Source organism: Bradyrhizobium sp. 195 (assembly GCF_023101665.1).
Lineage (GTDB): Bacteria > Pseudomonadota > Alphaproteobacteria > Rhizobiales > Xanthobacteraceae > Bradyrhizobium.
The window spans coordinates 6,535,496-6,591,375 of record NZ_CP082161.1 but is presented as its reverse complement, the minus strand read 5'-3'; the positions used below and the strand labels follow the sequence as shown (position 1 = coordinate 6,591,375).

The following is a 55,880-nucleotide window of genomic DNA, read 5'->3' as shown; positions in this document are numbered from 1 at the left end:
AGAAAAAATATTCGGAGGCGGTGTCGGATGGCTGCCGCCCCGTCCGTCCTTGGGCAGAACCCGCCCAAGGAGCCTCCGATGCCCAGGATGATTTTCCTCAATCTGCCGGTGACCGACCTCAAGCGCGCGACCACCTTCTATGAGGCGGTCGGTGCGACTCGGAACCCGCAATTTTCCGACGACACGGCGAGCTGCATGGTCTTTTCCGAGGCCATCTACGTGATGCTGACGACCCACGACAAATTCCGCCACTTCACGCCGAAGCCGATCGCGGATGCAAAGACCTCGAACCAGGCGCTGTTCTGCATTTCCGCCGACAGCCGCAACGAGGTTGACACGATCGTCGACAAGGCCGAGGCGGCGGGCGGGGTCGCCGATCCCAGCCCGAAGGACGAGTATAGCTTCATGTACGGCCGTAGCTTCGAGGATCCGGACGGCCACATGTGGGGTGTGAACTGGCTGGACATGGCGGCCGTCCCGCCGCAGCCCGCCATGGCAAATTCCTGATCGCCGCCCTCCGAACGCTCAACCGAAGAGGAGCACTCACAATGTCCAAGCTTGTACCCTGCATGTGGTTCAACGGCGATGCCGAGGAAGCCGCGAAGTTCTACACCTCGCTCGTGCCGAATTCGGCAGTCACGCACGTCCAGCGCAATGTGTCCGACAACCCCTCCGGCAAGGAAGGCTCCGTGCTCGTCGTCGAGTTCACGGTGGCCGGCCAGCCGCTGGTCGCGCTCAACGGCGGCATGAAGATGGAGTACACCCACGCAATTTCGCTGATGATCCATTGCGACGATCAGGCCCAGGTCGACAGTGTTTGGGACGCCTTCCTCGCCCATGGCGGCAAGGCAGAGCAGTGCGGCTGGCTCAGGGATCGCTGGGGCGTCGCCTGGCAGGTGGTTCCGAAAGTGATGTTCGAGTTCCTGTCGAGCCCCGACAGGGCCGCGGCCTCGCGCGCCATGCAGGCCATGATGAAGATGGTGAAGCTCGACGTGGATGCGTTGCGCCGCGCGTTCGAAGGCAAGTCGGCGGCGTGACGCCGACACAGGTGCCGTAGCAACCATTAAAGGCTAGGCGACTTTTTCGGTCCAGGGCGTGCCGCGTTGTACGACAGTATTGGCGTAGATCAGGAGTTTCCTGGCGCAGGCGATTAGTGCTGCGTTGTGGACTTTGCCCCTTGCCATGAGGCGTGCATAGAGCGCGATCAAGGCCTTGTTCCAGCGGAAGGCAGCTGGAAGGGCCGCGGCGAACAGGGAGCGCCGTAGGCGGCTGCGGCCTCCGGCGATCTTGCGCTGTCCTCTGTGCTGTCCGCTGTCGGAATCGAAGGGAGCCAGCCCGGCCAGGGCTGCGGCTTGCTCCCGGCTGACGCGTCCGAGTTCGGGCATGCGGATGACGATCGCCAGCGCCGTCCGCTCGCCGATGCCGGGAATGCTCAGCACCAGCTTGAGCCGCATGGCTAGGGCGTCGTGGGCACGAAGGCGCTTGGCAATGTCACGAATCTGCGCGGCCTTGCGTGCCTTCAACCGGGCGATGTCGCTGTTGACGATGCGTCGCAACGCAGGCTCGTCGATGTGCTCGAGACGCGTCTTGAAGCGCCGGATATCTTCCTCGATCTGCTCAAGGAAGGTCAGATAGTCGGCCAATTCCGTCAATCGCGGATCCGGCGCGATCTCAGGGGGATCGAGCGCCGCAGCACAGGCGGCGATCAATACGGCGTCGAGCGCATCGTTCTTGGCCCGGCGCAAATGGACCTTGGCGAAGGCCTTGACCTGAAGCGGCTGCAGCAACAGCACGGTAAAACCGGCCGATCGCAAATGCTCCACCACGCCACGTTCATAGCCGCCAGTGGCCTCGATCCCGATCCGCGTGACGCCGGCCTTGGCCAGGTTTGCTGCCAGAGCGCGCCAACCCGGTAAAGCATTGGCGACCTGCCAGCGTTCGGTTCGACCATGAACCGCGATGTCCAGTTTAGCCTTGGACGTATCGATCCCGGCCGTCGTTATGTTAGTCTGTGTCATCTTCGTCGACCCTGCCTTGTGAAGCGAACCAAGTTGTTCCGGCAACCATCCGGGTCCGATGAAGGTGCTGACGCGATCACGCTACGGGGCAGCCACAAACTGCTCTGGGTGGGCTCGATCCGATCGCCAGCGGCCTGTCGCGGGGTGCAAACCGCGGCAGGCCATTCCTCATGGAACGGGTCGAGAATAAACGATCGCGCTATTACAAGGGTGGGCAAAGGCGCGCATGCGCCGTGCCCACGATCTGTTTCCGTTTGAGAGAGGTGGTGGGCACGCTTTCGCTTTGCCCACCCTACGAGAGCACGCCCAGGCGCATCAGTAATTGATCCGCAGCCCCACGCCGCCGTGGATGGTGTTGCCGACCGGCTGCGGGCCCAGCGTGCCGTTGGCGAAGAGATCCACGACCCAGCCCTTTTGCACGCGGAAGCCGAGGCGGCCGCCATATTCGAACCAGCCCTGGTTGCCCATGGTCGGCACCACCACGCCGTTGCCGGTCACGGTCGCGACGATGCCGCTGTGGCTCGCAAACGACTGCACCCAGCCGCCGTTGATGTTGGCCTCGATGTTGCTGCTGTAGAGATGCGTCCACTGGCCGCCGATCTTGACCAGGCTGGTGCGGTCGGTGCCGGTTGCGATGGTGGCGTCGAACGGATTGAAGGCCACCGTGCTGTCGGTATAGCCCGACACGCGCTGCCAGAGCTGCCAGACCTCGATCGAAGCTGCGACCTCGTCGCGCGGCGACACGCGGCTCATCCAGCCGGCGCGGCCGTAGACGGCGTAGTTCGAGGCGTTGGTCGAACTGGTCACGCTCACCGGACCGAGACTGGTGTTGTAGCTGCGGGTGTAGCGCGCCTTCTCCCACGGCGTCAGGATCGTTCCGACGTCGAAGAACGGGCGCGAGGAGCCCCAATCGGTGAAGTCGTAGCGCAGCGCGAACGCACCGATCGGCGCGCTCGTGATCTTGTAGCCGCCCTCGTTGTAGTGCGTGTAGGCGATGCCGGCGAGCAGCGACAGATTGTTGGTCAGCTCCTTGCGGCCGTGGATGCCGGCCGAGAACGAGCCGGCCGAGCCGAATGCGCTGATGCAGTCGCTGCAATTGACCTGCTCGTTGACGCCGAGCAGAACCGTGCCGAGCACCCGGTTGGTGATCATCTGGTTGAAGCGCTGGCCCGCGAGGCCGCCGATCGAATTGCCGCTGGAATCGGCGCCGGTGGGTCCGGACGGCGGAGGATACGGGCTCGGCGAGGGCGACGGATAGGGGCTCGGCGATGGGGAGGGCGTAGGAGTGGGTGACGGATACGGGGACGGAGAATAGGTCGGGGACGGATTGGGATTCGGTTCACCGCACCCGGACTCGCACTCCGCCGCCTGCGCAGCCGCCGGGCGGGCATTCAATGCGACAAGCGCAAACGCCGCGGTTGCGGTCAGCACAGCGGCAAGGATGAGGCGGCTGACGTTGAACTTCGCCATTGTCAACGCCCGCACAGCATGCCGTCGTCCTGGACGGCGGGCGTGATGGTCGGCGAGGCGCCGGCGTACTGGTTGACCGCGCACAGCCCGGCGCTCGCTGCGCAGTTGGCGGCGAAGGTCCAGGGCGGCGTACTGGACTTGGTGATGCTCACCTTGCCGCCGGTCGAGGTGATGATCGCGGTGTCGCCAGGCTGAGTGAGTTGCACGCACTGGGAGCTCTTCGTGCAGACGCTGGCCGCGCCGTCCTGAAGCACGACGACGGAGCGGCCGCGCTGCGAGAGGATATCGAGCGTGGTGCCCCGCACGCCGATGGTCGCAAGCGGCGTCGTGATCTTGTAGGCGGTCTTCTCGGAGTGTCCGGTGACGAAACGGAATGCGCCGGTGGTCATGCGGATCGCGACGTCGCGATAGCTGCGCTCGTCGTTGAACACGGTGCGGTCGAGCTTGAGCGTGGCGCTCGGCCCGAGCGACAGATTGGTGCTGTCGGCCATCACGAAGCGCGCCGCGCTGTCGGCGCCGGTGCGCACGGTCTCGTCGCGCAGCATGCTGTCGCCGACGCTGATCGGCGTCGTGGTCGCGGTCACGCGCACCACTTCGTTCTGGATCACGACGGCTTCGCCGACGCGCGTCTGTGCCAGCGCGCAAGGCGCCGCACATAATGCGGCCGACAACAGGGTGGAGAAAAACCAGAAATGCAAATTCATTTCGCAACCGATCGATATGTCCCTGATCGTACCGGATTGCGCATGCTTGCGATGTGGCGAATTTATCACAAGCAGCGCGGGACGTGCGCTATGCTTAGTGACAGTTGAGGCAGAATGCGTTCAATGAAAATCGCGATCTCTTTTTTTGTCCGCGGTGACGCAAATTTGCCACGCAAAACATCCCCACAGCAGCCGCTTGAACCGTCCGCAGTTCCAAAGATGTCGCGGAGCACAGTCATTGCTGTCGCAATTTTCCTGGTCGCTCATCTTGCGCTCCTGATCGGACTGACGACACCGGAGAAATTCGTCTTCGACGAGGTGCACTACGTGCCGGCGGCGCGGCAGATGCTGGCACCGGCGATGTCGCAGCCGATGCTCAATCCGATGCATCCGCCGCTGGGAAAGGAACTGATCGCGGCCTCGATCGCGGCGTTTGGCGACAACGCGCTCGGCTGGCGCTATCCCGCGACATTGCTCGGCGCATTGGCGATCGTCGCGATCTATCTGTGCGGCCTCGCGCTGTTCTCCGCGCAAGGGCCCGCCATCGCGGCGGCGCTGATCGCCGGGCTGAACCAGATGCTGTACGTGCAGGCGCGCATCGCCATGCTCGATATCTTTGCGCTCGGCTTCGGTCTGCTCGCGACCGCGGCCTTCATGCATGGTTTTCGACGAGAGCGGCCGCAGGCGCTGTTCGCGCTCGCCGGCGGCCTGTTCGGTCTGGCCGCAGCCTGCAAATGGAGCGGCCTTTTTCCGCTCGGCGTCTGTATCGTCATCGTTGCGGTGATCCGTCTGATGCAGGGCTGGCGCACCCTGTTCGCCGACGCGAAGCCGGACGACTGGTATCGGCCGGACCTCTGGCCCGGCTTCAGGCTGCACCATGTCGCGCTGTGCTTCGCCGTCCTGCCAGGCGTGGCTTACCTTGCCGCCTTCGTTCCGCTCTACGGCCTGTCGCTGCCGGACCTGGTCGAGGCGCAGCGCCGGATCTTCGCCGACAACACGACGACCGCGATTGCCGGCCACACTTATATGAGTTCGTGGCCGTCCTGGCCGCTGCTCGCTCGTCCCGTCTGGTTCCTGTTCGACAAGAGCGCGGAGGACAACGTCGCCGCGATCGTCTTTCTCGGCAATCCGCTGGTGTTGTGGCCGGCGCTGATCGCGCTCATTGTGGTGCTACGCGATTTCATCGTGGCGCGGCGCTGGGATGCGTTCCTGATCGCGGCGTTCTATTTCGGGCCGTGGCTCGCCTGGGCGTTGCTGCCGCGCACACTCGGCTTCATCTACTATTACCTGCCGGCCGCGACCGCGGCGTCGCTCGCGCTGGTCTATGTGCTGCGCCGGGAAGGGCTGCCGCGCTGGCTGCTGTGGGCCTATGTCGGCGTCGCCGCGGCCGGCTTTGCGGTGATGCTGCCGGTTTCCGCAGCTTACGTCGGCATCTCCATGCGAACATTCGGCCGGCTGATGCTGTTCCAGAACTGGATATGATAACGCCGCCTGCCAGGGTGGCAGGCGGCGTGGTTGTTACGATGAATGCCTAGAACTTATTTCGACGCGGTCTTGGTGTCCATGTTCACGACCTGGACGCGGCGGTTGATCGGGTCGGCGCCGTTGGCGGTGTCCTTCAGCTTGGTCTCGCCGTAACCGACAGTGACGAGATCGGTGCCGTTCAGGCCGTAGTTCTGCATCAAGTACTTCTTGATGGTGTCGGCGCGCCGCTCGGAGAGCCCTTGATTGTACTCTTCGCCACCGGTCGCGTCGGTATGGCCGGCGACCACGAAGGTCGAGCCCTTGAGCGCCGGATCGGACAGGGCCTTGCCGAGCGCCTGCACCGAGGCCATCGAGGCCTTGGCGATGTCGGCCGAGTTGTAGTCGAACTGGATCTCCAGGTCGATTTTCGGCTTGGTCGCGGCGAGTTCCGCAATCTGCTCGCGCTCGCCCGTCGAAAGCGACCGGGTCGAGCGGTTGCGTACGGTGTTCAGGAAGGTCGCTTCCTTGGCCTGCGCCGTCGTGTCGGTCTGCGGACCGACGGACAGGCCCCGGGTGGCCGGCTTGGGCTTCAGTGCATCCAGGATCTTGTCGGTGGAGACGTTGTTGTCACCGGCCATGGCCAGGCCCGCCGTCATCGACAGTGCGGCGGTGAGAGTCATCGCCTTCAGTCCAAAGAACTTATCAAAACGGGTCATTGTCCTATCCTCGGTGTTACGCCTGATAGCGATTTGATGCTGCGAGCCTAGGGCAGGTTCAAAGAGCTTGATGTGATCTTGGTCACATCCAATGCCGGCCGTGCCGAGGTCACCCTTTTCTGCCGCGATCGCTGCTTCGAACCGGCTCCCTGGGTCTCCGGAAACCCGCGTGCGCCGATCGTCGCAAAGGCGTCGCCGCGCGGCCCGCGCGCGAACAAGAATTCGTCCAGATCCCCGCCTATCACGCTTCAATCATTCAACAATTCGTCCGCGAACGGGAGCTGAGTTCCATCCAGTGCCGAGGCCGACCGACTACCAACGTGACAATCAGCTCTATCGCAGCGGCCCGCCTGATCGGACAGTGTTCCTGAACTCGATGCCCATCTATATCGGCGCTGCGATGATTGCGGTGGCGATCCTGCTGTCGACGCTGATCACGGGGATGACCTCCCGCTACGTTGGCCTCGAGGGGCCGACCGAGGAAAACATGTGGCTGGTCGATCGTCTCACCGGCAACGTCTATCGTTGCCAGTCGGAGGGGCGCGGCAAGGCGTCGTGCGAGCCGGATGTTGCGACGGGCAGCCTCGGGGAGCGCCCAAAAGCCGCACGCTAATTGTGGGCTGGCACGGCAGCGCAGCAACGAAAATGTCTTCTCCCTGAAAACTTGTCACTGAAGAATGGCTCTCGTGTTGGCCGGCATGGCGCCGGTTTCGTTCTACGGAGGAGACATTCCATGAAGATGTTGCTTTCGGCCGTTCTGCTCGCCGCGTTCGCGGCCTCGCCGGCTTCTGCGGCAAAGATGCAGCCCTGTACCGGCGAGGCGATCGGCAAGTCGATGACCGCGATGGGAACCGTGGATTCGCCCGCCAAGCAGGCGATGGCCAAGGAAATGGCTGCAGCCAACACCGAGATGAGCAAAGGCAATATGCGTGGCGCCTGCAAGCACTACATCAAGGCGCAGAAGATGAGCGCGAAATAGTTGAGCGTCGATTGATCGGCCGCGCTGTCAGCAGATGGCAGCGCGGTTTTCTTTGCCTCTGTTGTTTGCGTTGGCGCGAATCCCGCTACATTGCTTTCCGCAATGTCCCGCGCGCCAAAACTGCTCTCCCTCACCACGACACAGGCCCGGCAGATCTGGCTGCACGCCCAGCGGCTGGATCAGCGCGCCCCGTTCGGCGCCGGAGCGCAGGCCGTCGCGGACGCGGTCGCTCATCTCGGCTATGTGCAGATCGACACCATCAACGTCATCGAGCGCTGCCATCACCATATCCTGTTCAGCCGTATCCCGTCCTACCGCCGCGCCGATCTGCGCCACGCCCAGAGCGTCGACAAACGCGTGTTCGAATATTGGACGCACGCGCTCTCTTACGTTCCGGCTGACGACTTCCGCTTCTTCCTGCCGGCGATGCGCGAGCACCGCCGCGAGGGGCACAAATGGTTCGCCTCGGTGAAGCCGGCCGACACGCGCAAGGTGATGCGGCTGGTGCGTGCCGGTCCACTGACGATCCGCGACATCGAGGACGACGTGCTCACCGAGAAGGAGCATCTGTGGCAGAGCCGCAAGCCCTCGAAGCGGGCGTTGCAGCTTGCCTTCTATACCGGCGCCGTGACCATCAGCGAGCGGCAGGGCATGCTCAAGACTTACGAGCTGATGACGCGCCATTTCGGCTGGGACAAGCTGCCGAGGCCCGCCTCGGCAAGGGAGATCTCGTCCTATCTGCTCGACCGCGCATTGCGGTCGCAAGGGGTGGTGAGCCTCGATTCGATCTGTCATCTCGATGCGCCGCGCAAGAAGGCGGTCGCGAGCCTGATCGCCGCGCGCGTCCGCCGCGGCGAACTCGTGCCGATCGCGCTTGAGGGCGCCGGCAAGCAGGAGCATTGGGCCTTGCCCGCCGCGCTCGAGCCGCATGACGTGTCGCCCGATCTCGTCCACATCCTCTCGCCGTTCGATCCCCTGATCATCCAGCGCAAGCGCACCAATCTCATCTTCGGTTACAACCACCTGTTCGAGGCCTATGTCCCGAAGGCGAAACGCAAGCTCGGCTATTTTGCGCTGCCGGTGCTGGTCGGCGACGAGATCGTCGCGGCGCTCGACCTGAAGACGGACCGGCAGGCCAAGAAGTTGCTGATGCAGAAATGGACTTGGGTCGGGCAGGGGAAGAAGACGGCAGGGCGCAAGGAGCTCAAGCGGGTGATCGAGGATGAGCTTGATCGCTTCGAGCAGTTTCAGCTGGCGGAGTAGATCTTTGTAGGGTGGGTTAGCCGAAGGCGTAACCCACCACTGTGTGTCTCCGCGGAGGCAGAAGAGGTGGATTACGCTGCGCTAATCCACCCTACGCACTCTGGCAAGCCGGTCGATCCAGTCTCGTAGGGTGGGCAAAGCGAAGCGTGCCCACGCCCGTCTCACGTGGAGAGAAATCGTGGGCACGGCGCTAAGGCGCCTTTGCCCACCGCACTGTAGTCACCCGATCGGCCAAAACGCCGAACGCAATCCCCACTGCATACGCCACCAAATTCCACAGCGAGAAGATGCGCCCGAGCAGCAGCGCGCCGGCCGTCGTCAGCCGGAATGCATCGAGCCATGGCGTGTGAATCAGCCGGGAGAATTCCACGACGACTGCGATGATCGCCGCGATGGCAGCGAGTTGGCTGCGCGACAGCTGCGGCAGCAAGACCCCGGCCAGCAGAAACACCATCGTGGCCCACAATAGCGAGCCGCCATACTTCACGACGAAGGCAGGCAGGCCGAGTGGAAAGCCGTACCAGCGCAGGGACAATCCGCAGACGATCACCGCGAGGGCGAGGGCGGCGCGGCTCAGCGATGTCCACGGCGCAACAGGTTTATCCGACTGCGCTGCGCGCATTGCTCGCTCCATTGACTCTTGGCCCGCGATGCTCAAAACCGCGCCCAGCCCTAGAAAAGCAACAACCCGGGGAAAGCAATGAGCCAGACCACCACCTATGCCGGTTCCGCCGGCGGTGCCAAGAATGCCAAGAGCGAAATCGAGACGTCGACGATTCGCGCTATCTCCTGGCGCCTGATTCCGTTCCTGGTGCTGGCCTACTTCTTCTCCTATCTCGACCGCGTCAATCTCGGCTTCGCCGCGCTGACCATGAACGCGGAACTGAAATTCACGCCGCTGATCTTCTCCTGGGGCGCCGGCATCTTCTTCATCGGCTATTTCATCTTCGAGGTGCCGAGCAATCTGGCGCTGGAGAAATTCGGCGCCAGCCGCTGGATCGCCCGCATCATGGTGACTTGGGGCATCATCTCCGCCCTGATGGCGCTTGTCAGCGGCGTGACCAGCTTCTATGTCCTGCGCTTCCTGCTCGGTGTCGCCGAGGCCGGCTTCTTCCCTGGCATCATCCTCTATCTCACCTATTGGTACCCGGCCGAATATCGCGCCCGCTTTCTCGCCGCCTTCGCCGTCGCCGTGCCGGTCTCGACCGTGATCGGTGCGCCGATCTCGGGCCTCTTGCTCGGGCTCGACGGCATGATGGGGCTGAAGGGCTGGCAGTGGCTGTTCATCATCGAGGGCATCCCGTCCGTGCTGCTCGGCATCGTCACCTGGTTCTATCTGACCGACAGGCCGGAGAAGGCGGACTGGCTCTCGGCCGAGCAGAAGGCCTGGCTCAAGGCGAAGCTCGATTCGGAGATTGCCGCCAAGCAGGCGGTGAAGCATTTCTCGCTGGGCGAAGCGCTGTCCTCGTCCAAGGTGATCGCGCTCAGCCTGATTTATTTCGGCTTCGTCGGCGCGCTCTACGGCATGCAGTTCTGGCTGCCGCAGATCGTCAAGGCGTTCGGGCTGACCAATGCACAGACCGGCTTCGTCACCGCGATCCCGTACCTGTTCGGCACCATCGCCATGATCCTGTGGGCGCGGCATTCCGATGCCACGCGCGAGCGCGTGGTGCATGTCGGTGCGCCGCTGCTGCTCACCGCCGTCGCGCTCGCCGTCTCCAGCTATCTCACCGATCCGACCATGACGATGGTGGTGCTGACGGTTGCCGCGATCGGCGTGTTCTGCTGCTTCGGCGTGTTCTGGACCCTGCCGACCGCCTGGCTCTCCGGCACCGCGGCCGCCGGTGGCATTGCCCTGATCAACTCGATCGGCAATCTCGCCGGCTTCGGCGGGCCCTATCTGATCGGCTGGGTCAAGGAAGCCACGGGGCAGACCTCGACCGGTCTCTTGGTACTCGCCGCGCTGCCGCTGATCGCCGGCATTTTGGTGTTCGTGGGCGGCCATGACACCAAGCACGAGTTTGTCGAGCAGGGCCGTTAGAGCCGAGCAAACGGTCCCGTAGGGTGGGGAAAGCGCAAGCGTGCCCACCACCTCTCTCCAACCCAGGAGATCGTAGGCACGGTGCTCTTCGCGCCGTGCTCACCATCTTCCTTGTGTCACCCGGTGCGGGGGCACGCTTCGCTTTACCACCCTACAATAGCACCGCGCAGCAACCGTTCTCCCAATTCTTACCACCCCTTAACGATCACGCATTCCTGATGACTGACGATTATTGACTTTTATCAGTGATTAGTTGACATTCCTCTCATCCGAGATGCAGGAGTGTCCTTCGATGTTCGTCCGGTCGGTTTTATCGAGCTATTCCAAGCTGTTGGCCGGAGTATCGCTGGCCCTGATGGCAGCTTCGCTGGCCGGGTGCAATGATACCGTTGCCGAGAAGGCCGAGCCCCCGCGGCCGGTTTTGGTCGCAACCGCGCATTATGATGCCGAAACGCCGGAGCGCAGCTTCGTCGGCACCGTCAGGCCCCGGATCGAGAGCGATCTCGGCTTCCGCGTCGCCGGTAAAGTTGCAAAACGCCTCGTGGAAGTCGGCCAGACCGTCGAGATCGGCCAGCCGCTGGCCACCCTCGACGAGGTCGATCTGAAGCTCCAGGCCGAGCAGGCGCTGGCCGAACAGACCGCCGCGACCGGCGTGCTGGCCCAGGCTGCCGCCGCCGAGCAGCGCGCCAAGGACCTGAAGGCCAAGGGCTGGACCACGGATGCGCAGATGGATTCGAGCCGCGCCGCTGCCGACGAGGCCCGCGCGCGCCTGAACCGCGCCGAGCGCGCGCTCGAGCTGAGCAAAAATTCCCTTTCCTACGCGGCGCTTGTTGCCGACGCCCGGGGCGTCGTCACCACAACGCTGATCGAGCCCGGCCAGGTGGTCGCCGCGGGCCAGGCTTCGATCCGCGTCGCCCGCTTTGCTGAAAAGGAAGCGGTCGTCGCGATCCCTGAGACGCTGGTCGGACGCGCCAAGTCGGGTGTCGCCAGCGTCACTCTGTGGTCCGAGCCGGGCAAGAAGTACACGGCCAAGCTGCGCGAGATCGCGCCGGCGGCCGATCCGGCCACGCGCACCTATCTGGCAAAGTTCTCGCTGCCCGAGGCCGACGACAAGGTCGCGCTCGGCATGACTGCGACGCTGACGCTGTCGGACGCCGCGACCGAGCGCGTCGCGCGGCTGCCGCTGTCGGCACTGTTCAATGAAGGCGGCAAGCCGTCCTTCTACGTCGTCGACGACAACGGTGCGCTCACGTTGAAGCCGGTGACGGTGAAGTCCTACGAGAGCGGCGACGTCGTCATCACCGGCGGTGTGGAAGAGGGCGCCAAGATCGTTGCCCTCGGCGTGCAGAAGCTCGATCCAGGCCAGCGGGTGCGGATCGTGTCGTCACTGTCGTTCTGAGTTTTTACGAGTTCCATCGTTGCGAGGCGAGTTTCGGCCCGAGCGCAAATGCGAAGGCTGAAGCGGCGAAGCGATCCAGAATCTGCCCAGCCCCCTGGATTGCTTCGCTGCCTCGCGATGATGGGTTGAATGGAGTGGCTGTCGTGTTTTTGGCAACTGGATCGTCTTTTCGGAGAGAGCGATGAAGCGCTTCAACCTTTCGGCCTGGGCCGTCAGCCATCCGACGCTGGTTCTCTTCCTGATGATCGTGCTCGGCGTCGCCGGCTTCTTCTCCTATGAGAAGCTTGGCCGGGCCGAGGATCCGTTCTTCACGGTGAAGGTGGTCAACGTCTCCGTGATCTGGCCCGGCGCGACTGCGCAGGAAATGCAGACGCAGGTCGCCGACCCCATCGAGAAGAAGATCCAGGAGCTGCCCTATTTCGAGAAGGTGCAGACCTATTCCAAGCCCGCCTTCACCGCGCTGCAGGTGACGTTCCGCGACAACACGCCGCCGAAGGACGTGCCTTATCTCTTCTATCTGCTGCGCAAGAAGCTGGTCGACGTTCAGGGCCAGCTGCCCTCAGGGATTCTCGGACCCGTCGTCAACGACGAGTTCTCGGACGTCGATTCCATCCTCTACATGATGACCGGCGATGGCGCCGACTATGCCCAGCTCAAGAAAGTCTCCGAAGGCCTCCGCCAGCGTCTGCTGAAGGTGTCGGGTGTGACCAAGGTCGACGTCTACGGCAATCAGGACGAGCGCATCTTCGTCGAGTTCAGCCACGCCAAGCTCGCCACGCTCGGCATCACGCCGCAGGCGTTGTTCGATTCGCTCGCCAAGCAGAACAACGTGACGCCGGCCGGCACGGTCGAGACCTCCTCGCAGCGCGTGCCGCTGCGCGTCACCGGTGCGCTCGACGGCGCCAAGGCTGTCGCCGAGACCCCGGTGGAGAGCAACGGCCGCGTCTTCCGCCTCGGCGACATCGCCACGGTCACCCACGGCTATGTCGATCCGCCGAGCTTCGTCGTCCGTCAGGAAGGCAAGGCCGCGATCGGTATCGGCGTCGTCACCGCCAAGGGCGCCAACATCCTCGAGCTCGGCAAGGAGGTTGAGAAGGCGACCGCCGAGTTCATGAAGGCGGTCCCGCAGGGCGTCGATGTCAAGCTGATCGCCGACCAGCCCAAGGTGGTCGAGCACGCCGTCGGCGAGTTCGTGCATTCCTTCATGGAAGCGCTCGTCATCGTGCTATTCGTCTCGTTCCTGGCACTGGGCTGGCGCACCGGCATCGTGGTCGCGCTCTCGGTGCCGCTGGTGCTCGGCATCGTCTTCGTCGTCATGAACATGATGTCGCTCGACCTGCACCGCATCACGCTGGGTGCGCTGATCATCGCGCTCGGCCTGCTCGTCGACGACGCCATCATCGCGGTCGAGATGATGGTGGTGAAGATGGAGCAGGGCTGGGACCGCATGCGCGCGGCGTCATTTGCCTGGGAATCGACTGCGTTTCCGATGCTCACGGGAACGCTGGTCACGGCCGCTGGCTTCCTCCCCATCGGCTTTGCCAATTCGGCGGTCGGCGAATATGCCGGCAGCATCTTCTGGATCGTGGCGATCGCGCTGGTCGCCTCCTGGTTCGTGGCGGTGATCTTCACGCCCTATATCGGCGTCAAGCTGCTGCCGGAGATGAAGGCGCACCACAATCACGATCCGCACGCGGTCTACGAGACCCGCATGTACCGCGGCCTGCGCGCCATCGTGCAATGGTGCGTCAACCACCGCATCACCGTGGTCGTCGCGACCGTCGGCATCTTCATCGCCTCGGTCGTCGGCTTCGGTCAGGTCCAGCAGCAGTTCTTCCCGCTGTCGGAGCGGCCCGAGCTGTTCCTCCAGCTGCGCCTGCCCGAGGGCACCGCCTTCAACGTGACCGAGAAGGCGGTAAAGCAGGCCGAAACGCTGCTCAAGGACGACAAGGACATCGAGACCTATACGTCCTATGTCGGCCAGGGCTCGCCGCGCTTCTGGCTCGGCCTCAACCCGCAGCTGCCGAACGAGGCCTTTGCCGAGATCGTGATCGTCGCCAAGGGCGTCGAGGCGCGCGAGCGCATCAAGGCCAAGATCGAGAACGCGGCTGCCGAGGGCTTTCTGTCCGAGGCGCGCGTGCGCGTCGATCGCTTCAATTTCGGCCCGCCCGTCGGCTTCCCCGTCCAGTTCCGCGTGATCGGTCCCGACGCCAACAAGGTGCGCGAGATCGCCTACCAGGTTCGCGACGTCATGCGGCAGAACAAGAGCGTCAAGGACGTCCAGCTCGACTGGAACGAGCAGTCGCCTTACCTCAAGCTCGTCGTCGATCAGGATCGCGCCCGCGCCATGGGCCTGACCCCGCAGGAGGTCTCACAGGCGCTCGCGATGCTGATCTCGGGCGCGCAGGTTACGACCATCCGCGACGGCATCGAGAAGGTGGCCGTGGTCGCGCGCGCAATTCCGTCCGAACGGCTCGACCTCGGCGGCGTCGGTGATCTCACCATTACCTCGCGCAATGGCGTGGCCGTGCCGCTGCAGCAGATCGCCAAGATCGAATATGCCCACGAGGAGCCGATCATGTGGCGGCGTAACCGCGACATGGCCATCACCGTGCGCTCGGACGTCGTCGACGGCGTGCAGGCGCCTGACGTCACGGGTCAGATCACGCCGAAGCTGAAGCCGATCATTGATCACCTCGAGCCGGCCTACCGGATCGAGCCGGGCGGCGCTTTCGAGGAATCCGCCAAGGGCAACGCCTCGATCTTCGTCCTCTTCCCGCTGATGGTCATGGTGATGCTGACGCTGCTGATGATCCAGCTTCAGAGCTTCTCGCGCCTGATCCTTGTGTTCCTCACCGCGCCGCTCGGCATCGTCGGCGCCTCCTTCGGCCTCAACGTCGCCAATGCCCCGTTCGGCTTCGTGGCGCTGCTCGGCCTGATCGCGCTCGCCGGCATGATCATGCGCAACACGGTGATCCTGGTCGACCAGATCGAGACCGACGTTTCGCACGGCCTCACCAGGCGCGAGGCGATCGTGGAGGCGACCGTCCGCCGCGCCCGTCCGGTGGTGCTGACGGCGCTCGCCGCCATCCTTGCCATGATCCCGCTGTCGCGCTCGGCCTTCTGGGGCCCGATGGCGATCACCATCATGGGCGGCCTGTTCGTCGCGACATTCCTGACGCTCTTGTACCTGCCAGGCCTCTATGCGCTGTGGTTCAGGAAGAGCCTGGACGAGGCCGGCACGCCCGAGCAGCCTGCCGCGCCGCAGCATGGGAGCGATGACCCGCACGCAATTCCGCTTGCTGAGGCGGCTGAATAAGTGAGAAGACTGTTGACGAACGAGTCCTGATCGATGGCCCTTATTTCGGAACATATCGAAGGCGACACCCGGGATCGTATTCTCGAGGTGGCCGAGCGGCTGTTCCGCCAGATCGGCTATCAGAAGACCACGGTCGGCGACATCGCCAAGGAGCTCAGGATGAGCCCCGCCAACGTGTATCGCTTCTTCGAATCGAAGAAGGCGATCCATCAGTCGGTGGCGCGTGGCCTGATGGGTGAGGTCGAGCTGGAGGCGCAGCGGATCGTGGCCAAGCCCGGTCCGGTGCCGGAGCGCTTCCGCGAGTTGCTCACCACCATTCATCGCATGAATACCGAGCGCTATGTCGGCGACAGCAAGTTGCACGAGATGGTCGAGATCGCGATGCAGGAGGATTGGGACGTCTGCGTCACCCACATGGAATGTGTCGCCGGAATGATCGGCCGGGTGATCGCCCAAGGCGTGGCCTCCGGGGAGTTCGAGGCGCCCGACCTGGAACTTGCTGCGCTCTGCTCATGCACCGCGATGATGCGGTTCTTCCACCCCCAGATGATCGCCCAGTGTGCCACCAAGCCGGGCCCGAACATCGACCAGATGATCGATTTCGTCATCGCCGGTCTGTCGCCGCGCCACTGACGGGCGGGCGGATTTCCTCGTATAAGATGCCCCGCGCTGCCCCCGGGCCGACCGGCTGGTGGCGGCTGAGACGGATCAACACACTCCGTCATTGCGAGCGTAGCGAAGCAATCCAGATTGTCTCCGCGGAGGGATTCTGGATTGCTTCGCTGCGCTCGCAATAACGATCAGGGAAAAGCCAGCGTGACCGACAAAGACCTGTACTTCTACGAGCCCTCCAAGGGCCACGGCCTCAAGCACGATCCGTTCAACGCCATCATCGCGCCGCGGCCGATCGGCTGGATCTCCTCTCGCGACACCAAGGGCCACGTCAATCTCGCGCCCTACAGCTTCTTCAATGCGTTCTGCTACGTACCGCCGATCATCGGCTTCTCTTCCACCAACTGGAAGGACTCGGTCGAAAACATCCAGCAGACCGGCGAGTTCGTCTGGAATCTCGCCACGATGGATCTCGCCAAGCACATGAACGCGACCGCGGCGCATGTCGCCCCTGAAGTCGACGAGTTCGAGATCGCGGGCCTCACCGCCGTGCCCGGCAAGCTCGTCAACGTGCCGCGCGTCGGCGAGAGCCCCGTGGCCTTCGAGTGTAAGGTCTCCGACATCATCCGCCTCAAGGGCGCCGACGGCAAGGAGGCCGACGCCTGGTTGACGCTGGGCGAGGTCGTTGCCGTCCACATCGACAAGGCCATGATCAAGGACGGCGTCTACCAGACCGCCGCCGCCCGCCCGATCGTCCGGGCCGGCCGCCGCGGCGATTATTTCGAGATCAAGCCGGAAAACATGTTCGAGATGGTGCGGCCGGATTAGGCCGGGCCGCCCGATGTCCCGTAGCCCGGATGGAGCGCAGCGTAATCCGGGATTCTTCCCTCGCGGATAGACTTACCCGGATTGCGCTTCGCTCCATCCGGGCTACGGCTCCTTATTCCTCCCGGAACTGCTCGCGCACCCTGGCCGTTATGGTCCGGGGGCCGCCCGGCCGCGTCAATTTTGCAGGCGAAGTGTTCGCCTCCGCCAGCCAGTTTCCGCTAAAATGCCCGACAACCGCGCCGATGCATGAGGTCCGCCATGAGCTTCCGCCGCGACACCCTGACAAAGCCGATCTTCTCTTGGGCGCGCGGCGTGCTGCCGGCGATGTCCGACACCGAGCGCGAGGCGCTAGAGGCGGGCGACGTCTGGTGGGATGCCGACCTCTTCACGGGCAACCCTGACTGGTCGAAGCTTCTGAAGATCCCGCAGGCGACCCTGACCAGCGAGGAGCAGGCGTTCCTGAGCGGCCCCGTCGACGAGCTCTGCGCCATGCTCGACGAGTGGAAGATCTTCTGGGAATGGCGTGACCTGCCGCCGGACGTCTGGCACTTCGTCAAGCGTGAAAAATTCTTCGGCATGATCATTCCGAAGGAATTTGGCGGCCTCGGCTTCTCGCCTTATGCGCATTCCGAAGTCGTGCGAAAAATCTCGACGCGCTCGATCGCAGCCGCCGTGACCGTGATGGTGCCGAACTCACTCGGTCCCGGCGAGCTGCTGATGCGCTTCGGCACGAAAGAGCAGCAGGCGCGCTGGCTGCCGCGGCTTGCTGACGGCCGCGAGATTCCCTGCTTCGGCCTCACCAGCCCCGAAGCCGGCTCCGACGCTGCCTCGATGGTCGACACCGGCATCATCTGCAAGGGCGAGTTCGAGGGCCGCGAGGTCGTTGGCCTCAGGCTCAACTGGCACAAGCGCTACATCACGCTCGGCCCGGTCGCGACGCTCCTGGGACTCGCCTTCAAGGCCTATGATCCCGATCACCTCGTCGGGAATCAGGAAGAGCTCGGCATCACCGTGGCGCTGATCCCGACCAATTTGCCCGGCGTCGAGATCGGGCAGCGCCATCTGCCGTCGATGCAGGTGTTCCAGAACGGCCCGAACTGGGGCCGCGACGTTTTCATTCCGCTCGACTATGTCCTTGGTGGCCAGGCGCGCCTCGGGCAGGGCTGGAAGATGCTGATGACCGCGCTCGCCGCCGGCCGCGGCATCTCGCTGCCGTCGCTTTCTGCTGCGGGGGCCGCTTATGCGGCCCGCACCACCGGCGCCTATGCCCGTATCCGTGAGCAGTTCGGCATCTCCATCTCCAAATTCGAAGGCGTTGAGGAGCCGCTCGCGCGCATCGTCGGCACCGCCTATCAGCTGGACGCGGCGCGGCGACTGACCTGCGCGGCGCTCAATGCCGGCGTTCATCCCGCCGTCATCTCCGGCATCATGAAGCTGCATGCGACCGAGCGGATGCGCACGGCGATCGACGACGCCATGGACATCCATGGCGGCAAGGCCGTGATCGACGGCCCGCAAAACTATCTCGGCAATCTCCACCGCGCCGTGCCAGTCGGGATTACGGTCGAAGGCGCCAACATCCTGACCCGCAACCTCATCGTGTTCGGACAGGGCGCGATCCGCGCGCATCCTTACCTGCTCGACGAGATGAATGCGCTCGCCGATTCCGATCGCGAGCGTGGGCTCGCCGCATTCGACAAAGCATTCTGGAAACATGTCGGTCACAGCTTCCGGACGCTGTTCCGCGCGTTCGGCCGGAGCTGGACTTTTGGCGCGTTCGCGCTGGCGCCCGATGCTGGTGACGCCACGCCATTCTATCGTCAGCTCTCGCGCTACTCCGCGGCGTTTGCGCTCTGCGCTGACATGGCGCTGCTGACGCTGGGCGGCGCGCTCAAGCGCAAGGAGATGCTGTCGGCGCGTTTCGGCGACATTCTCTCCGAGCTGTACTTGCTCTCTGCCGCGCTAAAACGCTGGCAGGACGAAGGCCGGCAGAAGGAAGACTTTGCCGCGCTGGAATGGTGCATGGCGACGGGCTTCAAAACCATCGAGAACCGGCTCGCCGAGATCCTCGCCAATCTGCCGAACCGCTTCGTCGCTGCCTTCCTCAAGCTCGTGGTCCAGCCGTTCGGCGCCCGCGTGCTCGGCCCCTCCGACCGCGTCGTGCACCAGTGTGCTGGGATCGTGCTGGAGCCCTCGGCAGCACGCGAGCGCCTCACGCCGGATCTGGCCCAGGTCGACGACGACGGCGGCTTTGCGCGGCTGGAGCGCGCGTTCAAGCTGGTCGCAGCCACGGAGGCCATCGCCAAGCGCATGCGCGCTGCGCATGTTCGCGACTGGGAGGAAGCGGTCGCCAAAGGCGTGATCACGCAAGCCGAGGGCGAGCAAATCTCTGTTGCCCGGAAAGCCGTCACTGACGTGATCGAGGTCGACGATTTTGCGCCGGAGGCGCTGTCGCCGATTTACAGGAAATCCGGCGACGTGCATCAGTTCTTCCAGGAACTCGGTGACCAGAGGGCGGCGAGCTGATGGCACGACCGGTTTTCATCGTCGACGGCAGTCGCACGCCGTTTCTGAAGGCGCGGTCGGGACCGGGGCCGTTCACGCCGGTCGATCTGGCCGTGCAATGCGGACGGCCGCTCTTGGCGCGCCAGCCGTTTTCGCCCGACAGCTTCGATCAGGTCATCCTCGGCTGCGTCAACGTGATCGCCGACGAGATGAACCCGGCCCGTGTCGCCGCGCTCCGGCTCGGCATGGGCGAGGACATGGTCGCCTTCACCGTGCAGATCAATTGCGGCTCCGGGATGCAGTCGATCGATAGCGCCTATCGCTACATCCGCGAAGGCCATGCCGACATGATCCTCGCCGGCGGCACCGAGGCGCTGAGCCACGCGCCGCTGGTCTGGCCCAATTCGGGCGTGCGCTGGTTCGCCGGCCTTGCCACCGCCAAGGGCGTCGCCGCCAAGCTGGCTGCGGCGTTCAAATTGCGGCCGAGCGACCTCAAGCCGATCATCGGCCTCGAGCGCGGGCTGACCGATCCGATCACCGATCTGAACATGGGCCAGACCGCCGAGGTGGTCGGCCATCTCTTCGGCATCACCCGCGCACAGTCCGATGCCTATGCCGCTGAAAGCCACCGCCGGCTCGCGCATGCGCAAGGCGCGGGCTTCCTGAAGGGCGAGGTCGAGACCGCCTTCTCCCGCGACGGCAAGTTCTTCGACCATGACGATGGCGTACGTCCGGACTCCACGGCAGAGACGCTCGCAAAACTCCGGCCGGTGTTCGAGCGCCCCTGGGGCCAGGTCACCGCCGGCAATTCTTCGCAGATCACCGACGGCGCCTCCTGGGTGATCCTGGCCTCCGACGCCGCGGTCGCCAAGCACGGACTGACGCCGAAAGCCGCGATCGTGGACAGCAACTGGGCGGCGCTCGATCCCGGCATCATGGGGCTCGGTCCGGTGATGTCGGCAACGCCGCTGCTTCAGCGCAACGGCCTCACGGTTCAGGACGTCGAGACCTGGGAGCTGAACGAGGCCTTCGCCACCCAGGTGCTCGGTTGCCTCGCCGCCTGGAACGACGACAAATTCTGCCGGGACATCCTCGGGCTTGACGGCGCGGCTGGTGAGATCGACCGTGACAGGCTCAACGTCGATGGCGGCGCGATCTCGCTCGGTCATCCCGTCGGCACCTCCGGCAACCGCATCGTGCTGCATCTCGTTAACGCGATGAAGCGGCTTGGCACGCGGCGCGGAATCGCCACCGAATGCATCGGCGGCGGGCTCGGCGGCGCCATGCTGATCGAGGCGGTGTGACCATGGATTCCAAGATCATGACCGCGCTTGGCGACCGCGTCCTTGAGCTCGGCCCCAAGCCCGCGACGGACAGTCCATACAGGCACTTCAAGTTGACGCGCGATGCCGACGGCGTCGCCTGGCTCTTGTTCGATCGCACTGATGCAAGCGCCAACACGCTGTCCTCCGAGGTGATGGAGGAATTCGACGCCGTGCTCGCGGCGATCGAAACCGAACGTCCCGCCGGTCTCGTGATCCGCTCCGCAAAACCGTCCGGCTTCATCGCGGGCGCCGACGTCAACGAATTCCGTGGCGCGTCCGATCCCGACATGGTGGAGACGCGCATCCGCGCCGCGCATGCGGTGATCGACCATCTGGAAGCTTTGAGGCTGCCGACGGTCGCGGTCATCCACGGCTTTTGCCTCGGCGGCGGGCTCGAGGTTGCACTGGCCTGCCAGTCGCGCATCGCCATCGACGGCGCGCGCTTCGGCTTCCCGGAGGTGATGCTGGGTCTGCATCCCGGCCTCGGCGGCACCGCGCGCTTCACCGCGCTGGTCAATCCGGTTCAGTCGATGTCCCTGATGCTGACCGGGCGCACCATCGATGCACGCCGTGCTAAATCGCTCGGTCTCGTCGATAGCGCGACGCAGGAGCGCCATGTCCGGGGGGCGGTGAAGGACGCGCTGTTCGGCCGCCTGAAGCGGGCGCGGCCAGGCTTGCTGACGCGCGCGGCGAATGTCGGCCTCGCGCGCGGGCTGCTCGCCAAGCGCATGCGCTCGGAGGCGGCGAAGGCCGCATCCCGCGAGCATTATCCGGCGCCGTATGCGCTGATCGACCTCTGGGAGACCCATGGCGGCAGCAAGGCCGCGATGCTGAAGGCGGAGCAGGCCTCCTTCGGCAAGTTGATGGTGACGCCGACGGCGCAGAACCTGATCCGCGTCTTCTTCCTGCGCGAGCAGATGAAGAAGGCCGCAGGCAGCGGCAACACCATCAAGCATGTCCATGTCATCGGCGCCGGCGCCATGGGTGGCGATATCGCGGCTTGGGTAGCCGGACAGGGGCTGCGCGTCTCGCTCGCCGATATGAAAGCCGAGCCGATCGCGGGCGCGGTGAAGCGCGCCGCCGAGCTGTACGGCAAGATCATCCGCAAGCCGACCGACGTGCGCGACGCGCTCGATCGCCTCATCCCCGACATGGATGGGGAGGGCGTGCGCAACGCTGATCTCATCATCGAGGCGGTGCCGGAGAAGCTCGAGCTGAAGCAGAAGGTCTATGCCGGGCTCGAGCCGCGGATGAAGCCGGGCGCGATCCTCGCCACTAACACGTCGAGCATCCCGCTTCAGGATCTGCGCAACGGCCTGGCACGGCCGGAGCGGCTGGTCGGTCTGCATTTCTTCAATCCGGTGTCGCGGCTGCAATTGGTCGAAGTCGTCAGTCACGATGGCAATGATCCGCAGGTGCTGAAGCAAGCGCTCGCCTTCGTCGGTGCGGTCGACCGCCTGCCGTTGCCGGTGAAGAGTTCGCCCGGCTTCCTCGTGAACCGCGCGCTGACGCCCTACATGCTGGAAGCGATGGTGATGCTGGACGAGAAGATCGACCAGCGCCTGATTGACGCCGCCGCCGAGCAATTCGGCATGCCGATGGGGCCGATCGAGCTCGCCGATCAGGTCGGGCTCGACATCTGCCTCGACGTCGGCGACATGCTGCGCACGAAATTCGGCGATCTCCTGCCGCCGACGCCGGCCTGGCTCCGCGACAAGGTCGCCAAGGGTGAGCTCGGCCGCAAGACCGGCAAGGGATTTTACACCTGGAAGGACGGCAAGGCGGAGAAGGGGCCGCTCCCCGAGACAGGCCCGCGCGTCACCGACCAGATGATCGACCGCCTGGTGCTGCCGATGTCCAACGTCTGCGTCGCGGCGCTGCGCGAGGGCGTTGTCGACGATGCCGACGCCGTCGACGGCGCCATGATCTTCGGCACGGGCTATGCGCCGTTCCGCGGCGGTCCGCTGAACTATGCCCGCACACGCGGCGTGGAAAACATTGTATCCACCCTGCGCGGGCTGGCCGAGCGATTCGGAGCGCGCTTTGCGCCCGATCCGGGCTGGGACAATTTCAGGTGACACCGGCATGACCGAACAGGCGAACACCGGGCCGAGCGGCGATCTCTGCATCCGCACGCTGGCAATGCCAGCCGACACCAATGCGAATGGCGACATCTTCGGCGGTTGGCTGCTGAGCCAGATGGACGTCGGCGGCGGCGTATTTGCGTCAAAGGCCGCGAAGTCGCGTACCGTGACGGTTGCGATCGAGGCGATGAATTTTCGCAAAGCGGTCTATGTCGGCGATCTCGTGTCGGTCTACGCCAATCTTGTCCGCGTTGGCCGCACCTCGCTTACCGTGCACCTGGAAGCGTGGGCGCTGCGTCGCGGGGAGGAGCATCCGTTTCTCGTCACCGACGGCAATTTCACCTACGTCTCGATTGACGAACACGGTCGGCCACAAGCGGTTCGCGCGACTGACACAACGATCGCGACGTAATCGCGCGCGACGCTCTGCCTCATCTCACGAATGCGTGGCAAGCGCCGCCAAACGCGGCGCGACTGAGTCATCCACGTCGCGGCTTCGCCAAGAACCAGTCAAGAACCAGTCATAAAACGGATGAGGTCCCGGCGTACTCAGTTGCGTGTCGATTCGGGGTGGAAACGGCCTCAAATGCCTGGGGAACCTTTGGGCAGGAGCACCGTTATTTGCCCGCACTGAGGAATCCACCGACTATGCCGGACAGCTACATCATCGAAGTCGATTCGCAGACCGCAGGTATCGTCGTTCGTTCTTCCGGAGGCTATTGTTTCTTCGCCTCATCCCACCGCTTCAACCGTCTTGAAGGCCAGCTCTTCCGTAACGCGCGCGAAGCCGAGCGCGCCGCGCGCAAGCTGTTGCACGGTGATGTGAAGGAGGCGGCGTAAGCGCCGCATTCGTCATTCCGGGGCGCGCGAAGCGTGGTCGGAAATTTTTGCCGCCCTTGATGCCAGCTGCCTTTTCCTTCTTCCCTTGTGGGAGAAGGTGGCATAGGCGACCTTCGGCGGCCGTTCGTAAGAGAACGCCGATGCGAGGCTTCGGCTATGGCGCCGGATGAGGGTTGCTTCAGCAAACTCAAATCGTGAGAGGACTAGCCCCTCACCGTCTCGCCGCTTGCTACCCTCTCCCACAGGGGAGAGGGCAAGCGTCGTTGATCACAACTTCGTTGCGGCCCGCGACAAGAGCTTCCACTCGTCGCCCTGCTTCTGCCAGTTCATCAGGATGTGAAGATTGGTCGATACTTTTTTCCCGTCGGCAGCCATCTCCTGCTCGCCCAGCCAATGGAAGCGGACGATCGCGGTGGGACCGACGACCTTGATGGTCGGGTCCTTGTACTCGATCGACAGGAATTTTGACTTGCCGTCGGTCGCGTTGGCGATGAAGGTCGCCTTGTCCTCCACCTTGCCGCTGGAATGGCTGTAGCTGAGATCGTCCCAGCACAGTGCGCCGAGCGCCTTCGGATCGGCCGCGATCTGGGCGAGGCGGAAGGCTTCGACCTTCTTCGCCACGGCCTCATCGTCGGCCGAGGCCGCCAGCACCGGTGTCGTGAGCGCGAGTGCCGAGACGGCGAGAGTCGAGAGAGCCAGATCGCGTCGGTTGATCGTCATCGTTTCCTCCTTTTTGATCTTGCGGCAAGTGTTGCAGCCGCGCGCGGCTTTGTCGAGTGGCACCTCGTCGTCATGCTCATGCGTCATTGCGCGGCTGAGGCCATATTGATACGTCTCGCGCATCAATCCGCCGCGGATTTTGGAAAGTACGGAAATGATCGAAGCCAAAACGGAAGCGATGGGCAGGGCCTTGCTGTTCGACATCGACGGCACGCTGGCCGACACCGACCCGCTGCACTTGAAGGCCTTCAACCAGGTGCTCGGCCCTCACGGCCATGTCTTCGATCACGCGCGCTTCTCCAGGGAGCTGCAAGGTTTCGCCAATGTCGCGATCGGCGAGCGCTTTCTGCCCGATGAGGCGCCGGAGCGGCGCGCTCTGATCCTCGATGAGAAGGAGGAGGTCTTCCGTACGCTGGTGGCCGGGCAGATCGCGCCGCTCCAGGGCCTGATGGCGCTGCTCGACCGGGCTGACAGCGCCGGCATCCCCATGGTGGCCGTGACTAACGCGCCGCGTCTCAACGCCGAGCTGCTGCTCTCCGGCCTCGGCATCACGCATCGCTTCAAGGCGCTCGTGATCGGCGCCGAGCTGCCGCACGGCAAGCCGCATCCGCTGCCCTATCAGGAAGGGCTGCGTTTCGTCGGCGCGAGGGCAGAGGCCTCGATCGCATTCGAGGACTCCCGCACCGGCGTGCAATCGGCCGCGGCGGCCGGAATTCCGACCGTCGGCATCCGGACCAGCCTCAGCCATGCCGACCTGGTTGGCGCCGGCGCGATCACTTCGGCCAGCGCGTTCGACGATCCGGCACTGCTGGCGCGCCTCGCGAGCGCCATGGCGTGGTGAGGGCCGCATCCGTTAACCGTGATCGGCGCGCGCATTGACCGCCGCTGCGAACCGCCGCACCATGCATCATTCTGATTTGAGGACGTTGCCGTGACCGGACTGACCCATCGCCAAGCCGAAATCCTCAACATCGCGCGCGCTTCCGGCCGCGTCATGGTCGAGGAACTCGCGCGCCGGTTCGAGGTGTCGGCGCAGACCATCCGCAAGGATCTCAACGATCTCTGCGAGCGGAGATCGCTGACCCGCATCCATGGCGGCGCCATCATCGCCTCCGGCGTGGAAAACCTCGCCTATGAGGCGCGCCGCTTCGTCGCCGCCGACGAGAAGAAGGCGATCGGGGCTGCGGCAGCCTCGCTGATCCCGAATGGCTGCTCGCTCTTCATCAATATCGGCACCACGACGGAGGAGGTCGCCAGCGCGCTGACCTCGCATGAGGATCTGCTCGTCATCACCAACAACCTCAACGTTGCGATGCTGCTGTACCGCCATCCCCGCATCGAGGTGGTGGTCGCCGGTGGCACGGTGCGACGCGCCGACGGCGCCGTGGTCGGCTCGACGGCGACGCAGCTGATCGGACAGTTCAAGGTCGACTACGCCATCATCGGCGCCTCCGCGATCGACGAGGAGGGCGCGCTGCTCGACTTCGACTATCGCGAGGTGCAAGTGGCGCAGGCCATCATCGCCAATGCCCGCAGCGTCATGCTGGTCGCCGATTCCACAAAACTCCGCCGCAGTGCGCCGGTGCGCATCGCGCATATCACGCAGATCCAGACCTTCGTCACCGACCAGGAACTGCCCGAGCGCCTCGCCACGATCTGCCACAGCAAGGGCATCGAGGTGATGGCGGCGATGCCGAAGGGCGCGGACATCGATGATGCGCCGGCCGATGCTCAGGATGCCGCGCCGGAAGCCGCGCCGGTGGTGCGGCTGCGATAGGTCCTAGACATCGTCCCATGGATCGAGCAGCGGAACGCCGAACGCCGCAAAGTCTTTCACATTGCGCGTGACGAGTGTGAGGCCGTGCGTGAGCGCGGTCGCCGCAAAGAAACCGTCCATGACGGACAATGCAACGCCGCTCCTGCGGCTCTGAGCCATCAGGTCACCCCAGCGCTCCGCCACCGCGTGATTGATTGGCAAGACACGTTCGGCAAATCGCGCTGGGAGATCGTGGGCAAGCCAGGCGGCCAGCGCCGTGCGGCGACGGCCATCCTCCAGCAACGCGACGCCGCGGCGAAGCTCGGCGATCGATGCAACGCTGATGAACGCACGATCCTCATCGATCGTATCCAGCCACGCCAGGACCTTCGGCGAAGGCGCGGGTCGCCGTATCTCCGACAGCACGTTGGTGTCGAGCAGCAGGTTCACGGCATCTCGTCGCGGGGCGCGTCGTGCACTCGTTCAAGTTCGAGATCGGCGCCGCGCAGCGGCGAGGCTAGCAGGAATTCGGCCAGCGTGCCTTTGCGTGCGGTCTTGCGCGCCCATTCCTCGGCGGAGACGACAACCGCGCTGGGCTTGCCGTGTCGCGTGATCACCTGCGGGCCGGCCTGAGCGCGATCGATCACCTCGGACAACCGCGCCTTGGCGTTAGCCAGAGTCCAGGTGTCATCAGCCGGAAGTGTGTCAGGTGCAGTGTTTCGATCGGCCATGCGAGCGGTAACCAATATGACTATTGAGACTATAATTCTGCGACGCTGACTAATCAAGATCGCTAATTGCTTCCCGAATTGCTGATCAAGATGCTCATTCCCTGCGGCCTCATGCGCACCAAAAATGTTCCGCTTTCACTTCCTTTCGCCTCTCTTTCATCTTGCTTTCGTTTTTTGGTGTGATCTAATCAAAAACGAAAGCAGCCGTCCGAAGGAACGGGCGGCGTTCGGGGATGCGTCTTTTGGAGCGTATTTTCGACCTCGCCATCATCGGAGGCGGTGTTAACGGCTGCGGCATCGCGCGTGACGCGGTGGGCCGCGGCAATACCGTTTTCCTGTGCGAAATGAACGATCTGGCGAGCGGGACGTCGTCCTGGTCGACCAAGCTGGTGCATGGCGGCCTGCGCTACCTCGAATATTACGAGTTTCGGCTGGTCCGCGAGGCGCTGATCGAGCGCGAGATCCTCTGGGGCATCGCGCCCCATATCATCCGCCCCCTGCGTTTCGTTTTGCCGCATCACGCCGGTCTTCGGCCGGCCTGGCTGCTGCGTCTCGGCCTCTTCCTTTATGACCACATCGGCGGCCGTCATCTGCTGCCCGCCACGCGCTCGGTCGATCTTGGGCGTGACGAGGTCGGCAAGCCGCTGATCGCGAATCGCTACAGGCGCGCCTTTGAATATTCCGACTGCTTCGTCGACGACGCCCGCCTCGTCGTGCTCAACGCACGCGATGCCGCCGACAAGGGCGCCGAGATTCGCACGCGCACCCGCGCCACCGAGATTCGCCAGTCTGACCGCCTCTGGACCGTCGGCATGGTCAATACGCTGACCGGCGAGCGCTCGCAGATCCAGGCCCGCGCGCTGGTCAATGCCGGCGGCCCCTGGGTCGAGGACGTGCTCGGCCGCGGCGCCGGCGTCAATGCGAAAGCCAAGGTGCGCCTGGTGCAGGGCTCGCACATCGTGGTCAGGAAGCTCTACGACCACGACCGCGCCTACATGTTCCAGAACGCCGACGGCCGCATCATCTTCGTGATCCCGTACCAGGACGATTTCACGCTGATTGGCACCACGGATCGCGACTATGACGGCGATCCCGCCAAGGTGAAGGCGACGGCCGAGGAGATCCAGTATCTCTGCACGGCGGCGAGTGAATATCTGGCCAAGCCGGTGACGCCGGACGACGTCGTCTGGACCTATTCCGGCGTGCGTCCGCTCTATGACGACGGCGCCAGTGAAGCCAAGGCCGCGACGCGCGACTACGTGTTCGAGCTCGACACGCCCGGCGGTGTGCCGCTGCTCTCGATCTATGGCGGCAAGATCACGACCTATCGCCGCCTCGCCGAAGAAGCGCTGGAGCGGCTCGCGCCTTATCTGCGCAGTGCAAAAGCACGGGAGGGCTGGACCGGCAAATGGCCGCTGCCCGGCGGCGACATGAATGTGTCCGACATCGACGGGCTGATCGCCGAGCTTCAGCGTGGCTATCCCTTCCTCAGTCACGAGCACGCGCGACGTCTTGCCCGCGCCTATGGCACAAAGGCGGTCAAGCTGCTCGGCGACGCGAAATCGGCCGCCGATCTTGGCCAGTCCTTTGGTGCGACGCTGACCGAGCGCGAGGTGCGCTATCTCATGGCCAACGAATGGGCCGTGACCGCCGAGGACGTGGTCTGGCGCCGTTCCAAGCTCGGCCTGCGACTATCTGCCGATGAGATCGGCGTGCTTGACGACTGGATCAGGACCCACACTGTGCAGCAAACTCCCCTGCTGGAAGCAGGAGGACGCTCATGACCGTGACGCTCGATCACGTGACCCGGACTGTCGAGGGCGTCGCACATATCCGCGACGTCTCGCTGACGCTCGAGAGCGGAACCCTCAACGTGCTGCTCGGCCCGACGCTGTCGGGCAAGACCTCGATCATGCGGTTGCTCGCCGGGCTCGACAAGCCGACCACGGGCAAGGTGGTGGTGAACGGCAAGGACGTTACGGGTGCCGATGTGCGCCAGCGTTCGGTTGCCATGGTCTACCAGCAATTCATCAACTACCCCTCGCTCACCGTCTACGAGAACATCGCCTCGCCCTTGCGCGTGCAGGGCAAGCCGCGCTCCGAGATCGAGGCGCGCGTGGCGGAGGCGGCGAAGCTGCTGCGGCTCGAGCCGTTCCTGAAGCGTACGCCGCTCCAGCTCTCCGGTGGCCAGCAGCAGCGCACCGCGATCGCGCGCGCGCTGGTCAAGGGCGCCGATCTCGTGCTGCTCGACGAGCCGCTCGCCAATCTCGATTACAAGCTGCGCGAGGAACTGCGCGCCGAGCTGCCGCGCATCTTCGAGGCTTCGGGCGCGATCTTCGTCTACGCCACCACCGAGCCGACCGAGGCGCTGCTGCTCGGTGGCAACACGGTGTGCATGTGGGAAGGCGAGGCGCTTCAGATCGGTGAGACCGCCAACGTCTACCGCCGCCCGCAGACGCTGCGCGTCGCCCAGGTCTTCTCCGATCCGCCGCTCAACCTCGTCGGCATTGAGAAGAAGAACGGGCAGGTCGCTTATGCCGGCGGCACGACTTCGCCGGCCTCCGGTCTTTATTCAAGCCTTGCCGACGGCGCCTATCGTGTCGGTTTTCGCGCCCACCAGCTTGCGCTCGCCAACGGCGAGGCTGATCGCCACGCCTTCCATGCCACGGTGACGGTGACCGAGATCACCGGTTCGGAGAGTTTCGTGCATCTGACCCGCGAAGGATCGAATTGGGTGGCGGTGCTGCACGGGGTGCACGAGTTCGAGCCCGGCCAGACGCTCGACGCCGTGCTCGATCCCAACGACGTTTTTGTCTTCGATGCCGCCGACCGGTTGGTCGCGGCGCCGAGCTCTTGAGGGAGGTGCGATATGGCCCGCATTGACCTCGTCGATCTCGCCCACTCCTACGGCGGCAATGATGCGCCACAGGACAGCTTTGCGCTGAAGCCTGTTACCATGACCTGGCGGCAGGGTGGCGCCTACGCGCTGCTCGGCCCGTCCGGCTGTGGCAAGACCACGCTGCTCAACGTCATCTCCGGCATCATCACGCCGTCGCGGGGGAAAATCCTGTTCGACGGCAAGGACATCACACCGCTGTCAACCCAGAAGCGCAACATCGCCCAGGTGTTCCAGTTTCCGGTGATCTACGACACCATGACGGTGGGGGAGAACCTGGCGTTTCCGCTGAAGAACCGCGGCGTGCCCAAGGCCGAGATCGACAAGCGCGTAGCCGAGATCGGCCGCCTGCTCGATCTCGAACCCTATCTCAACCGCAAGGCGACGCGCCTCACGGCGGACGCCAAGCAGAAGATCTCTCTCGGCCGTGGCCTCGTCCGTTCCGACGTCGCCGCCGTGCTGTTCGACGAGCCGCTGACGGTGATCGATCCCGAGCTGAAATGGCAGCTCCGCTCCAAGCTGAAGGCGCTGCATCGCGAGCTCGACCTCACGATGATCTACGTCACCCACGACCAGACTGAGGCACTGACATTCGCCGACACGGTGGTCGTCATGCATGACGGCCGCGTCGTGCAGAGCGGCACGCCGGCCGAGCTGTTCGACAAGCCGGCGCACACCTTTGTCGGTTATTTCATCGGCTCGCCCGGCATGAACATCCTGCCGGCCGAGGTGAGGGGACGCGAGGCGCGGATCGATGGCCACGTCATCGGACTCAACCGCGCTTACGACAACCTGCCTGCGGGCGCGAAGATCGAGATCGGCGTCCGTCCCGAATTCGTGGAGGTCGTCGCGCCTGCGCCCGGCCTGCTCACCGCAAGGATCGAGCGTCTCGACGATCTCGGCCGCATCCGTTTTGCGCGAGCGCGCTTCGGCGACGCCAAGCTCGCGGCGCGCGCGCCCGCGGGGTTCACCAGCTCGGACGGCATGGCTGGACTGAAATTCGATCCGTCGCACGTCCACGTCTACGCCGACAGTCTTCTGGTGGAGGGAGCCGCCTGATGGACAAGATCGTCAACCAAAAAGCCTGGTTCCTGGTGCTGCCGGTGTTCCTGGTCGTCGCCTTCTCGGCGGTGCTGCCGCTGATGACGGTGGTGAACTATTCGATGCAGGACACCTTCGGCAACAACCAGTTCTTCTGGAACGGCGTCGGCTGGTTCAAGGAATTGCTCGATCCCTCGACCGATCTCGGCGGCCGCTTCCTCGCTTCGCTCGGTCGTAACCTGTTCTTCTCGCTGGTGATCCTAGCGATCGAGGTGCCGCTTGGCATCGTCGTCGCCTTGTCGATGCCGCGCCAGGGCTGGACCGTCGCGGCCTGCCTGATCATCCTCGCGCTGCCGCTGCTGATTCCGTGGAACGTGGTCGGCACGATCTGGCAGATCTTCGGGCGCCCCGACATCGGCCTGCTCGGCTACGTCCTCAATGCCATCGGCATTGACTACAATTACGTCTCCAACGAGATCGATGCCTGGGTCACCGTCATCGTGATGGACGTCTGGCACTGGACCAGCCTCGTTGCGTTGCTGTGCTATGCCGGCCTGAAGTCGATTCCCGAAGCCTATTACCAAGCCGCCCAGATCGACGGCGCCTCGCGCTGGGCCGTGTTCAAGGCGATCCAGCTGCCGAAGATGAACCGCGTGCTCTTGATCGCGGTGCTGCTGCGCTTCATGGACAGCTTCATGATCTACACCGAGCCGTTCGTCGTCACCGGCGGCGGACCCGGCAACTCCACGACCTTCGTGTCGATCGAGCTGGTCAAGATCGCGCTCGGCCAGTTCGACCTCGGCAAGGCCGCGGCGCTGTCGCTGGTCTACAATTTGATCATCCTGACCGTCTGCTGGATCTTCTACACCGTCATGACCAATGCGGGCGCCGAGCGCAAAGTCCAGGCGGAGAGCGAGCCGGCGGCGGAGCCCAAGCCATCGGCCGCGCGCAAGCCGGTGCCGGCACTCAAGCCAAAGGAAGGAGTGGCCTGATGCACTCGATCCCCGGCCGCCGCCTCATCATGGGGCTGTTCCTGATCTTCCTGCTGCTGCCGATCTACTGGCTCGTCAACATGAGCTTCAAGACCAATGCCGAAATCGTCTCGACGATGACGCTGTGGCCGCACACGCCGACGCTGCAGCACTACAAGCGCATCTTCACCGACGAGAGCTGGTATTCCGGCTACATCAACTCGCTGGAATACGTCGTCCTCAACACCATCATCTCGATCTCGGTGGCGCTGCCGGCGGCCTATGCTTTCTCGCGCTACCGCTTCCTCGGCGACAAGCATCTGTTCTTCTGGCTGCTGTCGAACCGCATGGCGCCGGCCGCGGTCTATGCGCTGCCGTTCTTCAACCTCTATTCGGCGATCGGCCTGTTCGATACGCCCTGGGCAGTCGCGCTCGCGCATTGCATCTTCAACGTGCCGCTGGCGGTGTGGATCCTCGAAGGCTTCGTCTCCGGCGTTCCGCGCGAGATCGACGAGACCGCCTTCCTCGACGGCTATTCCTTCCCGCGCTTCTTCATCAAGATCCTGGTGCCGTTGATCGCGAGCGGCATCGGTGTCGCCGCCTTCTTCTGCTTCATGTTCTCCTGGGTCGAGCTTCTGCTCGCGCGCACGCTGACCTCGGTGTCGGCCAAGCCGATCGCGGCGATCATGACGCGCACGGTGTCGGCATCGGGCATGGACTGGGGCCTCTTGGCAGCCGCCGGCGTGCTCACCATCATTCCGGGCGCGCTGGTGATCTGGTTCGTCCGCAACTACATCGCGAGCGGTTTTGCGCTCGGTCGCGTCTGAGCCGCGCATGATCCCGAAAAGTGGAAACCGGTTTTCGGACCAGATCATGCGCAAGGAGTAGAGCATATGGAATCCATCGCATGGATGGCCTGGACGCTGCCGACGGCGATCTTCTTCGCCGCACTGGCCTGCACGCTCGCCGTGATGACGTGGCTTGCGGCGGTCTATCCCGAAGCCGAGCGCGTCGGCGTGCTCCGCATTCCGACCACGCGCGGCGACCGCCTGTTTGTTTCGCTGATCGCTGCGGCGGTCATCCACCTTCTCTGGATCGGTTTCTTCGGCACCGATGCGATCGCAACGCTGCCGATCGGCGAGGAGGGCGTTGAAATCTCGCGCCTGTGGCTCGCAAGTGGAATTTCGCTGGTGACGGCCGTGCTCATATTCCGCACGGTCTGAAGCTTGCGAAGGGACGGCCAGATCCGGGGGCAATCCGGGTCTGTATAAAAGTTTGTCGCTGCAACGGAGGAACAACATGCGACAGTTTAGGAGAAGGAAAGGTCCATTGACCAAGAGCAGTTTTCTGACCATGTCGAGCGTCGCCGCGATTGCTGCGGTGTCGTTCGCCGTCTCGGCGCCGGTCCGCGCCGCCGACGACGCCGTGATCCAGAAGTGGATCGCGGAATTCACGCCCTCGACGCTGTCGAAGGAAGACCAGAAGAAGGAGCTGGAGTGGTTCGCCAAGGCCGCCGAGCCCTTCAAGGGCATGGAGATCAACGTCGTCTCCGAGACCATCACGACTCACGAATATGAATCGCAGACGCTGGCGAAGGCGTTCTCCGAGCTCACCGGTATCAAGCTCAAGCACGACCTCATCCAGGAAGGTGACGTCGTCGAGAAGCTGCAGACCCAGATGCAGTCCGGCAAGAACGTCTATGACGGCTGGATCAACGATTCCGACCTGATCGGCACCCACTTCCGCTACGGCCAGACGGTCGTTCTCTCGGACTACATGACCGGCGAGGGCAAGGACGTCACCGATCCCATGCTCGACGTCAACGACTTCATCGGCAAGTCGTTCACGACCGGCCCCGACGGCAAACTCTATCAGCTGCCCGACCAGCAGTTCGCGAACCTCTATTGGTTCCGCTACGACTGGTTCACCAACGCCGACTACAAGGCCAAGTTCAAGGCCAAGTATGGCTACGAGCTCGGCGTCCCCGTGAACTGGTCCGCCTATGAGGACATCGCCGAGTTCTTCACCAACGACATCAAGGAGATCAACGGCGTCAAGGTCTACGGCCATATGGACTATGGCAAGAAGGACCCCTCGCTCGGATGGCGTTTCACCGACGCCTGGCTCTCGATGGCCGGCAACGGTGACAAGGGCATTCCGAACGGTCTGCCGGTCGACGAATGGGGCATCCGCATGGAAGGCTGCCGCCCGGTCGGCTCCTCGGTGGAGCGTGGTGGCGACACCAACGGTCCGGCCGCGGTCTACTCGATCACCAAATACCTCGACTGGCTGAAAAAGTACGCGCCGCCGCAGGCCCAGGGCATGACGTTCTCCGAGGCAGGCCCGGTGCCGGCACAGGGCAACATCGCCCAGCAGATGTTCTGGTACACCGCCTTCACCGCCGACCTGGTGAAGCCGGGCATCGCCGTGATGAACGCGGACGGTACGCCGAAATGGCGTATGGCGCCCTCGCCGCACGGTGCGTACTGGAAGGAAGGCATGAAGCTCGGCTATCAGGACGCCGGCTCCGTGACGCTGCTCAAGTCGACCCCGGCGGATCGCCGCAAGGCGGCCTGGCTCTATCTCCAGTTCATCATCTCCAAGTCGGTGAGCTTGAAGAAGAGCCATGTCGGTCTCACCTTCATCCGTGAATCCGACATCTGGGACAAGTCGTTCACCGAGCGCGCGCCGAAGCTCGGCGGCCTGATCGAGTTCTACCGCTCGCCTGCGCGCGTGCAGTGGACCCCGACCGGCAACAACGTGCCCGATTATCCGAAGCTCGCGCAGCTGTGGTGGCAGAACATCGGCGATGCGTCGTCCGGTGCGAAGACGCCGCAAGCCGCGATGGATGCCCTTGCAGCGGCTCAGGACTCCGTCATGGAGCGCCTGGAGAAGTCAAACGTGCAGGGTGCCTGCGGTCCGAAGCTGCACAAGAAGGAGAAGCCGGAATACTGGTTCGCGAAGGCCGAGAAGGACGGCACCATCGCGCCCCAGCGCAAGCTCGCCAACGAGAAGCCGAAGGGCGAGACGGTCGACTACGATACCCTGATCAAGTCGTGGCCGGCCACCCCGCCCAAGCGCGCGGAAGCGAAGTAAGCGGCGCGTAACGTCATCAAATGCGAAAGGCCGGGAGCGATCCCGGCCTTTTTGTTTTTTGATGGGTTAGGTGCGTCGTCTCTACACACTTGCTGTCATCGCCCGCGAAGGCGGGCGATCCAGTACTCCGCGGCGGTCGTGATTGAACCGAACGGCCGCGGCGTACTGGATGCCCCGGTCGAGTGTTTAGTCCGGAGACATGGCTGACACCTGTTCGGACACATCACTGACAGGTTGGCCATTGGTCAAGTCGATCGATGCGACCTGCCAGCTGGCGAAGAAGATGCCGTAATGGCCATCGCGGTCCAGCGGCCGGATGGCGAGGCGCTCGCGGGCGAAGGCCTGGGGAACCTTCCAGAAGCGCCCCTTGAAGGAGATGTAGGGTCTTGTCGATGAGACTCTGCGCACGATCTCACCGCTGTCGTATTCGACGATCGGAACGCGAGCCGGCATGGCACGGGTGCTCGGCCGGAAGCGATCGGCGGGGACGTGCATATCGAGGCCCTGGTGGGGACGTTCCAGATTGTAGACTGGCCGCCAGGCGTCGAAGGCGCGCTGGACCTCCGGGAGAGTGCGGAAGCGACGCATGGCAAGAACCTCGGCCTTCAGGGTGCAATGGAAGCGTTCGTTCTTGCCGCGCGCCTGCGGGTGACAGGGCCTGGCATGCACCACCCTGACACCGAGCTTGAGCAGCCACACCTTCAGCCCGGTCCAACGAACACCTGACGTATCGCCCCACGGTGAGCCGTTGTCGGTGTAGAAAGCCTCCGGCAGGCCGTAGCAGCGGAACGTCGTCGTCAGATGATCCTGCACGGTAAGACGCTGCTCGTCGGCGCAGGCCTTCAGGCACAGGACATAGCGCGAGTGATCGTCGACAATTGTCAGCGGATGGCATCGCGTCCCGTTGGCGAGCGGCAGGTGTCCCTTGAAGTCCATCTGCCACAGCAGGTTAGGAGCTTCCTTCTCGAAGCGATGCCCCGGATTGGGCGGTGCATTCTCGCTTGGCTTGACCCGACCGTGCCGACACAGGATCTGGTGCACCGTTGACGGCACGGGCACCGTCTGCCCGCGCCGCTTCAGGCAGTGAGCGATCTTCCGCGCTCCCCAAGCCGGATGCTTGTCCCGCACGGCCAGAACCTGTGCCTCGACCGCAGCCTCACTGCGCTTGGGCATCGCATGCGGGCAACGGCAGCGGTCGGCCAGCTCTCGATCGCCAGCCTGCCAGCGCCGCAGCCATTTGTAGCCCACGTCAGGGCTGATGTTGAACCGTCGGCACAACTCGCGCCGATTGGCGCCCTCCTGCAAAGCCAGCCGCACGAACTCGTGACGCTGATCCATTGCTGACACCTCACTCCAGGGCATGGACGGCCTCCCGAATCGGACCAATCCAGCCAATGTTGATGTGTCAGCTATGTCTCCGAACACCCGTCAGTGATCTGTCCGGGCTAAACACTTCGCGGGGCATGACAGCCGTTGTGTGGATAGATGATCCCTTACTCCGCCGGCTCAGCCGCCAGCGTCGGGTAGTCCGTATATCCCTTCGCGCTGCCGCCGTAGAACGTGTTCTTGTCCCAGTCGTTCAGCGCGGCGCCCTGCTTCAACCGCTCGACGAGGTCGGGGTTGGAGATGAAGGGCTTGCCGAAGGCGATGAGATCGGCGGCGTTCGCGTCCAGCACCTTGGTTGCGAGATCGAAATCGTAGCCGTTGTTGGCGATGTAGGCGCCGGTAAAGCGCTTGCGCAAGGATGCGTAGTCGAACGGCGCGATGTCGCGGGGACCGCCGGTGGCGCCTTCGACGACGTGGAGATAGACCAGCTTGAGCGCGCTGAGGCCGTCGACGATGTGGTCGTACAGGGCCTGCGGATTGGAATCCGAGATGTCATTGGCCGGCGTCACCGGCGAGATGCGGATGCCGGTACGATTCGCTCCGGCCTCGGCCACGACGGCCTTGGAGACTTCCAGCATCAGCCGCGCGCGGTTCTCGATCGAGCCGCCATAGGCGTCCGTGCGCTTGTTGGCGCCGTCCTTGGCGAACTGCTCGAGCAGGTAGCCGTTGGCACCGTGGATCTCGACGCCGTCGAAGCCGGCCTCGAGCGCATTCTTCGTCGCGCGCTTGAAGTCGTCGATGATCCCTGGAATTTCGGACAGATCGAGCGCGCGGGGCTCGGAGACATCGGCGAAGCCGCCGTTCACGAAAGTCTTGCCCTTGGCGCGGATCGCGCTCGGCGCCACCGGCGCGGCGCCATTCGCCTGGAGATCGACATGCGAGATGCGGCCGACATGCCAGAGCTGGATGAAGATCTTGCCGCCACGCTCATGCACGCGATCGGTGACCTTGCGCCAGCCGGCGGCCTGCTCCTTGCTGTAGATGCCGGGGGTGTCCTGGTAGCCTTGCCCTTGCTGCGAGACCTGGCTCGCTTCGGTGATCAGAAGCCCTGCGGAGGCGCGCTGGCCGTAATAGTCGGTGGCGAGCGGGCTGGGCACGAATGTGCCGGGGGCCGCGCGATTGCGCGTCAGCGGCGCCATCACGAAACGGTTCGCAAGCGTGATCGGACCGAGCTTATAGGTCTCAAACAATTTGGTTGGGCGGCTCATTGGCAATGTTTCCAGCGGTGAGAGGTCTGGAACAGTTGTGCATCGCGACATCAGGCGCAAGAGCGGAGCCATACTCAAAGTGCAGGCTAGCTACGCGGCAAGCCCGCGTAGCATAATTCATGTGCAATTCCGGCCGCGGCAGGAGAATTCCGCTACGCGGCCGTGCGATTTGGCAAATCAGTTCGCGCCCAGGAAATCGCGCTTGCCGATCTCGACGCCGTTGTGACGCAAAATGCCGTGGGCGGTCGCGGCGTGGAAATAGAAGTTCGGCAGCGAGAACGCGCTCAGGAACTGCTGGCCCTTCATCGTGATGGATTTGTCCGGTCCGGCCGGGAAGGTGACGTCTTTGGTATCGGCACCCTCGAACTGCTCGGGCTTGAACGACTTCACGTAGTCGATCGTCTTTGCCAGCCGCTGCTTCAACTCCGCGAAGCTCTTCTCGGTGTCGGGCGGGGAGGGCACCTCGCTGTGGGTCAGACGGGCACAGCCCTTGGCGGCGAAATCGCTGACGATCTGGACCTGCTTCGACAACGGCAGCATGTCCGGGAAGAGGCGCGAGCCGAGCAGGACGCTGGGGTCGATCTTCTTGGCTGCGCAATGCGCCTCGGCTTTGGTGAGCAGGCCGATGAGGCTGTTCAGCATTTGCAAATAGGCGGGAACGACGGCGTCGTAGAAGGACATGTGATGCTCGCTTGTGAGTGGGAATCTCAGGAGAAAACCTGAGCCACTCACATGGGAGCCTCATGGAAAAATACAATCGCGGAGAGGGCTTGTGCGATGCGAAAATTCTATCGCACCGGCGTGCGGTCGCCGCCACACTCTCGGTGTCATCGCCCGGCTTGACCGGGCGATCCAGTACTCCGCGGCGGGAATTGTGTGAACCAACTATGACCGCGGCGTACTGGATGCCCCGGTCAAGCCGGGGCATGACGGCGGATAGAGTCCTACCGCACCACCGCCCCTGGCTGCATCTGCGCCGTGCCGCCGCGCATCCGTGCGAGCAGCTCGGCGGTCGGCCAAGAGTCGGCAGGCAGGCCGTATTTGATCTGCATCGCCTTGACGGCGGCGCGGCTCTGCTGGCCCAGCACGCCGTCGACCTTGCCGACATTGAAGCCGGCGCGCACCAGCAGCTGCTGCAATTCCTTGAGCTCGTTGAATGGCAATTGCGCCACCGGCGCCGCCGGCTTGCGCATCGGCGCGGCACCGGCGATGCGCGAGGCGAGATAGCCCGCGGTGGTCGAATAGATCAGCGAGTTATTCCACTCGGTATAGGCCGCAAAATTCGCATAGGCCATGAAGGCCGGCCCAAAGCGCCCCATCGGTAACAGCACGGACGCCGCGAGATTGTCGTTCGGCAAGGGACGGCCGTCGGGATAGGTGACCCCCAACTGCGCCCATGTCGAGCGCGGCTCCTTCACCGTGAGATCGGTCTTATCCCAAGGCAGGTTCGGCGGCACCTTGATCTCTTCCAGCCACGGCTCGCCGCGCCGCCACTTCAAACCGTTGGCGATGTAATTGGCGGTCGAGCCGATCACGTCGGCCGGCGAGCGCAACAGGTCGCGTCGTCCGTCGCCGTCATAGTCGACGGCGTAATTGACGTAATGCACGGGCAGGAATTGCGTCTGCCCGAGCTCGCCGGCCCAGGAGCCGATCATCTCGTCGGGATGCAAATCGCCGCGGTCGATGATCTTCAGCGCGGCGATGGTCTCGCCCACGAACATCTCGGAGCGGCGGCAGTCATAGGCGAGCGACACCAGCGATTTCAGCGTCGGCAGATTGCCCATGTTGGCGCCGAAGTCGCTCTCCAGCCCCCAGAACGCGGCGATCACCGCCGGCGGCACGCCATATTCCTTCTCGGCGCGCGCGAATGCGGCAGCGTATTGCTTGATGTGCTGCTGGCCGTTCTGCATCCGGTAGGGCGCAGCCATGCGGCCGGCGAATTCGGTGAAGAGCTGGCCGAACACGCGCTGGCCGCGGTCGCGATTGACGATGCCCTGGTCGTAGACGAGATGGGGAGAGGTCTCCGCGATCGTCCGCTGCGACACGCCGGCAGCCACCGCTTGGCCCTTCACGTCGGCCAGGAAGCGATCGAAGCTCGCGCCGTTGTGGCATGAGGCCGCGCGCGGCGAGGGAGCCTTGGGCGCTGCCGGCTTGGCGGGAGGTGGAAGCATTTGGGCGGAGGCGGTGGCGGCGCATGCGAGAAGTGCGACGGCCGCGATCAGAAATCGGGTCTGGACCATAGGGGTTCCGGCGGGGAGGGCAGGCGTGGATTCGCCCGAAGTTTAGGTGAAGTGATAGTCTCAGGCCATCCCTTCATGCTCTGTCAGCGCAGGGAACGCGCGCGGATGTCGTGCGGGACCCTAGCCGAACAGCCGCATCAACAGCGCTTTCCCGACCGGGAGCGCCCTGACGCCCCGAAAGGCGCGAACATATTCGCCGGCATAGAATGCCCTGATCGCGTGCACGCGCGTATCCATGCCTTCCTCGAACCGCACGGCGAAGCCGTCCGTGGTCCGCCGCACCACGATGGCCGCGATCGGGCGGCCATAGATCCGGCATTCGATCGTGCTGCCCGGCGGCGGCGGATCGGGATCGATCAGGCGGGCGCCCGTGATGGAGATGTCGGCGAGCCGGGCGAGATGCGACCTGCCGTCCTGTCGCAGCAGGACCGTCTCATTGCGGCTGAACCGCTCCGCCTTGCGCTTGCGCGGCTGCTCGATGCAGACGAAGCAGACCACGGTGAGGATGACTGCGTTGTAGAGGCTCCAGGCCAGGGCCAGTCCGCCATAGGCGATGTTCTCGCCGCGCAGGTGCAGGATGAAGGCATAGGCGATGGCCGCGAGCGTGATGCAAAGCGCGCTGCCATAGAGCCGCAGCAGCGGCCATTCGACAAATCGCCTGTTACGGTCGCCGCCTTTTGCGGTGACCTTGAACTTGTGTCCTTTCGGCTTCAACAGGCCGGCTGCCACCGCCTTGAGCACGGCGGGCGCCGCGATGAGCTGCGACACGTCGCTCATCATCGCGAGCGAGCGGCCGCGCGACAGCCAGGCCATGCTGAGGCCATTCCAGACATAGAACGGCAGAAAGACGCGCAACAGCTCGGTGAGGTCGGCCCGGACCGCCTTGACGCCGAACAGCAGGAACAGCCAGGGCACCACCAGGCCCGCTACCTTCGAGGTGTAGACCGCGGACCAGCTCATGAAGGCGTCGACCAGCGAGAGGCGGTCGATGAAGGACAGCTTCGAATCCTGAGACAGCGGTCCGCTGCGGCCGCGCACGATTTGCATCAGGCCGAGGCACCAGCGGGCGCGCTGGGTGATGTATTCCTTCAGCCCCTCCGGCGCGAGCCCGATCGTCAGCCGCTCGTTGAGATAGATCGTATTGAGGCCGTGTTCCTTCAGGCGCAGCGTGACGAGATAGTCTTCCGTCACGGAGTCGGTCGGAAATCCGCCGATCTGCACCAGCCCGGAATAGCGGATGAGAGACGAGGTCCCGCAGCAAAATGCGACGCCCCAGGCGTCCTTGGCCGGCAGCAGGATGTCGAAGAAAAACCGCTGCTCGTCGGGCCAGACGTCGGTCGCGGCGAGGTTGGTCTGGATCGGGTCTGGATTGATGAAGTGCTGCGGGGTCTGCACTACGCCGACCGAAACATCGTCCATGAGCGAGACGGTGCGCGCGAGGAAGTCGGGCCGTGGCACGAAGTCGGCATCGAGAATGGCAACGAATTCCGGCCGCTCCGGCAGGGCGCCGACATGCTTGAGTGCGTGATTGATGTTGCCGGCCTTGGCGTGATGGTTGTCGGGCCGCGTGAGATAATGGCAGCCGAGCTCGCCCGAAAGCCGACGCAGCCAGGGCCGCCTTCCGTCGTCGAGCACCCAGACGCGGTAATGGCCGTACGCCATGCCGGTCGCGCCGATGATCGTGCGCTCGAGGATCGATCGTTCCTCGTTGTAGGTGCAGATGAAGACGTCGATCAGCGGCGCGTCGGGATTGGTGGCGCGGCCGTCGATCTTCGCTGTAGCGGTGCGGTCGCGCGTCCGGCTCAGGAACAGCAACGACAACGCGACCGCGACCAGCGAGGCCGCTTCCAGCAGCATGAAGGGGTAGCCGATCACGGCATCGACAGTCAGATGCGGCGGCGGAAGCGTCGACGTGATGCGCCAATGGAGATAGCGCAGCAGCAAGGCCACCGCCACGATGGCCAGCAACGAGCGGGCCATCGTGCTGTCGCGCCTGAGCAGCGGCACGATCGCCATGAAGGCGCCGAGCGCGATCAGGCCGGGCGTCAGCGCCATCATCGCGGCGCGGTCTCGTTCCGGGCAAACACGACGCGGCCTGTGCGTCCCACGGTGCAGGCGCGAGCCGCCGCATCGCGCGAGGCCACGGTCACGCGATAAGGCTCCTTGCTCAGCGCATCCGGATTGATGGCGAGATTGGCGGGCGCACCGGCGGCGCCGGTCAGGTTGACCACGGTGCCGGAGATCGGCTCACCGCCGTCATTCGGCTCGAACGTCGCGCGATCGCCGAGCTGCAAGCGGTTGTAGACGCTCTCGGTGACGTTGGCGGTGATGACGGCGCCGCTGCAATCGAGCACCTTGAGCAGGGGCTGGCCGGCCTGCACGTCCTCACCGGGCGAGGTCATCATCTCCCAGACGCGCCCCGCGACGGGTGTCGTGATGTCGGCTTCAGACAGATCGGCGAAGCGGACCTCCTCGATGATGATCTCGTTGGCGAGCCAGGCGATCTCGGTGTCGGTGCGCGCCAGATCGGCTTCGAGGTCGCCGGCACGCTGGCGCATCTCCTCCTCGCGCTGCACCGAACTTGGCCGGTCATTGTAGCTGTCGCCGAGGAACGAGCCGTTCTGCGCCGCGGTGAGCTCGACTTTGGCGGCGTCCAGCCGCTTGCGCGCGCCGAGCTCGGTCTGCTGCGACACGGAGAGCTCGCGCGTCAACCGCGCCAGCTCGACGGTCGAGACATTGCCGGATTTCGCCAGCGAAGATGCGCGGTCGACGGCGGCACTGGCTTCGTCCCGCCGCGCCGCCGCCGCCTCGATCGAGGTCTGGATCTCGGCGATGCGGGCCTCGAGTTGGAGCACGCGTCCGTCGCGGAATTGGGCTGCCTGCCGCGCCAGGTCCTTTTGCGCGGCCTGTGCCAAGGCGAGCTTGGCAGCAAGGCTCGGCCGCTCGTTCTCCAGGCGCGACTTCTGCCGCCGGAGATCGTCGAGCCGGGTGCGATCCCCGCGCGAATTGACGACGCGCAGGACAACGGTTCCGGCATCTAACTTGGCCTGATCGGTCACGCGCTGGGCGGCCGAGACGCGGCCACCGATGGGCGTGCGTAACGTGACGAGGCGGGAATTCAGGACGGCCTCGACGCTCGAATTTTCCCAGATCGCGCGCAGCGGCAACCAGCCGAACACGGCGATGATGGCGAGCCCGATGGCGATCTTGGCGCCGCGCCGCAGATGTAACCAATGCCGCCCAGATTCTGGCGTCGTCTGCCCGTCGGCTGCGTGGCCGGGCTCGTCATTGGCGAACAGCTGCTCGTGCAGCGCCTCTTGCAAGCCTTTCGCGTCAGTCTTGCCCTCGTTAGGGGAGGGAGTGGATGCGGGATCGACGGAAGCGGCGCGCGAGCGGTCCATCATGACGGTCACCTTGCTGACGAGATGCCAACGGAACCGGTCAATGCGCGAGAACCGTGCGCCGTGCCCGGTTACCGTGTATTAAGCCGAAGCTGCGCTTTCCAGGTTGCTAAGCGACCACGCGCGTTTTTGCGCAAATCCCGCTCAAGGTTTAGCGGCGGGGGAAAGGCTGGCCGACTGCTGTGAATATGCGGCCCGGCGACGCACGAACCTTGCGGTCGCCGACCGCATTCATACTTCGGGGGAGCCGGCCGAAGGCTCGCCCGCGGCCGCCCCAGGAGACGGCCATGAACTATCTTCGTACCGCAATGCTGCTCGCAGGCCTGACCGCCCTGTTCATGGGCGTCGGCTATCTGATCGGTGGTGCCTCCGGCGCCGTGATCGCGCTGGTTATTGCCGCTGCGACCAATCTTTTCACCTACTGGAACTCCGACCGCATGGTGCTCTCCATGTACGGCGCCCACGAGGTCGATCGTTCGACCGCGCCGGAGCTGGTCGGGCTGGTCGCGGAACTTGCGGGCCGAGCGGGCCTGCCGATGCCGCGCGTGTTCCTGATGGACGAGATGCAGCCCAACGCGTTCGCGACCGGCCGCAATCCGGAAAACGCGGCCGTCGCCGTCACCACCGGGCTGATGAACCAGCTCAGCCGCGAGGAGCTCGCCGGCGTGATTGCGCACGAGCTCGCTCATATCAAGAATCACGACACGCTGCTGATGACCATCACCGCGACCATTGCGGGCGCGATCTCCATGCTCGCCCAGTTCGGCATGTTCTTCGGCGGCAATCGCGACAACCACAACGGTCCGGGCATCGTCGGCTCGATCCTGATGATGATCCTCGCCCCGCTGGGCGCCATGCTGGTGCAGATGGCGATCAGCCGGACCCGCGAATATGCCGCGGACAACCTCGGTGCGCGCATCGCGGGACAACCGATGTGGCTGGCGTCCGCGCTGGTGAAGATCGAGGGCGCCGCGCACCAGGTGCCGAACTATGAGGCCGAGCGCAATCCCGCGACCGCGCACATGTTCATCATCAATCCGTTGTCCGGCCACGGTGTGGACAATCTGTTCGCCACCCATCCCTCGACACAGAACCGCATCGCCGCGCTGCGCGAGCTCGCTGCCGAGCTCGGCACGCAGGCGGCGCCGTCGGTCGGCGCCAACGAGAACTATCCGCCTCGTGGCCCGTGGGGCCGCTCGTCTTCACGTGGTCCTTCACGTGGTCCTTGGGGCTGAAACGAAACGGCTGGAATTTTGCATCCCGCTTTGTGACCTGGCGCACACTGGATCGCCGGAGCCGGTGTTAACACCCCGGCGAGACCAATTCTTCGAAAGGGGATGCGTGGCCGGCCCAATGCCGGCCACCGTCGAAGATGACCAGAACTGCCGTACCATTGCTGATCGTCATGTGCATACTTGTTGGCCTGTCCACGCACATGGTCGTCAATTGCGGTGACGAGGACGATCCCGACATCTGCTCGGCCGTGATCGGCTTCTCGCCGCTGCGCGGCTCGCTGATCGCCTTTGCCTATGAGGGGCGCGGACGGATCGCGCTGCGCCATGGCGACTTCAGGCGGGCGATGGCCGATTTCGACGAGGCCATTCACCTCAATCCCAACCGCGCCTCGCTCTATCGCGAGCGCGCGCTCGCGCGTCGTCAGAACGGCGACCTTGCGCTCGCCATCGCCGACTATGACGAGGCGATCGCGCATGATCCCAAGCTCGCAGCGCCCTATCACCAGCGCGGTCTCGCGCTCGCCGCCACCGGCGATCTCGATCGCGCCATCCTGAGTTACAACACGGCGGTTCGCCTCGATCCCAGGGATGCCCTGGCCCGCCTCGACCGCGGCCTGGCATTCCTCGCCCGCGGCCAGGCCGACGACGCGCGCGCCGATTTCGAGGCGGCGCTGGCGCTGCCCGCCGGCAAGGACGGCCGCGCGCGCGAGGCTGCGCGCGCAAAGCTCGCCGAGCTCGCGAGCGCCGAGCCGACACAGGTGTCAGTACCGCGAAGGTGAGGGTATCTCGCCACGAATCCCGGAATCGCAGGGTGGGCAAAGCCGTGCCCACGATCTCTGCAATACGGCGACAGACGCGTGGGCACGCTACGCTTGGCCCACCCTACGTTGCTATCGTCGCGGAAAGAGACCTCTCATCCGGCGCTTCGCGCTACCTTCTCTACAAGGGGAAGGAAGAAAGCCGCGACTACTTCGCCTTCTTGGCTTTGGCCTTCTTTGCCTTTGCCGCTTTCTTCTCCGGCTTTTCCTTCGCCTTCTTCTCCACCTTCACCGCAACCGGCGTGCTGGCGGCAATCCGCATCGATCGTGCGTAGCTGTCGGCGACGTTGTCGGCGGACATCTGCAGGCGCTTGGCGGCGGCGGCGGCCTGCTCGATGGTGGCTTTGGCCATCATCTTGAAGCGGTCGGCGGTCTCCTTGCCCTTGGCCTTGGCCGCAAGGCCGTTGAAGCGATCCCGCCGCTCCTTGGCGCGGGTCATCAGGCCCGTATGCAGCTGTCTGGCCAGTTGCCGGATCACGACATCCAGGTCGGCGTCCGCCATGTTGTTCTATCCTCTTCGAAAAACGGTATCGATGCGGGCGGGACTATGCAGATCGGGCCCTGCCTTGGCAATTCCCGCCGGGGCGTCATCCGCAGCTTCCAGCCTGCAAAACAAAAAAAGCCGCGCATTTCGCGCGGCTCTTTGGCTGCTTGGCGTACGCAGTTTCTACGTTCGCCTCACTTCAGCGAGGCGACCGGGCCGTTTGCCGCCGCTGGCTCGGGGTCGAAGCCGAACACGCCGACCAGATATTTGTAATAGTCCGGCATCTTCTCCTTGAGCGCCTCGCGCGACTTCGGGTCGTGGAATTCGCTCTTTCCGGACAGGAAGATGCTGGCGGTCACCGCAAAGAACTCCATCGGGTTCTTCATCGCATAGGAGTCCTTGGGGAGAAGGTCCTTGGACTTGGCAAGCGCGTAGTAGGCGATCACGCCCTTGTTGGCATAGCCGTCCGGCAACAGCCGCGCGTGGTAGGCGTGCAGCAGCTCGTGCAGCAGCACGGCCTCCTTCTCGTACCGCATCATGTCCGGGCGCAGCATGATCACGCCGAGCCCGGAATCGACCGCGAGGTCGACGGCGTTCGGGTTGGTCCAGCGCTGCTTGTTCGGGTCCCACACCGTGAGCGTTCGCGGCGCAGTGCGGTGGATCTCCGGCGTGACCCGGCCGTAGCAGGCGGTCGCGGCGCCTTCGTCGAGGCAGGCCAGCTCGCTGGCGACGATCGGCACAGTATGGAAGAAGCGCAGCACGCGCGGTGAGAGGCCAGCGCCTTCCACGAGGTCAATCTGCTGCTTCAGATTGTCGGTTAGCTTGTCGACGTCCTTGCGGTCGGAATTTTCCGACAGGTCGAACATGTAGCCGCGGTAGCTCTGGAAGCCCGGCGGCAGCGACTGCGCTGCGTCGGCATCGAGCGATCCGGCATGGGATGGATTGGCGAAGAGCGCGCCGACGATGGTCGCCGTCAGCAGCAACGCAATGCGCATGATGAACCCCCTGATGTCACTTCGCCCGGCACAATAGGCCGCCGGTGTTTGCGAAAAGTGAGTGGGGCAAGACTAAGGCACCGATGTTGAGGCGTGCTTAATCCTTGGTTGCAGATCGCAAAGGCGGATTAGGGTGGGGTTAACCAAGCATGGATTGGCGGCGGGCTTCGGCGTAACATCCGCTCCGGGCACCATGCCCTCACATCAGTAGCCGGAAGGGAGGATTGCCATGTATGCCGCCATCCGTCAGGCCAAGGCGAAGAGCGGGAGCGCTGAGGAACTGGCGCGCCGCATCAAGGACGGCGCCGTTCCGATCATCAGCGACGTCGACGGCTTCCGCGCCTATTACGTCGTCTATGCCGGTGACGACACGGTCACCGCGATCTCGATCTTCGACAAGTTCGAGCAGGCCGAGGAGGCAAACAAGCGCGCCATCGCCTGGATCGAGAAGGATCTCGGCCCGTTGCTCGCGGGGCACGCGAGCGCGGCTGCGGGGCCGGTGATCGTGCATACGCTGGCGTAGGCGTTAGGCAGATCAATCAAGCCGCATCCCCTACTGTCATGCCCCGCGAAGGCGGGACATCCAGTACTCCGCGGCGTTTCGGCTCAATCACCGTGGCCGCGGAGTACTGGATCGCCCGCCTTCGCGGGCGATCCAGCGGTGGGTATGGCGTTCGCTCTTCGCCAATACATGCTGCGCTTTACGGTGCCCGTTCCTCACAACTCCCGCGCATTCGAGAACGCGAAACTCGACACCCGCCGCGTCGTCTCGTCCAGGATCAGCGTGCGCGTGATCGGCGGCTCGGCGCGCTGGGCACAGTTTTCGCGCTCGCACAGGCGGCAATTGACGCCGATCGGCGTGCCCTCGGTTTTCTCGAGGTCCATGCCGGCGGCATAGGTCAGGCGCGCGGCGTGACGGATCTCGCAGCCGAGGCCGATGGCGAAGCGCGGTTGCGGCAGCGGGTGCGGCGCGACGGGGCGGCGCACCATCTGCGCGATCGAGAAATAGCGCGTGCCGTCGGACAGCTCGATCACCTGCTTGAGCAGGCGATCCGGCGTGTCGAAGGTCGAGTGTACGTTCCACAGCGGACAGGTGCCGCCGAACTTCGAGAACGGGAAGGTGCCGGAGGAGAAGCGCTTCGAGACGTTGCCGGCATTGTCGACGCGCAAGAGGAAGAACGGAATGCCGCGCGCGTTCGGCCGCTGCAGGGTGGTGAGGCGGTGGCAGACCTGCTCGAAGCCGGAGTTGAAGCGCTGCGCCAGCACGTGGATGTCGTAATTCAGGGCTTCGGCTGCGGCCAGGAACGCCGGATAGGGCATCATCACGGCAGCAGCAAAATAGTTGCCGAGCGTGATGCGGAACAGGCGGCGCGGCGCATCGTCGAGCGGGCCGGCGCGGCCGATGATGGTTTCCAGGGCCTGCGCGCATTCACCCAAGCCAAGCTGGAAGGCAAGCTGGAAGGCGCGGCCGGGCGGATCGACGAGCTCGGAGATCAGCAGCTGGCGGCGATGACGATCAAACCGCCGGAGCGTCTCACGCATCACGTCGACAGGCATGACGCGGGTCTGGATCGAATGCTTTTCGCGCAGCCGCGCCGCGAGCGCTGCATAGAGTCCCTCGGCCGGGACGTTCAACTCGTCGCGAAGAGTCTCCGCGGCCTGCTCGAGCTCCGGAAAATAGTTGCGATTGGCCTCGATCAGCTCGCGCACGCGCTCGACCGGATTGGCCTCATAGCGGGTGCCGACGTCGCGGTCGGCCATCTGGGCTGCGGCCAGCGTCTCGCCCTGGCGGGCCTCGGTATAGGCGGCGTAGAGCCGCTGCAGCGCATGGGTGACGCCGGGGCAGAGCTCGGCGAGGTCGCGCAGCTCCTGCTTGGGAACGTCGATCTGGCGGAACAGCGGGTCGGAGAAGATCTCGTTGAGCTCGGCAAAGAAGCGGTCCTCGTCGGCGGTGGCGAGGTCGCGCAAATCGAGGTCGTAGGTTTCGGCCAGCCGCAGCAGGATCTGCGCCGTCACCGGGCGCTGGTTGCGCTCGATCAGGTTGACATAGCTCGGCGAGATCCCGAGCCCCTCGGCGATCTGGGTCTGCGACAGTCCCAATTGCTGCCGGATCCTCCGGAACCGCGGGCCGACGAAGAGTTTCTTGCCGGTATTGGCGGGCATTTCTCAGGTCTCCATGCGCATCAAAGGACAGTCTTGCTGACCTATAATTTTACAAACTTTACAAAATAACATCTGTTACATGTTCTGATGTTACATGACATCACCATTAAGAAACAAGCCATCTATACGAAGTTTCTGTTTTCGCGTTTAGCTCCTGACACGCATCTCGCAATGCACTGTCAAGAATGTCGATGGCTAGCCATCGTCAGCAAGAGGATCAGGCACATGAACTACCAGCCGCGCGGCATCAGCACCTTCCAGGGCCCGGGTTCGTATCAGGACGAGGTCAAGGCGGCCCAGGCGCTGCTCGAGACCCAGCCAACTTGGAACGGCGTGTCGGCCGAGGCCGTGGCCCGCATGCGCCTCCAGAACCGCTTCAAGACCGGTCTCGACGTCGCCCGCTACACCGCGGCGCTGATGCGGGCCGACATGGCCGCCTATGACAACGACCCGACCAAGTACACCCAGTCGCTGGGCTGCTGGCACGGCTTCATCGCCCAGCAGAAGCTGATCTCGGTCAAGAAGCACTTCGGCGGCAAGACCGATCGCACCTATCTGTACCTCTCGGGCTGGATGATCGCGGCGCTGCGCTCCGATTTCGGCCCGCTGCCCGACCAGTCGATGCACGAGAAGACCTCGGTGCCGGCGCTGATCGAGGAGCTCTACACCTTCCTGCGTCAGGCGGATTCGCGTGAACTCAACGACATCTTCCGTCTCCTCGACAAGGCGCGCAAGGAAGGCGACCAGACCCGTGAGAAGGAGCTGATCGCGAAGATCGACAACTTCCAGACCCACGTCGTGCCCGTCATCGCCGACATCGACGCCGGCTTCGGCAACGCCGAGGCGACCTATCTGCTTGCCAAGAAGATGATCGAAGCGGGTGCCTGCGCGCTCCAGATCGAGAACCAGGTCTCCGACGAGAAGCAGTGCGGTCACCAGGACGGCAAGGTCACCGTGCCGCACGAGGTGTTCATCGCGAAGATCCGCGCCTGCCGCCACGCCTTCCTCGAGCTCGGCGTCGAAGACGGCGTTATCGTGACCCGCACCGACTCGCTCGGCGCCGGCCTGACGCAGCAGATCGCCGTCAGCCACAAGCCCGGTGATATCGGCGACCAGTACAACAGCTTCCTCGATTGCGAGGAAGTGACGGCGGAGAACGCCCGCAATGGCGACGTTATCATCAGCCGCAACGGCAAGATGATGCGTCCGAAGCGGCTGCCCTCCAACCTCTACCAGTTCCGTCCTGGTACTGGCGAAGACCGCTGCGTGCTCGACAGCATCACCTCGCTGCAGAACGGCGCCGACCTGCTCTGGATCGAGACCGAGAAGCCGCATATCGAGCAGATCGCCAAAATGGTCGATCGGATCCGCAAGGTCGTCCCGAACGCCAAGCTGGCCTACAACAACTCGCCGTCCTTCAACTGGACGCTGAACTTCCGTTGGCAGGTCTACGACGCGATGAAGGAAGCCGGCAAGGACGTCAGCAAGTACAACCGTGCCGAGCTGATGAAGCCGGAATACGACGATACGCCGCTGGCGCAGGAAGCCGACGAGCGCATCCGCACCTTCCAGGCGGATTCGGCCAAGCGCGCCGGCATCTTCCATCACCTGATCACGTTGCCGACCTATCACACGGCGGCGCTCTCGACCGATAATCTGGCGAAGGAATATTTCGGCGAGCAGGGCATGCTCGGCTACGTCAAGAACGTGCAGCGCGCCGAGATCCGTCAGGGTATCGCCTGCGCCAAGCATCAGAACATGGCCGGCTCCGATATCGGTGACGACCACAAGGAGTACTTCGCGGGCGAGGCTGCCCTGAAGGCGGGCGGCGCCCACAACACGATGAACCAGTTCGGCTAACGCAGCACGCACCGAAACAGGAGACTGACAATGACCAAAGGCAGCAATTTCTGGGTGATCGGCGGCGAGTTCGGTTCGATGAACTTCCACAAGCTGGTGGAAGGCTCGGCCCAGGTGCAGGGTCCGTTCAAGACCCGCAAGGAGGCCGAGGACGCCTGGCGCACGGTCTCGGAAGAGAACCGTCACAAGGCCGGCGTCCGCTTCTCGATCGTGGAAGAGCCGTCGCGCGTCTCGGCCTGACGCCCTGAATTAAGAAGACGTCCAAGGACGGATGGTCCCATCCAGGCTCTGCCTGGGTGGGATCGTCTGTTTTTGGCACAGGTGAAACGGCTGTGGGCGCCGTAAGTATCTGGAATTGTAGGCCTTTGCGGAGGATGTGGTTGCTGATAGGTTAATGGCGGATAGTCGAGGACGAGGCCGACAATGTCAGAGCCCGAGACCAGCGGGACCCATCCCGGCCAGCCGCGCCCGGTGCGGCTGCGCGATGCGCTGCTGCGCGCGCGGATCGAGGCCGCCGACCGGACCGGCGTCGTCGTCGATCTCAGGGACGCCGAGGTGGCGCGGCTCGAGATCCTCAACGACGCGCTCGATCCGCTGTTCGCGCAGGTGCCTGATCAGATCGACCTGTTCGACCGCGGCATCAGCCAGGGCGATACGCCGAGACTGTGGATCGACGTTGTCGCGCACATCGTGATGGGGCGCGACAAGCGCATGTACCGCTTCGTCCAGGACACCCGCTTCGGCCGCATCGTGCTCGCCGAATCGCACGACACCGCCGTGATCGTCGAGGCCGTCACCGACTATGTCGCGCGCCGCATGGTGGAGCGCGAGCACGCGATGGTGGTCCCGCCCGAACCGAAGCCCGAGGTCGCGCCGCCGCCGCGACGCTCGCGGGTATGGCCGTTCGTGTTCGGCTTCGTCCTCGGTGCTGCCGCGTTGTTCGGGGTTGCCGTGGTGGCGGCGTTGCGGAGCTGGTGAGGCATCTTCGGTCGTCATTCCGGGGCGCGCGAAGCGAACCCGGAATCCATTCATCAGCACGTATTGCGGCCTGATGGATTCCGGGTTCATGCTTCGCATGCCCCGGAATGACAGCAGGTCTAAATCAACCTCACATGCTTGATCTGCCCGATCTGAAACCCTGCTCCCAGGCTCCGCACCGTCTGCTCACAGCGCCAGCCGGCATTGTCCTTCTCGACCGTGAACAGATTATACGCCGCCGCCGGGTAGTGCCCGTGCGCGAGCGCGGAGGCCGAGGGCACGCCGAGCGCGGGAATGTTGCCGTTCGGCCCCTCGAACCACATCGTCGAATGAATGTGGTCGTGCCCGTGCAGGATCAGCTCGACGCCATGGCGCTTGAGTAGCGCCAGCAGCGCGGCCGAATCTGTCATCCGCTTCTGCCGCGCGCCGGACTTCAGCGGATGGTGCACCAGCAGCACGCGAAACACGTCTTCAGTCGCGAGCCGTTCGAGCACTGCTGCGAGCGAGGCGAGCTGATTGCGTCCGAGCGTGCCCGTCGCCATCAGCGGCAGGGTTGGCACCGCCGTCGACAGGCTGATCAAGGCAAGCGGCCCGCGCCGGCGCACGGACGGAAAACCGATGCTGCCGTCGTCGCCCGCAAGATAGGGGCCAAACGTCTCGCCGAAGCGATGCGAGGTGGCGCGGACATAGGCGTCGTGATTGCCGGGAATCGCGGTGACGCGGTCGGGCGGGCCAACGCCGTCGAGCCAGGCGCGGGCAGGAGCGAACTCGGCTTCCAGCGCCAGGTTGACGAGATCGCCCGTCACCGCGATGTGGTCGGGCGCCTGCATCTTCATGTCGGCGACCAGCGCGTCGAGCACTTCGCGGCGCTGGTACTTGTGGCGGTTGCGCGTCCAGTTGACATAGCCGAGCACGCGCTTGCCGGCGAGCTCGATCAGCCGCGGCTTCGGCAAGGGCGGCAGATGCGGATCGGACAGATGGGCGAGCGTGAAGGGGGCCAGCGTGTTGGGAGTCATGGCGCGCGATTGCCTCGCTATTGCTCCACTGTAATGGCAAGGTCGCAGGCAACGTGCAAGCGGGGCCGGAAGCGGCCTCATGGGAGCGTGATGGAAGATCGTCTGAACAGCGTTCGCAGGAAATTCGAGCCGTTGCTGCGGCGAATCTTCCACGCCTATTTCCTCGTCGTCCGCGGCATGACGCTCGGCGTCCGCGCCGTGGTGCTGGATGCCGAGAACCGGGTGTTCCTGGTCCGGCACAGCTACGTCAGCGGCTGGCACCTGCCCGGCGGCGGCGTCGACCATGGCGAGACCATGGAGCAGGCGATGCGGCGCGAGCTCAAGGAGGAGGGCGATATCGACCTCACCGGAGCAGTAAGCCTGCACGGCATCTTCCTCAACAGCCACGTCTCCCGCCGCGACCACGTCGCGGTCTATGTGGTCAGGCAGTTCAGGCAGGAGCGCCCGCCCGAGCCCAACCGCGAGATCGTCGAATGCCAGTTCTTTCCGATCACGGCGTTGCCCGAGGGCACTACGCCTGGCACGCGGCTTCGGATCGCGGAAGTGCTGGACGGCCGGCCAATGATTGCGACGTGGCGCTGACGGCGGCCTGTGCGAGCAAGCAGCCCGAAAAGGCCGCCACGGACGCCGGATGAAGATCGCCAAATCGCCTTCGGTCTGATCTGCCTCGCGATCCTCGCCAGCAACGTCGCCACGATGTCGCGCTGGACCGAGGCGCGCATGCTGCCGCCGCAGGCCGCGCCGCTCGGGCGCGAGCCGGCAAGCCTCGGAGTGCCGTCGCGATGACCTCAACGCAACTTCGCATCGCGCTGCTGGTGCCCTGCTACAATGAGGAAGCGGTGGTCGCGACCGTCATTGCCGATTCCGCAAGGCGCTGCCCTCGGCCGAGATCTACGTCTACGACAACAATTCGCGCGACATACCGCGGCGGTCGCGCGCGAAGCGGGCGCGATCGTGCGCAGCGAGCGGCGGCAGGGCAAGGGCCACGTCGTGCGTCGCATGTTCGCCGACGTCGAGGCCGACATCTATGTGCTGGTCGATGGTGATGCCACCTACGATGCGGCGAGCGCGCCGCGCATGATCGACAGGCTGCTCGATGATCATCTCGACATGGTGGTCGGTCTTCGCGTCGATCAGGGCCGCCTACCGGCTCGGCCACCGCACTGGCAACCGTATGCTGACGGGCTTCCTGGCGTCGACCTTCGGTCACACGTTCAAGGACATCCTGTCCGGCTACCGCGTGTTCTCACGCCGCTTCGTCAAGTCCTTCCCGGTCCTCTCGGACAGCTTCGCCCCTGCTCTCGGTGTCGTCGGGGCTCGTGCTCGACACGGTGACGCGAGGGCGGCGGGAAATGAAGATGCTGGCCTACCTGTCCCGACCTCCGATGAAAAGGAGCTGAACGCCTTCGCTGCCCGATGGACCGCGCTGCGTTCAGGTGCTATCCCGCGAATTGACATGACCGATCTCTCATTGACCATCCTTCCCGAGGCCGCCGGCGACGCCCAGTCGATCGAGCGGCTGCATGAACGTACCTTCGGTCCCGGCCGCTTCGTGCTCAGCGCCTACCGGATTCGCGAGCACGTCGACCATCTGCTCGAATTGTCCTTCACCGCCCGCATCGGCACACTGCTGGTCGGCTCCGTCAGGCAATTGCCGGTGCTGGTCGGCGAAACGCCTGCGCTGCTGCTGGGGCCGCTCACGGTCGAGCCGCCGTTCCGCGGCCGCGGTGTCGGCCGTCTGTTGATGGAGCGCGCGCTCAAGGACGCAAAGGCGAAAGGCCACCGTCTCGTGCTGCTGGTCGGCGACGAGCCCTATTACAGCCGTGTCGGCTTCAAGCCGGTCCCGAAGGGCCGCGTCACCATGCCGGGCCCTGTCGACGCTGCCCGCATCCTGGTGTTCGAACTCGTCGACGGCGCCTTCGACGGCGTGTCCGGCCCGGTCGGCCCCGACTGGAGCAAGGCGCGGGCAGGGTAGTTCGTAGCCCGGATGGAGCGCAGCGTAATCCGGGAAGGTCTGCCCGCAACGCGAGAACCCCGGATTACGCTGCACTCCATCCGGGCCTACTGTCCTGCGCGTTAGAAGGACGGCAGCGGCTCCTCATACTCCGTCATTGCGAGCGCAGCGAAGCAATCCAGGCTGCCTCCGCTGAAAGATTCTGGATTGCTTCGCTGCGCTCGCAATGACGGTGTGGCGGCGGTGTGCGTCGGGGCCCGTGGGCCCCGACTAACTCAAGGATCAAAACTTGAAGTTCGCAAACGCCCGCACGCCGATGCCGGGCATCAGCACCTCGTCCTTGGTGTAGGACACTGAGTTGCGGATGTTCTCGTTGAGGAGATTGTTGCCGACGATGCCGGCCATCAGCTCGCGCGCGCCGAACCAGTTGCGGTCGAGCTTGGTCTTGTAGCTGATTTCGGCCTTCAGCAGATTGTAGCCCGCCGTCGGCGTCTCTGCGATCACGGCGACGTTGTTCTGCGCGAAGGCATGCAGCAGGTTGACGCGCATCAGCCAGTTGTCGTCGCGCCAGAACACGCCGCCGCCCATCCGCATGGGCGGAATCCGCGGCACGTTGGTGCCGTCGCTGAACGTGGCGCGGACGAAGTCGAACTGGTTGTCGATGCCCCAGATGCCGCCCTGGAAAGCGCCGACGTCGAGCTGCGACTGGAATTCGCCACCGCGGAAGTTGGCATTGCGCTGCGAGTAGACGGCCTGGTTCAGCTCGGCGCCCGGCGTGCCGCAGGATGCAAAGTCATCGTCGCAGGACACGCCGGTGAGACGGCGATAGATGAAATTGTCGAAATGCGTGTAGTAGACCGTCGCCTCGAAGCGGAACGGTCCCGTCGCCCTGCGCACGCCGAGTTCGACCGACTTCGCGGTCTCGATGGTGAGGTTCGGATTGCCGATGTCGAACGTCGCCGTCGCATCATGTCCACCACGCGAAAACAGCTCGGCGGCCTTCGGTGCGCGTTCGACATATTGCGCGGTGATGCTGCCGACCATGCCGCCCGGCAGGTCCTGCAGCAGGCCGATGCTGCCGCTCTTCGGCGTGAACGACGGATTGCGCGCGATCGCCGCTTGCGGCGTGCCGTCGGGCAGATAATCGGCCGGGAAGTCCGGCGTCGTGCCGTGCAGCTCGACGTGCTCGATGCGGCCGGCGACCTGCGCCCGCGTCGCCGCCGTGAACTTGAACTCGTTGAAGGCGTAGCCGGCAACGCGCGTGCTGTTGTTGGGGTCCCACAGGCCGTTGAACAACGTACCGGGATTGTCCGGGCTCGGTGCGCTCAATTCCTGATGGCCGACCTGGAAGCCCAGCGCCGTCG

53 protein-coding genes and 1 pseudogene (1 of these 54 cut by a window edge) are annotated in these 55,880 nt (G+C 64.4%); 35 read left to right on the top strand and 19 right to left on the bottom strand.

Features of this window, described 5'->3' with window-relative positions:
• Positions 1-78: 78 nt before the first annotated feature.
• Together IVB26_RS30830 and IVB26_RS30825 are read left to right on the top strand one after the other, a co-directional pair.
• A complete protein-coding gene (locus tag IVB26_RS30830) occupies positions 79-507 on the top strand; it encodes a VOC family protein (protein WP_247968806.1) in 429 nt (142 codons plus the stop codon).
• A gap of 41 nt (positions 508-548) precedes the next feature.
• Positions 549-1,037: a VOC family protein gene (locus IVB26_RS30825; protein WP_247968805.1), complete on the top strand. Its 489-nt coding sequence runs from the start codon at positions 549-551 to the stop codon at positions 1,035-1,037.
• Positions 1,038-1,070: 33 nt separating this feature from the next.
• On the opposite strand, the gene IVB26_RS30820 is transcribed toward IVB26_RS30825, so the two are convergent.
• The 3 genes from IVB26_RS30820 to IVB26_RS30810 form a co-directional block, all read right to left on the bottom strand.
• Complete coding sequence (locus IVB26_RS30820; RefSeq protein WP_247968116.1) at positions 1,071-2,018, bottom strand: IS110 family RNA-guided transposase; 948 nt, start codon at positions 2,016-2,018, stop codon at positions 1,071-1,073.
• A gap of 315 nt (positions 2,019-2,333) precedes the next feature.
• Positions 2,334-3,488 carry a hypothetical protein gene (locus tag IVB26_RS30815; RefSeq protein ID WP_247968804.1) on the bottom strand — a complete coding sequence of 385 codons (1,155 nt, stop codon included), beginning with the start codon at positions 3,486-3,488 and terminating at the stop codon, positions 2,334-2,336.
• Between the two features lie 2 nt (positions 3,489-3,490).
• Complete coding sequence (locus IVB26_RS30810) at positions 3,491-4,192, bottom strand: FecR family protein (protein ID WP_247968803.1); 702 nt, start codon at positions 4,190-4,192, stop codon at positions 3,491-3,493.
• Between the two features lie 219 nt (positions 4,193-4,411).
• Here IVB26_RS30810 and IVB26_RS30805 point away from each other — a divergent pair, with 219 nt between their 5' ends.
• Positions 4,412-5,674 (top strand): phospholipid carrier-dependent glycosyltransferase, encoded by a 1,263-nt coding sequence (locus IVB26_RS30805; protein ID WP_247968802.1) that lies wholly within the window; start codon positions 4,412-4,414, stop codon positions 5,672-5,674.
• 56 nt (positions 5,675-5,730) lie between these two features.
• Here the strand turns inward: IVB26_RS30805 and IVB26_RS30800 are convergent, their stop codons facing one another.
• Entirely contained in the window at positions 5,731-6,372 is a 642-nt protein-coding gene (locus IVB26_RS30800; RefSeq protein ID WP_247968801.1) for an OmpA family protein, read from the bottom strand.
• A gap of 376 nt (positions 6,373-6,748) precedes the next feature.
• Here IVB26_RS30800 and IVB26_RS30795 point away from each other — a divergent pair, with 376 nt between their 5' ends.
• The 3 genes from IVB26_RS30795 to IVB26_RS30785 all read left to right on the top strand — a co-directional run bounded on the left by IVB26_RS30795 (position 6,749) and on the right by IVB26_RS30785 (position 8,614).
• Entirely contained in the window at positions 6,749-6,985 is a 237-nt protein-coding gene (locus IVB26_RS30795; protein WP_247973311.1) for a hypothetical protein, read from the top strand.
• A gap of 120 nt (positions 6,986-7,105) precedes the next feature.
• On the top strand, positions 7,106-7,351 hold the full coding sequence (locus tag IVB26_RS30790; protein ID WP_247318413.1) for a hypothetical protein: 246 nt from the start codon (positions 7,106-7,108) through the stop codon (positions 7,349-7,351).
• Between the two features lie 102 nt (positions 7,352-7,453).
• Positions 7,454-8,614 (top strand): winged helix-turn-helix domain-containing protein, encoded by a 1,161-nt coding sequence (locus tag IVB26_RS30785; RefSeq protein ID WP_247968800.1) that lies wholly within the window; start codon positions 7,454-7,456, stop codon positions 8,612-8,614.
• Between the two features lie 190 nt (positions 8,615-8,804).
• Here the strand turns inward: IVB26_RS30785 and IVB26_RS30780 are convergent, their stop codons facing one another.
• Positions 8,805-9,236: a ribosomal maturation YjgA family protein gene (locus tag IVB26_RS30780; protein WP_247968799.1), complete on the bottom strand. Its 432-nt coding sequence runs from the start codon at positions 9,234-9,236 to the stop codon at positions 8,805-8,807.
• Positions 9,237-9,314: 78 nt separating this feature from the next.
• Here IVB26_RS30780 and IVB26_RS30775 point away from each other — a divergent pair, with 78 nt between their 5' ends.
• The 10 genes from IVB26_RS30775 (at position 9,315) to IVB26_RS30730 (ending at position 23,567) form a co-directional block, all read left to right on the top strand.
• The gene (locus tag IVB26_RS30775) at positions 9,315-10,655 is read left to right on the top strand and encodes an MFS transporter (protein ID WP_247968798.1); all 1,341 of its coding nucleotides are present in this window, start codon (positions 9,315-9,317) and stop codon (positions 10,653-10,655) included.
• 292 nt (positions 10,656-10,947) lie between these two features.
• A complete protein-coding gene (locus IVB26_RS30770) occupies positions 10,948-12,054 on the top strand; it encodes an efflux RND transporter periplasmic adaptor subunit (RefSeq protein WP_247968797.1) in 1,107 nt (368 codons plus the stop codon).
• Between the two features lie 181 nt (positions 12,055-12,235).
• Positions 12,236-15,373, top strand: coding sequence for an efflux RND transporter permease subunit (locus IVB26_RS30765; protein ID WP_247968796.1), 3,138 nt, complete (start codon positions 12,236-12,238; stop codon positions 15,371-15,373).
• A 33-nt stretch (positions 15,374-15,406) separates the two neighbouring features.
• Positions 15,407-16,006 carry a TetR/AcrR family transcriptional regulator gene (locus tag IVB26_RS30760; RefSeq protein WP_247968795.1) on the top strand — a complete coding sequence of 200 codons (600 nt, stop codon included), beginning with the start codon at positions 15,407-15,409 and terminating at the stop codon, positions 16,004-16,006.
• A 183-nt stretch (positions 16,007-16,189) separates the two neighbouring features.
• Positions 16,190-16,813 carry a flavin reductase family protein gene (locus tag IVB26_RS30755; RefSeq protein ID WP_247968794.1) on the top strand — a complete coding sequence of 208 codons (624 nt, stop codon included), beginning with the start codon at positions 16,190-16,192 and terminating at the stop codon, positions 16,811-16,813.
• A 258-nt stretch (positions 16,814-17,071) separates the two neighbouring features.
• Positions 17,072-19,339: an acyl-CoA dehydrogenase gene (locus IVB26_RS30750; RefSeq protein ID WP_247968793.1), complete on the top strand. Its 2,268-nt coding sequence runs from the start codon at positions 17,072-17,074 to the stop codon at positions 19,337-19,339.
• Positions 19,339-20,622, top strand: coding sequence for an acetyl-CoA C-acetyltransferase (locus IVB26_RS30745; protein ID WP_247968792.1), 1,284 nt, complete (start codon positions 19,339-19,341; stop codon positions 20,620-20,622). Before IVB26_RS30750 ends, IVB26_RS30745 begins: the two co-directional genes overlap by 1 nt.
• 2 nt (positions 20,623-20,624) lie before the next feature.
• Entirely contained in the window at positions 20,625-22,721 is a 2,097-nt protein-coding gene (locus IVB26_RS30740) for a 3-hydroxyacyl-CoA dehydrogenase NAD-binding domain-containing protein (RefSeq protein ID WP_247968791.1), read from the top strand.
• A 7-nt stretch (positions 22,722-22,728) separates the two neighbouring features.
• Positions 22,729-23,139, top strand: coding sequence for an acyl-CoA thioesterase (locus tag IVB26_RS30735; RefSeq protein WP_247968790.1), 411 nt, complete (start codon positions 22,729-22,731; stop codon positions 23,137-23,139).
• 236 nt (positions 23,140-23,375) lie between these two features.
• A complete protein-coding gene (locus tag IVB26_RS30730; RefSeq protein ID WP_246929190.1) occupies positions 23,376-23,567 on the top strand; it encodes a hypothetical protein in 192 nt (63 codons plus the stop codon).
• 267 nt (positions 23,568-23,834) lie between these two features.
• On the opposite strand, the gene IVB26_RS30725 is transcribed toward IVB26_RS30730, so the two are convergent.
• The gene (locus tag IVB26_RS30725; RefSeq protein WP_247319618.1) at positions 23,835-24,287 is read right to left on the bottom strand and encodes a nuclear transport factor 2 family protein; all 453 of its coding nucleotides are present in this window, start codon (positions 24,285-24,287) and stop codon (positions 23,835-23,837) included.
• 154 nt (positions 24,288-24,441) lie between these two features.
• On the opposite strand from IVB26_RS30725, the gene IVB26_RS30720 reads away from it, so the two are divergent.
• Entirely contained in the window at positions 24,442-25,128 is a 687-nt protein-coding gene (locus IVB26_RS30720; RefSeq protein ID WP_247968789.1) for an HAD family hydrolase, read from the top strand.
• 90 nt (positions 25,129-25,218) lie between these two features.
• Positions 25,219-26,064 (top strand): DeoR/GlpR family DNA-binding transcription regulator, encoded by an 846-nt coding sequence (locus IVB26_RS30715; RefSeq protein WP_128916585.1) that lies wholly within the window; start codon positions 25,219-25,221, stop codon positions 26,062-26,064.
• Positions 26,065-26,067: 3 nt separating this feature from the next.
• On the opposite strand, the gene IVB26_RS30710 is transcribed toward IVB26_RS30715, so the two are convergent.
• Together IVB26_RS30710 and IVB26_RS30705 are read right to left on the bottom strand one after the other, a co-directional pair.
• Positions 26,068-26,493: a type II toxin-antitoxin system VapC family toxin gene (locus IVB26_RS30710; protein ID WP_247968788.1), complete on the bottom strand. Its 426-nt coding sequence runs from the start codon at positions 26,491-26,493 to the stop codon at positions 26,068-26,070.
• A complete protein-coding gene (locus IVB26_RS30705) occupies positions 26,490-26,774 on the bottom strand; it encodes a type II toxin-antitoxin system Phd/YefM family antitoxin (protein ID WP_247968787.1) in 285 nt (94 codons plus the stop codon). Before IVB26_RS30705 ends, IVB26_RS30710 begins: the two co-directional genes overlap by 4 nt.
• 233 nt (positions 26,775-27,007) lie before the next feature.
• On the opposite strand from IVB26_RS30705, the gene glpD reads away from it, so the two are divergent.
• The 7 genes from glpD (at position 27,008) to IVB26_RS30670 (ending at position 34,778) form a co-directional block, all read left to right on the top strand.
• On the top strand, positions 27,008-28,558 hold the full coding sequence (gene glpD / locus IVB26_RS30700; protein ID WP_247968786.1) for a glycerol-3-phosphate dehydrogenase: 1,551 nt from the start codon (positions 27,008-27,010) through the stop codon (positions 28,556-28,558).
• Positions 28,555-29,631 carry an ABC transporter ATP-binding protein gene (locus IVB26_RS30695; RefSeq protein ID WP_247968785.1) on the top strand — a complete coding sequence of 359 codons (1,077 nt, stop codon included), beginning with the start codon at positions 28,555-28,557 and terminating at the stop codon, positions 29,629-29,631. The genes glpD and IVB26_RS30695 overlap by 4 nt, the downstream gene beginning before the upstream one ends.
• Before the next feature lie 12 nt (positions 29,632-29,643).
• Positions 29,644-30,729, top strand: coding sequence for an ABC transporter ATP-binding protein (locus tag IVB26_RS30690; protein ID WP_247968784.1), 1,086 nt, complete (start codon positions 29,644-29,646; stop codon positions 30,727-30,729).
• On the top strand, positions 30,729-31,703 hold the full coding sequence (locus IVB26_RS30685) for a carbohydrate ABC transporter permease (protein WP_247968783.1): 975 nt from the start codon (positions 30,729-30,731) through the stop codon (positions 31,701-31,703). Before IVB26_RS30690 ends, IVB26_RS30685 begins: the two co-directional genes overlap by 1 nt.
• Positions 31,703-32,509, top strand: a complete 807-nt coding sequence (locus IVB26_RS30680; protein ID WP_194406557.1) for a carbohydrate ABC transporter permease — start codon at positions 31,703-31,705, stop codon at positions 32,507-32,509. The genes IVB26_RS30685 and IVB26_RS30680 overlap by 1 nt, the downstream gene beginning before the upstream one ends.
• Positions 32,510-32,575: 66 nt before the next feature.
• On the top strand, positions 32,576-32,905 hold the full coding sequence (locus IVB26_RS30675) for a DUF2160 domain-containing protein (RefSeq protein ID WP_246923768.1): 330 nt from the start codon (positions 32,576-32,578) through the stop codon (positions 32,903-32,905).
• Positions 32,906-33,035: 130 nt separating this feature from the next.
• Entirely contained in the window at positions 33,036-34,778 is a 1,743-nt protein-coding gene (locus IVB26_RS30670; protein WP_247973310.1) for an ABC transporter substrate-binding protein, read from the top strand.
• A 186-nt stretch (positions 34,779-34,964) separates the two neighbouring features.
• Here IVB26_RS30670 and IVB26_RS30665 read toward each other — a convergent pair whose 3' ends face one another.
• The 6 genes from IVB26_RS30665 to IVB26_RS30640 all read right to left on the bottom strand — a co-directional run bounded on the left by IVB26_RS30665 (position 34,965) and on the right by IVB26_RS30640 (position 43,016).
• Positions 34,965-36,140: an IS481 family transposase gene (locus IVB26_RS30665; protein ID WP_247968782.1), complete on the bottom strand. Its 1,176-nt coding sequence runs from the start codon at positions 36,138-36,140 to the stop codon at positions 34,965-34,967.
• A 131-nt stretch (positions 36,141-36,271) separates the two neighbouring features.
• Positions 36,272-37,372, bottom strand: coding sequence for an alkene reductase (locus IVB26_RS30660; RefSeq protein ID WP_247968781.1), 1,101 nt, complete (start codon positions 37,370-37,372; stop codon positions 36,272-36,274).
• 177 nt (positions 37,373-37,549) lie between these two features.
• Positions 37,550-38,053, bottom strand: coding sequence for a DUF1993 domain-containing protein (locus tag IVB26_RS30655; protein WP_247968780.1), 504 nt, complete (start codon positions 38,051-38,053; stop codon positions 37,550-37,552).
• A gap of 263 nt (positions 38,054-38,316) precedes the next feature.
• A complete protein-coding gene (locus IVB26_RS30650) occupies positions 38,317-39,612 on the bottom strand; it encodes a lytic murein transglycosylase (RefSeq protein ID WP_247968779.1) in 1,296 nt (431 codons plus the stop codon).
• Positions 39,613-39,732: 120 nt separating this feature from the next.
• Positions 39,733-41,670, bottom strand: a complete 1,938-nt coding sequence (locus tag IVB26_RS30645) for a glycosyltransferase (protein WP_247968778.1) — start codon at positions 41,668-41,670, stop codon at positions 39,733-39,735.
• On the bottom strand, positions 41,667-43,016 hold the full coding sequence (locus tag IVB26_RS30640) for an HlyD family secretion protein (protein ID WP_247968777.1): 1,350 nt from the start codon (positions 43,014-43,016) through the stop codon (positions 41,667-41,669). The genes IVB26_RS30645 and IVB26_RS30640 overlap by 4 nt, the downstream gene beginning before the upstream one ends.
• A 284-nt stretch (positions 43,017-43,300) precedes the next feature.
• On the opposite strand from IVB26_RS30640, the gene htpX reads away from it, so the two are divergent.
• The gene (gene htpX, locus IVB26_RS30635; RefSeq protein WP_247968776.1) at positions 43,301-44,248 is read left to right on the top strand and encodes a zinc metalloprotease HtpX; all 948 of its coding nucleotides are present in this window, start codon (positions 43,301-43,303) and stop codon (positions 44,246-44,248) included.
• 137 nt (positions 44,249-44,385) lie between these two features.
• On the top strand, positions 44,386-45,027 hold the full coding sequence (locus IVB26_RS30630; RefSeq protein WP_247968775.1) for a tetratricopeptide repeat protein: 642 nt from the start codon (positions 44,386-44,388) through the stop codon (positions 45,025-45,027).
• 187 nt (positions 45,028-45,214) lie between these two features.
• Here the strand turns inward: IVB26_RS30630 and IVB26_RS30625 are convergent, their stop codons facing one another.
• Both IVB26_RS30625 and IVB26_RS30620 read right to left on the bottom strand, forming a co-directional pair.
• Complete coding sequence (locus IVB26_RS30625; protein ID WP_247968774.1) at positions 45,215-45,568, bottom strand: hypothetical protein; 354 nt, start codon at positions 45,566-45,568, stop codon at positions 45,215-45,217.
• A gap of 176 nt (positions 45,569-45,744) precedes the next feature.
• On the bottom strand, positions 45,745-46,545 hold the full coding sequence (locus IVB26_RS30620) for a hypothetical protein (protein ID WP_247968773.1): 801 nt from the start codon (positions 46,543-46,545) through the stop codon (positions 45,745-45,747).
• Between the two features lie 229 nt (positions 46,546-46,774).
• On the opposite strand from IVB26_RS30620, the gene IVB26_RS30615 reads away from it, so the two are divergent.
• Entirely contained in the window at positions 46,775-47,068 is a 294-nt protein-coding gene (locus IVB26_RS30615; protein WP_027575542.1) for an antibiotic biosynthesis monooxygenase, read from the top strand.
• A gap of 194 nt (positions 47,069-47,262) precedes the next feature.
• On the opposite strand, the gene IVB26_RS30610 is transcribed toward IVB26_RS30615, so the two are convergent.
• Entirely contained in the window at positions 47,263-48,708 is a 1,446-nt protein-coding gene (locus IVB26_RS30610) for a helix-turn-helix domain-containing protein (RefSeq protein ID WP_247968772.1), read from the bottom strand.
• A gap of 225 nt (positions 48,709-48,933) precedes the next feature.
• Between IVB26_RS30610 and IVB26_RS30605 the strand changes: the two genes are divergently transcribed.
• The 3 genes from IVB26_RS30605 to IVB26_RS30595 all read left to right on the top strand — a co-directional run bounded on the left by IVB26_RS30605 (position 48,934) and on the right by IVB26_RS30595 (position 51,546).
• Positions 48,934-50,568, top strand: a complete 1,635-nt coding sequence (locus tag IVB26_RS30605; RefSeq protein WP_247968771.1) for an isocitrate lyase — start codon at positions 48,934-48,936, stop codon at positions 50,566-50,568.
• A gap of 30 nt (positions 50,569-50,598) precedes the next feature.
• On the top strand, positions 50,599-50,808 hold the full coding sequence (locus IVB26_RS30600) for a DUF4170 domain-containing protein (RefSeq protein WP_018323282.1): 210 nt from the start codon (positions 50,599-50,601) through the stop codon (positions 50,806-50,808).
• A 183-nt stretch (positions 50,809-50,991) separates the two neighbouring features.
• Positions 50,992-51,546 carry a hypothetical protein gene (locus IVB26_RS30595; RefSeq protein ID WP_247968770.1) on the top strand — a complete coding sequence of 185 codons (555 nt, stop codon included), beginning with the start codon at positions 50,992-50,994 and terminating at the stop codon, positions 51,544-51,546.
• Positions 51,547-51,665: 119 nt separating this feature from the next.
• Here the strand turns inward: IVB26_RS30595 and IVB26_RS30590 are convergent, their stop codons facing one another.
• Positions 51,666-52,547, bottom strand: a complete 882-nt coding sequence (locus IVB26_RS30590; protein ID WP_247973309.1) for a metallophosphoesterase family protein — start codon at positions 52,545-52,547, stop codon at positions 51,666-51,668.
• A gap of 105 nt (positions 52,548-52,652) precedes the next feature.
• Here IVB26_RS30590 and IVB26_RS30585 point away from each other — a divergent pair, with 105 nt between their 5' ends.
• The 4 genes and pseudogenes from IVB26_RS30585 (at position 52,653) to IVB26_RS30570 (ending at position 54,537) form a co-directional block, all read left to right on the top strand.
• Positions 52,653-53,144 carry an NUDIX domain-containing protein gene (locus tag IVB26_RS30585; RefSeq protein WP_247968769.1) on the top strand — a complete coding sequence of 164 codons (492 nt, stop codon included), beginning with the start codon at positions 52,653-52,655 and terminating at the stop codon, positions 53,142-53,144.
• 9 nt (positions 53,145-53,153) lie between these two features.
• Complete coding sequence (locus tag IVB26_RS30580; protein WP_247968768.1) at positions 53,154-53,348, top strand: hypothetical protein; 195 nt, start codon at positions 53,154-53,156, stop codon at positions 53,346-53,348.
• A pseudogene (locus IVB26_RS30575) lies at positions 53,345-53,853 on the top strand (glycosyltransferase family 2 protein); the annotation flags it as partial. The gene IVB26_RS30580 and the pseudogene IVB26_RS30575, both read left to right, overlap by 4 nt.
• 165 nt (positions 53,854-54,018) lie before the next feature.
• Entirely contained in the window at positions 54,019-54,537 is a 519-nt protein-coding gene (locus IVB26_RS30570) for a GNAT family N-acetyltransferase (protein ID WP_247968767.1), read from the top strand.
• Between the two features lie 261 nt (positions 54,538-54,798).
• Here the strand turns inward: IVB26_RS30570 and IVB26_RS30565 are convergent, their stop codons facing one another.
• Positions 54,799-55,880: the end of a TonB-dependent receptor gene (locus IVB26_RS30565; RefSeq protein ID WP_247968766.1), read on the bottom strand. It continues 1,288 nt past the right edge of the window; only the last 1,082 of its 2,370 coding nucleotides appear in the window; its start codon lies beyond the right edge, outside the window — the gene reads right to left on this strand; it ends in the stop codon at positions 54,799-54,801.

Coding starts and splice junctions, on each gene's coding strand:
- IVB26_RS30830 (WP_247968806.1), top strand. CDS start 79: ATGCCCAGGATGATTTTCCTCAATCTGCCGGTGACCGACCTCAAGCGC.
- IVB26_RS30825 (WP_247968805.1), top strand. CDS start 549: ATGTCCAAGCTTGTACCCTGCATGTGGTTCAACGGCGATGCCGAGGAA.
- IVB26_RS30820 (WP_247968116.1), bottom strand. CDS start 2,018: ATGACACAGACTAACATAACGACGGCCGGGATCGATACGTCCAAGGCT.
- IVB26_RS30815 (WP_247968804.1), bottom strand. CDS start 3,488: ATGGCGAAGTTCAACGTCAGCCGCCTCATCCTTGCCGCTGTGCTGACC.
- IVB26_RS30810 (WP_247968803.1), bottom strand. CDS start 4,192: ATGAATTTGCATTTCTGGTTTTTCTCCACCCTGTTGTCGGCCGCATTA.
- IVB26_RS30805 (WP_247968802.1), top strand. CDS start 4,412: ATGTCGCGGAGCACAGTCATTGCTGTCGCAATTTTCCTGGTCGCTCAT.
- IVB26_RS30800 (WP_247968801.1), bottom strand. CDS start 6,372: ATGACCCGTTTTGATAAGTTCTTTGGACTGAAGGCGATGACTCTCACC.
- IVB26_RS30795 (WP_247973311.1), top strand. CDS start 6,749: ATGCCCATCTATATCGGCGCTGCGATGATTGCGGTGGCGATCCTGCTG.
- IVB26_RS30790 (WP_247318413.1), top strand. CDS start 7,106: ATGAAGATGTTGCTTTCGGCCGTTCTGCTCGCCGCGTTCGCGGCCTCG.
- IVB26_RS30785 (WP_247968800.1), top strand. CDS start 7,454: ATGTCCCGCGCGCCAAAACTGCTCTCCCTCACCACGACACAGGCCCGG.
- IVB26_RS30780 (WP_247968799.1), bottom strand. CDS start 9,236: ATGCGCGCAGCGCAGTCGGATAAACCTGTTGCGCCGTGGACATCGCTG.
- IVB26_RS30775 (WP_247968798.1), top strand. CDS start 9,315: ATGAGCCAGACCACCACCTATGCCGGTTCCGCCGGCGGTGCCAAGAAT.
- IVB26_RS30770 (WP_247968797.1), top strand. CDS start 10,948: ATGTTCGTCCGGTCGGTTTTATCGAGCTATTCCAAGCTGTTGGCCGGA.
- IVB26_RS30765 (WP_247968796.1), top strand. CDS start 12,236: ATGAAGCGCTTCAACCTTTCGGCCTGGGCCGTCAGCCATCCGACGCTG.
- IVB26_RS30760 (WP_247968795.1), top strand. CDS start 15,407: ATGGCCCTTATTTCGGAACATATCGAAGGCGACACCCGGGATCGTATT.
- IVB26_RS30750 (WP_247968793.1), top strand. CDS start 17,072: ATGAGCTTCCGCCGCGACACCCTGACAAAGCCGATCTTCTCTTGGGCG.
- IVB26_RS30745 (WP_247968792.1), top strand. CDS start 19,339: ATGGCACGACCGGTTTTCATCGTCGACGGCAGTCGCACGCCGTTTCTG.
- IVB26_RS30740 (WP_247968791.1), top strand. CDS start 20,625: ATGGATTCCAAGATCATGACCGCGCTTGGCGACCGCGTCCTTGAGCTC.
- IVB26_RS30735 (WP_247968790.1), top strand. CDS start 22,729: ATGACCGAACAGGCGAACACCGGGCCGAGCGGCGATCTCTGCATCCGC.
- IVB26_RS30730 (WP_246929190.1), top strand. CDS start 23,376: ATGCCGGACAGCTACATCATCGAAGTCGATTCGCAGACCGCAGGTATC.
- IVB26_RS30725 (WP_247319618.1), bottom strand. CDS start 24,287: ATGACGATCAACCGACGCGATCTGGCTCTCTCGACTCTCGCCGTCTCG.
- IVB26_RS30720 (WP_247968789.1), top strand. CDS start 24,442: ATGATCGAAGCCAAAACGGAAGCGATGGGCAGGGCCTTGCTGTTCGAC.
- IVB26_RS30705 (WP_247968787.1), bottom strand. CDS start 26,774: ATGGCCGATCGAAACACTGCACCTGACACACTTCCGGCTGATGACACC.
- glpD (WP_247968786.1), top strand. CDS start 27,008: ATGCGTCTTTTGGAGCGTATTTTCGACCTCGCCATCATCGGAGGCGGT.
- IVB26_RS30695 (WP_247968785.1), top strand. CDS start 28,555: ATGACCGTGACGCTCGATCACGTGACCCGGACTGTCGAGGGCGTCGCA.
- IVB26_RS30690 (WP_247968784.1), top strand. CDS start 29,644: ATGGCCCGCATTGACCTCGTCGATCTCGCCCACTCCTACGGCGGCAAT.
- IVB26_RS30685 (WP_247968783.1), top strand. CDS start 30,729: ATGGACAAGATCGTCAACCAAAAAGCCTGGTTCCTGGTGCTGCCGGTG.
- IVB26_RS30680 (WP_194406557.1), top strand. CDS start 31,703: ATGCACTCGATCCCCGGCCGCCGCCTCATCATGGGGCTGTTCCTGATC.
- IVB26_RS30675 (WP_246923768.1), top strand. CDS start 32,576: ATGGAATCCATCGCATGGATGGCCTGGACGCTGCCGACGGCGATCTTC.
- IVB26_RS30670 (WP_247973310.1), top strand. CDS start 33,036: ATGTCGAGCGTCGCCGCGATTGCTGCGGTGTCGTTCGCCGTCTCGGCG.
- IVB26_RS30665 (WP_247968782.1), bottom strand. CDS start 36,140: ATGCCCTGGAGTGAGGTGTCAGCAATGGATCAGCGTCACGAGTTCGTG.
- IVB26_RS30660 (WP_247968781.1), bottom strand. CDS start 37,372: ATGAGCCGCCCAACCAAATTGTTTGAGACCTATAAGCTCGGTCCGATC.
- IVB26_RS30655 (WP_247968780.1), bottom strand. CDS start 38,053: ATGTCCTTCTACGACGCCGTCGTTCCCGCCTATTTGCAAATGCTGAAC.
- IVB26_RS30650 (WP_247968779.1), bottom strand. CDS start 39,612: ATGGTCCAGACCCGATTTCTGATCGCGGCCGTCGCACTTCTCGCATGC.
- IVB26_RS30645 (WP_247968778.1), bottom strand. CDS start 41,670: ATGATGGCGCTGACGCCCGGCCTGATCGCGCTCGGCGCCTTCATGGCG.
- IVB26_RS30640 (WP_247968777.1), bottom strand. CDS start 43,016: ATGATGGACCGCTCGCGCGCCGCTTCCGTCGATCCCGCATCCACTCCC.
- htpX (WP_247968776.1), top strand. CDS start 43,301: ATGAACTATCTTCGTACCGCAATGCTGCTCGCAGGCCTGACCGCCCTG.
- IVB26_RS30630 (WP_247968775.1), top strand. CDS start 44,386: ATGACCAGAACTGCCGTACCATTGCTGATCGTCATGTGCATACTTGTT.
- IVB26_RS30625 (WP_247968774.1), bottom strand. CDS start 45,568: ATGGCGGACGCCGACCTGGATGTCGTGATCCGGCAACTGGCCAGACAG.
- IVB26_RS30620 (WP_247968773.1), bottom strand. CDS start 46,545: ATGCGCATTGCGTTGCTGCTGACGGCGACCATCGTCGGCGCGCTCTTC.
- IVB26_RS30615 (WP_027575542.1), top strand. CDS start 46,775: ATGTATGCCGCCATCCGTCAGGCCAAGGCGAAGAGCGGGAGCGCTGAG.
- IVB26_RS30610 (WP_247968772.1), bottom strand. CDS start 48,708: ATGCCCGCCAATACCGGCAAGAAACTCTTCGTCGGCCCGCGGTTCCGG.
- IVB26_RS30605 (WP_247968771.1), top strand. CDS start 48,934: ATGAACTACCAGCCGCGCGGCATCAGCACCTTCCAGGGCCCGGGTTCG.
- IVB26_RS30600 (WP_018323282.1), top strand. CDS start 50,599: ATGACCAAAGGCAGCAATTTCTGGGTGATCGGCGGCGAGTTCGGTTCG.
- IVB26_RS30595 (WP_247968770.1), top strand. CDS start 50,992: ATGTCAGAGCCCGAGACCAGCGGGACCCATCCCGGCCAGCCGCGCCCG.
- IVB26_RS30585 (WP_247968769.1), top strand. CDS start 52,653: ATGGAAGATCGTCTGAACAGCGTTCGCAGGAAATTCGAGCCGTTGCTG.
- IVB26_RS30570 (WP_247968767.1), top strand. CDS start 54,019: ATGACCGATCTCTCATTGACCATCCTTCCCGAGGCCGCCGGCGACGCC.